Genomic DNA, 56,154 nt, shown 5'->3' with positions numbered 1-56,154 from the left:
ATCGTCGTCGCGGCGGCGCTGATCACGTCAACTGTGCTCCGGGTCGGCGGCCACCACGAACGGTTCAAGGACGCGACCACCCGCCCCACCGAGCCCGGCGACGTCCGCATCAGCGAAGCGAGACGCGTAGCCCGACATGTTGTCGGAGAGCACTTTGACCATCGAGTCGGCTGGCGCCACCATGTGACGAACTTCACCCGGTTCCTCATGGCATGTGCAGGCGCATCCCTCGTCGGCGTCGGCGCCTTCCCTGAGGACTACAACACACCGATGCACGTGTACAGCACAGAAGCGTTCCTCGTCTGTTCGGTGTTCACGGTGCTGTTCCTCGCGGTCCTCTGGTGGACACCCCGACCTTTCGTCGCGATCGCGATGTTCTTCACGGCGATCTGGGCTTCGTACGGGGGCTACATGCTCCTCGCGCTCAGCTGGGGATGGCTTGACCCGAACCACGCGTATCCGCGCGGGTGGTACGAGCGGTCCGTCGTCTACGGCTTCATTGCCGGGATGAGCATTCTGGGGCTGACGCTCGGCAGCGGTGCACGCGCGGAGCGGCGGGCCAAGAAGGCCGGCAAGCACGCTCACGTGCCGCCTTCGCCGGACGAGGGTGTCACACTCTTCAGCAGCAATCCTGATGCCGAGGGCGGCGAGCCCGGTGTCGACGTCGCGAGCCAGGCGGCGTCACAGTCCTATCCGTCCTTCGATGGGGCAGATGCGCGCATCCCGTGACCGAGACCCCGAGGGCGCGCCCACAACCACCGCTAAGCAACGCCCCGGAGATGCTCGATGAGCGGCGTGTCGGTTCGCCCGATGCCGGTCACGGCCACGACGTCCACGCGCCGCGCCCGCTTCAGCTGGCCGTTCTCGCGGGCCCACGCTGCAGCGAGCCGGACGATGCGAGCCAGCTTGGCGCCGTCGACCGCTTCGAATGGATGGCCGAACGCCCATGAGGACCTCGCCTTGACCTCCACCGCAACCAAGACGTCTCCGTCGAGGGCCACGAGATCGAGTTCGCCGCCGACCCCCCGCCAATTCCGGTCCAGCACGGTGAAGCCGATCGTGTCGAGGTACGCCTCAGCGAGGCGTTCGCCGCGCTGGCCCACCCGGTCTTTTGCCCTCATGCGGCCTACACTGCCAGCACCCAGCGCAGGACCCCATGGCGAGTCCGCGCTATGTGGACGAATCGCCTCGGGAATCCCTGTTGAGGACTAACCCCGCGGCAACCCACCGCGGCTACGTGCCCAGGCCGTCCTTCGGGAGGGCAAGGTCCTCGACCTTGGGAAGCTCCTCGACATTCACGTCCTTGAACGTGATCACCCGAACGCTCTTGACGAAGCGCGCGCTGCGGTAGACGTCCCAGACCCACGCATCCTGGAGGGTCAGATCAAAGTACACCTCGCCGTCGGCAGACCGCGCCTGGAGGTCGACGTGGTTGGCGAGGTAGAACCGACGCTCGGTCTCCACGACGTAGCTGAAGAGCGAGACGACATCGCGGTACTCCCGGTAGAGCTGGAGCTCCATGTCGGTCTCATAGTTCTCGAGGTCTTCTGCGCTCATAGTCCTATCTTCCATCACCGACGAGGGCCTCGACCGCCGCCCGGTCGAGGTTCCAGCTCCGCCGGTGCCACATTGTCGGCCCGAAGGACTGGAGGGCCGCGCGATGCTCGGGGGTCGCGTAGCCTTTGTTGACGGCCCAGCCGAAACGCGGGTCCTGCGCGCCGAGCTGCCCCATGAGCCCGTCGCGCTCGACCTTGGCGAGAATGCTGGCAGCGGCAACTGCCTGGCACTTGAGGTCGGCCTTGATCATCGTCCGCACCGGAACGGTCGGCACGGGCGTCGCATCGCCGAAGAGGGATCCCTGGCCCCCGCGGCCCAGCCAATCGTAGTTGCCATCGAGATGGACGACGTCGGGCACGACCCCGGCCGCCTCGATCTCGCCGAGGGCCCGCGCGCCTGCCAGGCGGAGCGCTTCCATGAGGCCGACGTCGTCGATCTCCTCGGCGCTCGCGTGTCCCACCGCGCTCGCGACCGCCCACTTTCGGACGAGCGGAACGAGCTCGATTCTCCGTTCGGGGGCGAGCAGCTTGCTGTCGCGCAGGACCGTTCTGGTCTTGACAGATCGCGCATCGATCACGACAACCCCGACGCTCACGGGCCCCGCAAGCGCGCCGCGGCCGACCTCGTCGCATCCTGCGACCAGCGGGCCGAACTCGGCGGCGAGCTGCCGCACGTAGCGAAGGGTCGGCGCGGCGGGTGGCCGCTTCGGCGCGACCGGCCGGTCGAGGGTGGAGTGGTCGAGCGGCGTCATGTCACTTGGGGTTCGGAACGGAGGAGAACGTAGAGGGGTAGTTGCCGAGCGCGGTCAGGCGGTTGAGCGGCCAGGCAATGACGACGGCCTGGCCCTCGATGTCGCCCCTGTCGATGAATCCATCGCCGGGCTCTTGGGAGTTGTGGTAGCGGGAGTCGGACGAATGGTTGCGGTTGTCTCCCATCACCCACACCTTGCCGGCCGGAACGGTCACATCGAACGGGACGGGACGCGGGATTTCGGCCGGATTGACGTAAGGCTCGCTGAGCGCGGCTCCGTTCACCGTGATGTGCTGCTGGGCATCGCAGCACACGACATGGTCGCCGGGGAGGCCGATGAGGCGCTTGATGAGGTGCTGCTGCGACGTGTCCGGGAGCAGGCCGATGAATTCGAAGCTCTCCTGGAACCAGTTCTGTTCGCCGTACGTGGACGGCGGAAGCCAGCCCTTCGTGTCCTTGAACACAATGACGTCCCCCCGCTGGAGCGCGAAGTTCCTCGGCACCATGAGGTTCACGAAAATGCGGTCGTTCTCCTCGAGCGTCGGCACCATCGACTCGGAGGGGATGTAGAACGCCTTGAAGAAGAACGTCTTGATGACGAACGAGAGCACGATCGAGATCACGAGGATGAGCGCGATCTCGCGCAGAAGCGCAAGGAATCCGTTCCGCTTCGGCTTCCCCGTGCTCCCCGAAGCGCCCTCGTGATGACGAGCGGCCGAATCCGCGGCGTCCGATCCTGTTCCGGCCCCGTGCGTCACTGATGTCCCTTCATGGTGCTCATTTCCCCCAATCTATCAAGCGGCCACAGAATGGCGACCGGCTCGCCGATCACACGATCCGTGCGGATGAGCCCGCCGCCCGGCGCTCCGAGGAGCGAGCGGGAGTCGACCGAATCCGACCGGTGGTCACCGAGGAGCCACAGCCTTCCCTGAGGGACGACGACGTCGAACTTGACGTCGCTCGGCGCGTCACCCGGGTACAGGTACGGCTCGGCGAGCGGGACACCGTTGATGGTGAGACGCCCGTCCGCCGCGCAGCACGCGACATGGTCGCCGGCGACTCCGACGACGCGCTTGACGTACGCCGTCTCGTTCGGGACGACGCCGAGCCACGCGCCGACGCCCCACACGGCGTCGCCGATCCAGCCGCGCCCGCTCTCGAGGGGCGCGAGCGAGCCGCGGCCGTCGAAGACGACGACGTCGCCGCGCGCCACCGGCCGCCCCGCGAAGGCTGTGCGGGAGACGGCAATGCGGTCGCCTGGCGCCAGGAGAGGCTCCATCGAGCCGGAGGGGACATAGAAGACGTCGACGATGAACGCCCGCGCGAGCCCCCCTACGAGGAGGGCCGCGAACACCCCGAGAAGCGCCGAGCGCCAGCCCAGAAGCCTGGGCCGGCGCTCGGTCCGGGTGCCGCGTTCGGAGTCTGCTGGAGAAGTCACGAAACGTCTGCGGCTGAAGCCGTAAGGCCTAAGCGGCGATGCAATCGCCAGGTCTTACTTGGAAGCGGTGTAGTCGCGCTTCTCCTTGATCTTGGCAGCCTTGCCCCGGAGCTCGCGCATGTAGTAGAGCTTCGCGCGGCGGACGTCGCCCTTGGTCACAACCTCGATCTTGTCGATGATCGGGGAGTGAACCGGGAACGTGCGCTCGACGCCGACGCCGAAGGAAACCTTGCGGACGGTGAACGTCTCGCGAACGCCGTGGCCCTGACGGCCGACGACGAAGCCCTGGAAGACCTGGATACGCGAGTTCTTGCCTTCGATGATGTTGACGTGAACCTTGATGGTGTCGCCGGGGGCGAAGGACGGGATGTCCGAACGCAGGGACGAAGCGTCAACCGAGTCGAGAATATGCATTGTGCTACTCCTGGCGACTGCCACAGGTCAATCGCTTCAGTCACGGGCCGTGGGGCCCGGGGCTCTCACCCGCACGCCAGTTGACCCGGCCGCGGGCCGCCCTGTCCGTTGGCCGGCTCCCCTGTGGCAGAGTCCGGGCCCGGCGGGCGCAACGCTCTATTCTGCCACGTCGAGCGCCCACCGGGCGAATCGCACCCTGCGAAGGTGACCGCGCAACTCGCGGCCGACGCAGAACCCCAGCGCGTGTCAGGGGTGCGAGAGGCGACCGTCGACGACGTCGTACCCGAGTTCGGCGAGCACGCCTCGCTCGTCCCGCGCAAATTCGGACGCGTCCGCGCCGTCGAGGAGCTCGGGACGGCGCGCGGCGGTCCGGCGAAGCTGTTGCTCGCGCCTCCAGCGGGCGATGAGGCCGTGGTTCCCGCTCAGGAGGACGTCAGGGACGTCGTGGCCGCGCCACGAGGACGGCTTCGTGTAGACCGGGTACTCGAGGAGGCCGTCGGCGTGGGACTCCTCGACGAGCGATTCGGGGTTGCCCACCACGCCCGGCAGGAGTCGCCCGATGGCTTCGACCATCGCCATAACAGCGACCTCTCCCCCGTTGAGCACGTAGTCGCCGAGGCTGACTGGCCGCACGCGGAATCGCCCGGCGGCCCATTCGAGGACGCGCTCGTCGATGCCCTCGTAGCGGCCGCACGCGAATGTGAGGGTCGGCTCGTCGGCGAGCTCATGGGCGAGCCGCTGGGTGAAGACCTCGCCTGCGGGAGAGGGCACGATAAGGGTGGGCGGGTGGCCGGCGCCCGCGGGGGCCGCAGCGCGCGCAGAGAGCACCGCTTCGAGCGCGAGGGCCCACGGCTCGGCCTTCATGACCATGCCCGCGCCGCCTCCGTAGGGCGTATCGTCCACCGTCCGGTGGCGGTCGAAGGCGAAGTCGCGGAGGTCGTGGACCACGAGGTCGAGGAGGCCCTCCTCCTGGGCACGGCCGAGGAGGGAAAGGCGCAGGGGCGCAAGATACTCGGGGAAGATGCTGACGACGTCGACGCGCACCTAGGAGTCCCGTCCGGCGCTGCTGCCCTGTGCGTCGTCGCCTTTGTTGTGATCGCGGTCGTCACCGGCGTCCTCGGCCTCGCGATTGAGCTCGAACAACCCCGGCGGCGGAACGACGACGACGAAGCCGCCCTCGACGTCGACCTCGGGAACGATCTCCTCGACGAAGGGCACGAGCACCTCGCCCGAGGGCGTGTCCACGACGAGCAGGTCCTGGGCGGGCATCACCTGCAGCGCAGTGACGGTGCCGACCGCCCGCCCGTCGACGCGCGCCTCGAGCCCCACGAGCTCGTGCTCGTACCAGCCCTCTTCGCCCTCGTCGTCGAGCTCGTCGGTCTCGATCGAGAGCGTGGCCCCGCGGAGCTCCTCGGCGCGGTTGCGGTCGGGGACCTCCTCGAAGCCGAGAATGAGGATGTCCTTGTTCCAGCGGGCCGAGCGGACGGTGAGCACGCCATGGGAGGCAGGGTCCACGTCGAACGCGGTTCCCCGCACGAAACGCTCCTCGGGCGCGTCGGTGAGGACCTGTACGGTCACCTCGCCGCGGATTCCGTGCGGCTTGCCGATGCGTGCGACCCGCACCTTCATGGCGTGTCCCTTCCTAGTGCTGCATGGTCTGTGCTGGCCGGCAGGACCAGCACAGACGTCATGAAAAAGACTCCGGCCCCTCAGCCCTCCAATCGGGCGAGGGGCCGGAGCCTCATGCTGATGGCTACTGCGGTCGCGCGGGCTTTACCGGCGGCGGTCGGTGTCGACGACGTCGACCCGGACCGTATCCCCGTCGGCAAGCGCGGCCACGACAGTTCGCAGCGCGCGCGCCGTGCGGCCCTGTCGGCCGATCACTCGGCCCAGGTCCTCCTGATGGACGCGGACTTCAAGGACGTCGCCCCGGCGGCTGTTCTTCGCCTCCACCTGGACGTCATCCGGATTGTCGACGATCCCCCGGACGAGGTGCTCGAGCGCGTCGGCCAGCAAACTACTCAGCCTCGGTCGTCTCGGCCTCGGCCGGAGCCTCGTCGGCGACCTCGGCAGCCTTCTCGGCCTTGGGAGCCTCGGGGACGATCACGGAGCCCTTCTCGGGAGCCACGAACGGCTCCTTGCCCTTCGGGAACCTGAGGGTTCCCTCCTGGCCCGGAAGGCCCTTGAACTTCTGCCAGTCGCCCGTGACCTTGAGGATCGCGAGAACCTGCTCGGTCGGCTGGGCGCCGACGGACAGCCAGTACTGCGCCCGCTCCGAGTTGACCTCGATGAACGAGGGCTCCTCGATCGGGTGGTACTTGCCGATCTCCTCGATCGCACGGCCGTCGCGCTTGGTGCGCGAGTCGGCGACGACGATGCGGTAGTACGGCGCGCGCATCTTGCCGAAGCGCTTGAGTCGAATCTTAACGGCCACTTTTGTGGTCACTCCTGTTTCTGCACACGGGTCGAGCCCACGCTTTCCGCTCCCGTGGGGCGGGCCGTACTCGGATGGGCTCCATTCGGACACGACGCGCACGGAGAGAGGGGCCGCGCGGATCGGGTACCCGACTATTGTGCCAGACGCTTCGACGAAGTGCGATTCGCGGCGCGGTGGTGCTGCGCAGCAGACCTCAGGAGCCCGCCCAGACGAAAAGCTCCTGCCGATCGGAATCGTCGACGTCAGCCGCGAGCTTCGCGAGCTGCTCGACGTAGCGGTAGGCCTCCTGAGCGTCGAACGGCAGGTCTTCCTGGTCGACCCACGCGGCGGCCACGCGTTCGACGGCGTCGCCCTCGCCTTCGTCGGATTCGTAGGCGAGCAGCTCGGCGAGCGCACGGATCATCGCGGGCGGGACGGCCAGGAGGCTGTCACTCGAGACGTCGACCATCGAGAGCTCGTAATCTGCGCCGCCCGCGTGAACCGCGGTGCCGACAAGCGATCCGAGCTGCTCGATCTCGTAGTCGGACACTCCGGGAATGCGGACGGCTTCTCCGTCCAGGCTGGACGCCGATCCGGAGTCGAGCGCCGAGGCTCGCTGCAGGGCGCCGGCGTGGGTTGAAACGAAGACTTCGGCGAATGGGCTGGGAGCTGACACGGTATCCCCCTTGAAAGGCGGGCGCCGGCGCCGGGGTGGTCCCGGCAGATCCGGCTGCGAGACGGACAACGTGCCCGCGAATCCGCGGACACGTTGAGCGTATCGCAGGAGGGGTCCGGCTGCCACGACGGCACTCGGGATCAGACCGTCATGCGGATCGAATTGCGCCACGGGTCCTCGAAGCGGAGCTCGAGTCCGGTGTGGCGTGTCGCGACGCCCGCGGCCTTGAGCCGATCGGCCGCCGCGAGGATGTCGTCGTGGCCCGGGACGTGGATGAGCACTTCACCGAGGCCCAGCGTGTCTTTGCGCGGCCCCGCCCCGCGGCTGTTCCACACGTTCATGGCCATGTGGTGGTGGTACTTGCCGGCGGAGACGAAGAGCGCCTGGCCGTGCCAGCCCGCGGTCTGCTCGAAGCCGAGCGTCTCGACATAGAAGCGATGGGCCGTGTGGACGTCGCCGACCTGGAGATGCACGTGGCCGACTCCCGCCGCGGAGTCCCGCTGGCCGTCGAGGGCCTGTTCGGTGAGGTTGGCGTTGAGGTAGGCCTGGGGCGGGAGGGGGAGGCTGTCCATCACGACCCGGTCCCCCTGCCACTCCCACGTGCTGCGCGGCTTGTCGAAGTAGAGCTCCACGCCGTTGCCCTCGGGGTCGGTGAAGTAGAACGCCTCGGAGACGAGGTGATCGGCGCTGCCGGCGAAGAGCCGCGGATCATACTGGGCGGCCGTCGCGACTGCGGCCGCGACGTCCGCACGGGTGTCGAAGAGGATCGCCGTATGGAACAGCCCAGCCTCGCCGCGGCCCGGGATCTGAAGCCCGGCGGCGGGGCTCAGGTGGATGATCGGCACGCCCTTGCGCCCGAGGAACACGCCGCCGAGGGCCTCTGAGATGGCCACAAGGCCGATGGCTCGCTCGTAGTAGTCGAGCATGAGCTTCATGTCGCCGACCTTGAGCATGACGGTGCCCATGCTGAGGTCCGCGGGCAGGAGGTCCTGTGACGGCACGGAGAGGTTGGCGGGGGTGGTCATCGGGGCTCCTCGGGATGAATCGACAGCTTCAAGAATACCTTTAGTTGAAGCTTCAATCCAGAAGTCTTATTCCCCCGCGATCACACGGCCTGCCCGGAGGACACACCGTGGCCGAGACAGGGTCGTGACGTCCTGGCGCGGGTCGGCGTCGAGCAGTATGAGATCCGCGGGGTCGCCCTCGCCGAGCCCTGCGGCCCCGAGCCACGAACGCGCGCCCCAGCAGGCGGCGTCGAGCGCTGCCTCCGCCCCCACAGCCTCAGCGAGGAGAGCGATCTCCTCCGGAAGCCGGCCGTGCCCGATCACCGTGCCCGCATCCGTTCCCGCATAGATCCGCACGCCCGCGGCGTGGGCTTCGGCGATGCGTTCGAAACGCCGCCTCCACAGGGCGCGCATATGCGCCGCGTACACCGGGAATTTCCCCTCGCCGTGCGCTGCGATCTCCGGAAACGTCGCGATGTTCACGAGGGTCGGGACGATGGGCACGCCCTGCTCGGCCATCCGCGGCAAGTGCCGCGGCTGGAGTCCGGTCGCGTGCTCGATGCAGTCGATCCCGGCATCCAGCAGATCGTCGATCGTCGACTCGCCGAAGGAATGCGCCGTCACGCGCGCGCCCTCGTCATGCGCGGCCTTGATGGCATCGCGGACGACGGCGGCCGGGAACGCCGGCGCGAGATCGCCTGCCGAGCGGTCAATCCAGTCCGCGACGAGCTTGACCCAGCCATCGCCCGCGCGGGCCTCCTTGCGCACGGTCTCGACCAGGTCCTCCGGCTCGACCTCAAGCGCGGCGCCGCGCAAATACCGCCGACTTCGCGCGATGTGCCGGCCTGCCCGCACGACGCGCGGGACGTCGTCGCGCGCGTCGAGCCAGCGCGTGTCGGCGGGACTCCCTCAATCGCGCACGAGGAGCGTGCCTGCGGCGGCGTCGGTCCGCGCTTGGCGGACAGTCTCGCCGTCGCCCGCTGCCCCACCGGCGGCGAGGCCGAGGTGACAGTGCGCGTCGACAAGGCCGGGGATGACCCAGCCGCCGAGGGTTCGGCTCGCGGGTTCCGCGGGCTGCGTGTACGTCATGCGGCCACCGACAATCCACGCTTCGGCGGCGATTTCACGGGGCGCTGTGAGGATGGGGCCGGAGACATGAAAAACCTCGGTCATGTCTCAAGCCTAGACCTCGTGCTAACCTCCGATCTGTCCACACGGGTGCCCCTGCAGGGGCTGAGATCAGGCTGACGCAGCCTGCGACCGTCGAACCTGTCCGGGTCATGCCGGCGTAGGAAGTGAGGGCTCACCTGATGAGCACATCTGAAATCGAAACCCTCCGAGGCCAGGAGCAGCACCCTGCCCATTCACTCGCGTTCCTGGAGGATCACGAGCACGGCCTGCGGGTCCCGGTCACCGAGATTGCCCTCGACGACTCCCCCAACGGCGAGGCCAACGCGCCGCTGCGTGTCTACCGCACCGCCGGCCCGGGCAGCGATCCGGTCGTCGGACTCCCGCCGTACCGCGCGGCGTGGATCACGGAGCGCGACGACACCGAGGCATACGAGGGGCGCGAGCGGAACCTGCTCGACGACGGCCGCTCGGCTATGCGGCGCGGCGCGGCGTCCGAGGAGTGGAAGGGCGCCAAGCCGGTGCCGCGGCGCGCCAAGGAGGGCCGCCGTGTCACGCAGATGCACTACGCACGGCGGGGCGTGGTGACGCCGGAGATGCGCTTCGTCGCGCTGCGGGAAAACTGCGACGTCGAGCTGGTCCGCAACGAGGTCGCCGCGGGCCGGGCCATCATCCCGAACAACATCAACCACCCCGAGTCCGAGCCGATGATCATCGGCAAGGCGTTCCTCGTGAAGATCAACGCGAACATCGGCAACTCGGCCGTGACGTCGTCGATCGCCGAGGAGGTCGACAAGCTCCAGTGGGCCACCAAGTGGGGCGCGGACACCGTCATGGACCTCTCGACGGGCGACGACATCCACACGACGCGAGAGTGGATCATCCGCAACGCTCCCGTGCCGATCGGCACGGTGCCGATCTACCAGGCGCTCGAGAAGGTCAACGGCGACGCCTCGAAGCTCACGTGGGAGATCTTCCGAGACACCGTCATCGAGCAGTGCGAGCAGGGCGTGGACTACATGACGATCCACGCGGGCGTGCTCCTGCGCTACGTTCCGCTGACCGCCAACCGCGTCACGGGCATCGTCTCGCGCGGCGGCTCGATCATGGCCGGCTGGTGCCTCGCGCACCATCAGGAGAACTTCCTGTACACGCACTTCGACGAGCTGTGCGAGATCTTCGCCGAGTACGACGTCGCGTTCTCGCTCGGCGACGGCCTGCGCCCGGGCTCGACCGCGGACGCGAACGACGCCGCGCAGTTCGCCGAGCTCGACACGCTCGCCGAGCTCACGAAGCGCGCGTGGAAGTACGATGTCCAGGTCATGGTCGAGGGCCCGGGTCACATCCCGTTCCACCTCGTCCGCGAGAACATCGAGCGTCAGCAGGAGCTGTGCGACGGCGCGCCGTTCTACACGCTCGGCCCGCTTGTGACGGACGTCGCACCCGGCTACGACCACATCACGTCCGCGATCGGCGCGACGGAGATCGCGCGCTATGGCACCGCAATGCTCTGCTACGTGACGCCGAAGGAACACCTCGGCCTCCCGAACAAGGACGACGTCAAGACCGGCGTCATCACGTACAAGATCGCCGCGCACGCGGCCGATCTCGCGAAGGGCCACCCCGGTGCACACGAGCGCGACGACGCCCTCTCGAAGGCGCGCTTCGAGTTCCGCTGGAAGGACCAGTTCTCGCTGTCCCTCGACCCGGCAACGGCCGAGGCATTCCACGACGAGACGCTTCCCGCGGAGCCCGCGAAGACGGCGCACTTCTGCTCGATGTGCGGGCCCAAGTTCTGCTCGATGCGCATCTCGCAGGACATCCGCAACGAGTTCGGCTCGAAGCAGGCTCAGGAGGCCATCGCCGCCGAAGGCATGAAGCAGAAGAGCGCCGAGTTCCTCGCCCAGGGCGGGAAGGTCTACCTGCCCGAGACGATCGCGGTCGGCTCGCCCGAGTAGTCCCGGGAACGCCGCGTTCCAGTCCGCTTATCCCGTGGGATGCGGGCCGGAACGCGGCGTTTCGCGTCGCGGCGCGATTCGTGGGCCCGAGAAGCGGACGGGAACGCAGGGCCGGGGCCTCTGCGGCCTCCGGCGGGCTTCCGCGCCGACTAGCTCAGTTGCCGAGGAACTTCTCGAACCCCTTCGGCAGGTTGAGCGAGGCCGGGTCGAAGTCCCGCGGGGTCTGCTGGCCGAACGACGAGCCGCCCTGGAGCGCGTTCGCGGTGCCCGCGGCACGCTTCTGCTCCGCCTCGCGGAGCTGCTGGGCCGCCTTAGCGGGATTGCCCGAGCGGGCCTTCTTCTTGGCGTTCTTTCCCGCGGGCTTGCGGGATCCGCCGTTCATGCCCGGCGCGCCGGGCATCCCGGGGATGCCACCGCCCTGTGCCATGCGCCGCATCATCTTCTGCGCCTGGCCGAAACGCTCGAGCAGGCCATTGACCTCGGAGACGTGAACGCCGGAGCCCTTGGCGATGCGGGCCCGGCGTGAACCGTTGATGATCTTCGGCGCGACGCGCTCGTGCGGGGTCATGGATCGGACGATCGCCTCGACACGGTCGATCTCGCGCTCGTCGAACTGCTCGAGCTGCTGCCGGAACTGCGCCGCGCCCGGCATCATCATGAGCAGCTTCTTCATCGAGCCCATCTTGCGGATCTGCTGCATCTGGGCGAGGAAGTCCTCGAGGGTGAAGTCCTCCTGGTCGGCGAACTTCTTCGCCATGCGGGCGGCTTCGCCCTTGTCCCAATTGGCTTCAGCCTGCTCGATGAGTGTCAGGATGTCGCCCATGTCGAGAATGCGCGAGGCCATGCGGTCCGGGTGGAAGAGCTCGAAATCGTCGAGGCCCTCGCCCGTAGACGCGAACATGACCGGACGGCCCGTGACGGACGCGACGGAGAGCGCCGCGCCACCTCGCGCGTCGCCGTCGAGCTTCGTGAGCACGACGCCCGTGAAGTCGACGCCCTCCTCGAACGCCTTCGCGGTGTTGACGGCGTCCTGGCCGATCATCGCGTCGATGACGAACAGGACCTCGTCCGGGTTCACGGCGGCCCGGATATCCGCGGCCTGCTGCATCATGTCGGCGTCGATGCCAAGGCGGCCCGCGGTGTCGACGATGACGACGTCGTGGAGCTTCTGGCGCGCCTGCTCGAGGCCGCCCCGGGCGACGCCGACCGGGTCGCCCGTGGGCGCCTCGAACTCCGACTGGACGCCGGGGTGGGGCGCGTAGACCGCGACGCCGGCCCGTTGGCCGACGACCTGCAGCTGAGTCACGGCGTTGGGTCGCTGGAGGTCGGCCGCGACGAGGATCGGCGAGTGGCCCTGACCCTTGAGCCACTTCGCGAGCTTGCCCGCGAGCGTCGTCTTGCCGGCGCCCTGGAGGCCCGCGAGCATGATGACGGTCGGCGGGTTCTTCGCGAGGCGAATGCGACGTGTCTCACCGCCGAGGATCGTCACGAGCTCGTCGTTGACGATCTTGACGATCTGCTGGCTCGGGTTGAGCGCGGCGGCGACCTCGGCACCGAGCGCGCGCTCGCGCACGCGCGCAGCGAAGTCGCGCACGACGGGCACGGCCACATCAGCGTCGAGGAGCGCGCGACGGATCTCGCGGACGGTCGCGTCGACATCTGCCTCGCTCAAGCGCCCCTTGCCACGGAGATTCTTGAACGTCGCTGTCAGTCGGTCCGAGAGGGAGTTGAACACGTGACGGGGTCGCTTTCGGTGATGGGAAACGGCCGCCCGGAGGCGGTTCTGCCGTTTCAAGGGTATCAATGGCATGCTTGGCACCGTGACGACGCAGACATCTGACGAGCAGCACGTCCACGCCCCTCGGCCGGCGCGGGAGGGCGCTCCGGGAAGCCCGCAGTCCGTCAAGAGCCTCCTCATCCTCGGCGCCTCGGGAGACCTCACCGGCCGTCTCCTGTTCCCCGGCCTTGCGCGTCTCCTCGCGACCGGGCGCCATCAGGGCCTCACGATCGTGGGCGCGGGCCACGAGGACTGGACCGCAGAGCAATGGTCCACGCGGGTCCACGACGCGACGGACGACGCCCTCGAAGACTCGACGCCCGAGGGCCGCGCCGAGCTTGAGCGCATCCGGAAGGAGTCGCGTTACCGACAGCTTGACGTCACGGCCCCTGGCGCACTCGCGAGCGCCATCGCGGAGCTGCCCGCTCCCGTCGCCGTGTACTTCGCGCTTCCGCCCCAGATCAGTCAAAGGGCCTGCGAGGTCCTGGATCCGCGCGATCTCCCCGAAGGCACGCGCCTCGCCCTCGAGAAGCCCTTCGGCTCGTCGGCGGAATCCGCGGCCGCGCTCAACGAGACGCTCCGAGCACTCCTCCCGGAACAGCAGATCCACCGCGTCGACCACTTCCTCGGCAAGGGCACGGTCCTGAACATCCTCGGCCTGCGCTTCGCCAACAACTTCCTCGAACCAATCTGGAACCGGGACCACATCGATAAGGTCGAGATCTTCTTCGACGAAGACCTGGCGCTCGAGGGACGGGCCGGATACTACGATCGCGCCGGGGCCCTGCGCGACATGATCCAAAGCCATCTCCTCCACATCATGGCGATCCTCGCGATGGACGCCCCGGCCCGGCTCGATGAACGAGATCTCCGCGACGCCATCAGCTCGGTGCTCAGGGCGGCGCACGTCGAGGGCCCGCTCGAGGAGACGACGCGGCGCGCCCGCTACGCCTCCGGGACCATTGCGGGCCGCGCCATCCCCGACTACACGGCGGAGGAGGGCGTCGATCCCTCGCACGGAACCGAGACGCTCGCCGAGATCACCGTCTCGCTCGCGAGCTGGCGGTGGTCCGGGGTCCCCTTCATCCTGCGCTCAGGCAAGGCCCTCGGCATGCGACGCAAAGAGGCCATCATCACGTTCAAGCCCGTCCCGCACCTGCCCGAGGGCTTCGCGGGCGTCGACGAGCCGAATCGCCTGCGCATCGGCTTCGGCCCGGACGTCCTCCAGCTCGACGTCGACGTCAACGGACCCGGCGACGTCATGACCCTCAATCGCGTGACCCTCGATGCGGACTTGAGCGAGGCGGATCTGCTCCCCTATGGCGAAGTCCTCGAGGGGATCCTCAACGGGGATCCCCTCCTCTCGGTGCGTGGCGACACGGCCGAGAGCTGCTGGCGCGTCGTCGACCCCGTGCTCGCGGCGTGGGCCGCAGGCGAAGTGCCGATGGACACGTACCTCGCCGGCAGCGCAGGACCTTCCGGGTGGGCGACGTCGGCGTCCGGCGAGGACGGGACAGGCGCCTGACCGTTCTCGAACCGGCGGGTCAGATCGCGTCCCGGCCGCGCTCGCCGGTGCGGACGCGGATCGCGTCGTCGACGCGGACGGTCCAGACCTTCCCGTCGCCTGCCCGGCCGGTGTTCGCCGCGGAGATGATGGCATCGAGGATGTGGTCGGACTGCTCGTCCTCGGCGAGCACCTCGATGCGGACCTTGGGCACGAGGTCCACGTTGTACTGCGCGCCGCGGTAGACCTCGGTGTACCCGCGCTGTTGGCCGTAGCCGCTCGCCCTGCTCACCGTGAGGCCTTGGACGCCGTAGGATTCAAGGCTTTCCCGCACGGCATCGAGCTTCTCGGGGCGGACAATCGCGGTAATGAGCTTCACGGACTCACTTTAGCCGTGCTGCCCGATCCGACGAGTTCCCTGCCGCGGGCGGACCCCACGAGGGGCTCGTCGTCGTCGACCGCGGACCGCCCGCCGTCGGCCACCTTCGTGCCCAGCGGGTGGAACGCGCGGCCCGCCTCGGCCGCGGAGTGGTAGGCCGTCTCGGCGTGGATCGCAAGGTCGACGCCGGCCTCTTCGACGTCCTTCGAGACGCGGAAGCCCAGCGTCGCCTTGACCGCGAGGCCGATGAGGAGCGCGACGACGAACGAGTAGCCGAGCACCGCGACAGTTCCGAGGGCCTGCTTGCCCAGAAGATCGAAGCCGCCGCCGTAGAACAGGCCCTGGCCCGGAACCGGCGCGCCCGGACTCGCCGCGAGGCCGATGAACAGGGTGCCGACGATCCCGCCCACGAGGTGGACGCCCACGACGTCGAGCGAGTCGTCATAGCCGAAGCGGTACTTGAGGCCGACCGCGAGCGCGCACACGGCGCCCGCAACGAGCCCGAGGACGATCGACCAGAGCGGCGAGAGCGACGCGCATGACGGCGTAATGGCCACGAGCCCCGCGACGGCGCCCGACGCGGCGCCGAAGGAGGTCGCGTGACCGTCTCGGACCTTCTCGACGACGAGCCAGCTCAGGACCGCGGCACACGGCGCGACGAGCGTGTTGATCCACGCGAACGCGGCCTCGCCGTTGGCCCCGAGGGCCGAGCCGGCGTTGAAGCCGAACCAGCCGAACCACAGGAGGCCGCAGCCGAGCATGACGAGCGGGAGGCTGTGCGGGCGGTGGTTCGGATCCTTGCCGAAACCGAGTCGCTTGCCGAGCACAAGGGCGAGGGCGAGCCCCGCCGCCCCCGCGTTGACCTCGACGGCGGTACCGCCGGCGAAGTCGATGAGGCCGAGGTGGTTGAGCCAGCCGCCGATGAATGTCCCGTCGGCGGCCTTCTTCCCGTCGAACACCCAGTGCGCGACGGGGAAGTACACGAGTGCGGCCCACAGCGCGGCAAACACCATCCACGAGCCGAACTTCGCCCGATCGGCAATCGCCCCCGAGATCAGCGCGACCGTGACCGTCGCGAAGACCCCTTGGAAGCCGACGAACGCGAGCTCGGGAACCGTGCCGACGAGCGGCAGGTCGGTCCCCGTCGAGAGGAGTCCGTGGAGGCCGAACAGCTGGAACGGATTGCCGACGAGGCCGCCGAAGGCGTCCGCTCCGAAAGACATCGAGTACCCGACCGTGACCCACAGGACGCCGACGATCGCGAGGGCGCCGAAGCTCATCATCATCATGTTGAGCATCGACTTCACGCGGGTCATGCCGCCGTAGAAGATCGCGAGGCCGGGAGACATGAGGAGGACGAGGGCTGCGGAGATGAGGACCCAGGCGGTGTCGCCAGCGTTCATGTGTCGTCGTGCCTTCCGAGGGACGGGCTTCTCTTGCCGTCCAGATTCTCGGTGCGGTGTTTCCGACTTCAGGCGGTCATGTTGCTCACGTGTTACAAGATTCCAACTGACGTAAAGAGGACGTCACCGCCGCGTTAACGGGATGTTTCATCCGCTTGTTTTCGGGCTTTTCCGGGGTCCCCCTGCGCGCGCCGTGCGCCGCGCAAACGGAAGCGGACGACGGCGGGATGTCCCGCCGTCGTCCGCTTGCCTTCACAAGGGTGGCGCTCAGATCGCGGCGGCTCCTCGCTCGCCGGTCCGAACCCTGATCGCCTCGTGGACGTCCACCGTCCACACCTTGCCGTCGCCGGCCCGGCCCGTGTTGGCCGTGGTGATGAGGACGTCCAGGATGTCATCCGTCTGCTCGTCGGTCGCGAGGATCTCGACCCGGATCTTGGGGAGGAGGTCGACGCTGTACTCGGCGCCGCGGTACACCTCGGTGTAGCCGCGCTGCTGGCCGTAGCCGCTCGCCGTGCTGACCGTCAGTCCCTGAACCCCGTAGGATTCGAGGCCCTCCCTGATGGCCTCGAGCTTCTCGGGCCGGACGATCGCGGTGATGAGCTTCATGAAGTTACCTTCCCTGCCTTGGCGGACTCGGTCAGCAGATCATCGGCGTTGAATCCGGCGATCTCCTCCGTGGCCTTCGAGCCGAGCGGGTGGAACGTGTTCCCGGAGGACGTCGAGGAGTAGGCCGTCTCGGCGTGGATCGCGATGTCGACGCCCGCCTCTTCCGCCTCGGTCGTGACGCGGAAGCCGATCGTGACCTTGATGAGCAGGCCGATGAGGAGCGAGACGACGAACGAGTAGCCGAGGACAGAGCCGGCGCCGATGGCCTGCTTGCCGAGGAGGTCGAAGCCGCCGCCGTAGAAGAGGCCCGTGCCGGCGGACGGAGCGCCGGGGCTCGCCGCGAGGCCGATGAAGAGCGTGCCGATGACGCCGCCGACGAGGTGGACGCCCACGACGTCGAGCGAGTCGTCGTAGCCGAACTTGTACTTGAGGCCGACCGCGAGCGCGCAGACCGCGCCGGCGAGGACACCGAGGATGATCGCGTAGAGCGGGGAGATCGCGGCACAGGCCGGCGTGATGGCGACGAGGCCCGCTACGGCGCCCGACGCGGCACCGAGGGACGTCGCGTGGCCGTCGCGGAGCTTCTCGACGATCAGCCAGCCGAGCGTCGCGGCGCACGGGGCGATGAGCGTGTTGATCCAGGCGAAGGCTGCCGTGCCGTTGGCGGCGAGCGCCGAGCCGGCGTTGAAGCCGAACCAGCCGAACCACAGGAGGCCCGCGCCGAGCATGACGAACGGAAGGTTGTGGGGACGGTGGTTCGGGTCCTTGCCGAAGCCGCGGCGCTTGCCGAGCACGAGGGCGAGCGCAAGGCCAGCCGCACCGGCGTTGATGTGGACCGCCGTACCACCGGCGAAGTCGATAACGCCGAGGCCGTTGAGCCAGCCGCCGATGAAGTTGCCGTTCGCGTCCTTGTTGCCGTCGAACACCCAGTGCGCGACCGGGAAGTAGACGAGGACCGCAAAGAACGCCGCGAAGACCATCCACGAGCCGAACTTCGCGCGGTCCGCGATCGAGCCGGAGATGAGCGCGACCGTGATGATGGCGAAGACCGCCTGGAATCCGACGAACGCGAGCTCGGGGATCGTCCCCGAGAGCGGCATGTCGGAACCGGTCGAAAGGACGTGGTGGAGTCCGAACTTGTCAAGGTTGCCGACGAGACCGCCGAACGCGTCCGTGCCGAACGACATCGAGTACCCGACGGTCGCCCACAGGACCCCGACGAGCGCGATGGCGCCGAAGCTCATCATCATCATGTTCAGGACGGACTTCGCGCGGGTCATGCCGCCGTAGAAGAACGCGAGCCCGGGCGTCATGAGCAGCACGAGGGCCGCCGATGCGAGCACCCAAGCGGTGTCGCCCGCGTTGAGGGTGGGGGTCATGGTGTTGCCTTTCGAGGGGGGAACGGGGTCCTCAGGCCCGGGGGCGCCATAACGGCGGCCCGTCCGAACCACTGACATCAGATTCCTCCCCGGGTGTTTCATCCGCTCGCGGGCAAAATTGCCCTCGTGTTACAACTTCATCCCGCGAGTTAAGGCCTCGTCACCGACGTGTTAACGGGGTGTTTCGTAGTGTTGATGCGTGCCCCTTCGTGTCTTCCGCGGCGTCGCCTCCCGTTCGATGCCCGTCCGCCCTGCCGTTCCCCGCGACGTATGGGTGCTCGTCGTCGCCGCCTTTGCGATCGCGATCGGCTTCGGCATCGTTGCCCCGGTCCTCCCCCAGTTCGCGGCGAGCTTCGGCGTCGGCGCGACGGCGGCATCCATCATCGTGAGCGTCTTCGCGCTCGCACGGCTCGTGCTTGCCCCGACTGCGGGGTCGCTCGTGAACCGCCTCGGCGAGCGTCCCGTCTACGTCATCGGTGTGCTCACGGTCGCCGTCTTCACGGGTTCGTGCGCGTTCGCGGGCGACTATTGGCAGTTGCTCCTCTTCCGTGGGCTCGCGGGCATCGGCTCGACCATGTTCACGATCTCCGCCTCAGGCCTCATCGTCCGGCTCGCCCCGCCCGAGGCCCGCGGTCGAGTGAGCGGTCTCTACGCCTCATCGTTCCTGCTCGGCAACATCGCGGGGCCACTCGTGGGCGGTCTCCTCGCGGGGTGGGGTCTGCGGGTGCCCTTTCTCGTGTACGCGGGCACGCTCGTCGTGGCGGCGTCGGTCGTCGGCCTTTTCCTCGGCCGCGGCCGGGCGGCGCGGACCGAGAACAGGCTCCCGCCCCTACGGCTCACGGAGGCCTTCGCTCTCCCGCCGTATCGGGCCTCGCTCGTCGCGAGCTTCGCGAACGGCTGGGCCACCTTCGGAATCCGCATGGCGCTCGTACCCCTCTTCGCCGCGGCCGCATTGCACTCCTCGCCCGCAACCGCGGGGCTGGCGCTCACCCTCTTCGCGCTCGGCACGGCCGGCGCGCTGACCTTCTCGGGGCGTCTGGTCGACTCGTGGGGCCGCCGTCCGCTCGCCTTGGCGGGCCTCGTGATCGCCGCCGCGGGCACGGGACTCATGGGCCTGAGCGGATCCGACGCGATCCTCTACGCGCTTTCCGTCGTCGCAGGATTCGGTTCCGGCCTCCTCGGCCCCGCGCTCCAGGCCACGGTCGCCGACGCGATCGGACGCGAGCGCAGCGGGGGCGCCCCGCTCGCGGTGTTCCAGATGGTCTCCGACGTCGGGAGCATCATCGGGCCCTTGCTCGCGGGGCTCCTCGCGGACAGCGTGGGCTACGGGTGGGCCTTCGCGGCCTCGGGCGCGTGCCTCCTCGCCGCGATGCCCGCGTGGGCCGCGCGCCGCCGTCGAACGCCTGTCTGAGGAGGCAACGCGCCTGCCCTCAGCCGTGCCGGAACACGACCTGGGCCGCGAGCCATATGGTCTGTGCGCCCGTGGAGAACGTCGCGCTGGGCGTGGCTCCCGCGCCGACGAGCTGGTCCTCGACCATCAACTCCATGTCCGATGTCCCCGAGACGTTGACTCTCGAGGCGAACCCTGACCCAGCAGCGAGCGCAGCTCCGAAGCCCGAGTCTGCGTAGAAGCCGACGGCGAGCTCGTTCGACGCAGCCGTCGCGGTCGTTGCGCCGGACGCGACGGTCGCCGCCTTCGTGCCGGTCGTGCCGGTTGAATGGGCCTGGACGTCGACTGCGCCCGCCCCCGTCGCCGTGGAGAGCCCGGAGTATTCGAGGACCGCGACCCCGACGTCAGCGGGAGCCGTCGTCGAGGCCGTGACGCTCACGGCGGCGCCGCCCCCTCCGGTGATGGGCGCCGTCCACACGCTCAGCTCGGTGTGGTCCGAAGCCGTGAAGTGGCTGAGCTCGGTGTAGGTGTTGCCCGCCGAGTCCGTCACGCCGCTCGTCGTCGGGGAGGCCGTGCCCCACGCGCCGACCTCGACGACAAGGCGGTTGCCGGCCCGGACGGGCTGCCCGAGCGAGACGGTCGTCGAGGGCGCTCCGGTCACGTGCGTCGAGGCCTGCTGGATGAAGGCGGGCACGACCGCGTTCGACGGCGTCACGCTCGCCGACGGCGCCGAGGCCGGCGATGTCCCGACCGAGTTGGTCGCGGTCACGGTGAACGTGTACGGCGTGCCGTTCGTGAGCCCCGTGACGGTCGCGGTCGTGGCGGCGGGGCTGCCCGTCACGGTCGTCGGGGCGAGTGCCGTTCCCCCCGTCCACGGCGTCACGGAGTAGGACGTGATCGTCGCTCCGCCGTTTGCCGGCGCCGTCCAACCGATCACTGCGGACCCGTTGTCGGGCGTCGCGGTGACGCCGGTGGGGGCCGCGGGAGCCGTCGGCTGCGGCGCGATGTGGACGGTCGCGGCCATCGACGGGACGCCGCTGCCGTTCACGATGAACAGCATGTAGTCGCCGGGCGGGGCGTAGGTTCCGGACGCGGGAGCCTGGATGCTCAGCGAGCCGGAGCCTGCCGTGAACGTCAGCGGCACGAAATGCTGGTCCATGTCCGCCTGATGCGTGTCCGCCGCGAAGGAGACGAGGTTGACGGCGGAGATGGACGCCGCGTCGGGCGTGCTGACGCTGAACGTGGTGCCGTAGTACGCGGTGGCCGGCGCCTGGCTGATCGTCGGCCGGGACCCGCCCAAGAGGTACGACGGCGAATACACCTGGGCGTTGTACTGGCCCGGGTTGTTCAGGGACTCCTCGTGGCCCCCTCCGGCGACCAAGACGCTTCCGTCCGGCTGGAGGACGGCAGTCGAGTGGTAGTTGCGCGCCGCAGCCATCGGTCCGATGACGCTCCACGCCCCGGTCGTCGGGTCCCAGATCTCCGCGGGCAGGACGCCGGTCGTGGCTTGAGTCTGATCCGACGTGGCCTCTCCGCCCACCGCGAGGACCCGACCGTCCGCAAGCGTCACGAGCGTGTGGTAGACGCGGGGGTAGTTCATGGGCGCGATGGACTTCCACGCGGGCGCGGCCGCCGTCAGGTCGATCGTCGCGGCCTTGGCGACCGCGGTCGTCGTCAGCGTCACGCTCGGCGCGCCGCCGCTGTAGAGGATCTTCCCCGGACGGTACATGACGGACGAGCCGTTTGTGAGTCCGCTCGCGCCCACCGACGTCCAGGTCTGCGCCGAGGGATCGAGCCAGAACGAGACGTCCTCGGACGGCCCGATCGTGAACACCTTGCCGTTGGGCGCCAAGTAGGAGAAGGGGTACTCCTCCTCATGGACCTGGGACGTGCTGATCTTCGACAGGGCCGTCCACGTGTTGGTCGCCGGATCGTACAGCTCCGGAGTATCGGCCCACGCCGACGCACTCGACGAGTTGCCGCTGATCGCAACGTACCGGCCGTCGGGGAGCTCCACGAGGTCCGGATACCAGCGCGGATAGTTCATGCTCGCGAGCCGGCTCCACGATTGGCTCGAGGGGTCGAAGACGTTGACGTCCGTCAGGCCGAGGTTGCCCGTGGTCGAGACCCCGTAGCCGCCCGCCACGAGAACGCGGCCGTCGGGGAGCTTCGCGTTGCCGGAGCAGAAGATGCTCGACGGCGCGGTGATGGTCGTGAACGTCTTCGTCGCCGGGTCATACACCGAGGTCGGCTCGGGCGTCGCCCAGCCGTCCCACTGCAAGAGCTTGCCCGAATTGAGCACAACGGAGTGCACCGCGACAATGGGCCAGTTCATGAGGGCGCCCCATTGGCCGTTGGCCGTGGTGCTGGGTGTGATCGCGTTCGACGGCGACGACGCCTGGCCCGTGCCGACCGCGTTCGTCGCGGTGACGGCAAACGTATAGGACGTGCCGTTCGTGAGGCCGGAGATCTGGGCCGACGTCGCGGCCGGAGTGCCGCTCACGGTCGTCGGCTTCTGCGGGGCCCCCGCCGCATAGGGGGTCACGGTGTAGGACGTGATCTGCGAGCCGCCGTCCGAAGGCGCGGTCCAGGACACCGACGCGCCGCCGTTCCCGGGGCTTGCGGTGACACCGGTCGGGGCCCCGGGCGCCGTCGCCGCCACGGTGCTCGCGGGGAGGAACACGAGGGTCGCGGCGAGCCACGTCGTATTCGCGCCCGTCGTGAAGCCCGCGGCGGGCGTCGCGCCGGATCCCACCGCGGCGTCCTCGACGGCGAGCTCTATGTCGGTCGCATTCGAGACGTTTGTCCGCACCGAGAAGCCGGTCCCGCCGCCGAGGGCGTTCCCGAACCCCGAATCGGCGTAGAAGCCCACTGCGAGCTCCCCCGCCCCGGTGGCGGCCGGCGTGGACCCCGAAGACACCGTGCCGGCGCCCGACGTCGTACCGGTGGCCTGAGCGTGGACATCGAGCGAGGCAGTGCCGGCCGCCGTCGAGAGCCCCGAGTACTCGAGCACGGCGACGCCCACGTCCGCCGTCGAGGTCGGCTTGACGGTCACGACGGGCTTCGTGCCCCCACCAGCCGTGATCTGGGCGGTCCACACACTCAGTTCCGTGCGCTCCGATGCCGCGAAGTGCACGAGCTCGGTGTAGACGTTGCCGGCGGAGTCAGTCACGGTTGACGCGGTCGGGGAGCTGCTCCCCCACACACCCACCTCGACGATGAGCCGGTTGCCGGCGGTGATGGCTGAGCCCGGCGTGACGGCCAGCGAGGCGGCCCCGCCCTGATGGGCGGACGCCTGCTGGACGAAGGCGGGCGGGCTGGATGCAGCGTGCGCAGGCACGGCCGCGAGTCCGAAAAAGGCGGTCAGGGTTGCGGTGGCGGCGGCAAGGGTGCGCGAACGACGGGCGGGGCGCATCGCTCCTCCTAGTCATGAGGACAGCAATGGAACACCCCGCCCCATCACGGTGCGACAGCGGCGCCGCGCGTGTCAAGGCCGGAGGCCGAGCCCCTAGTTGAGGATCGCGTCGACGAAGCCCTCGACGTCGAACGGGGCGAGGTCGTCCGGGCCCTCACCGAGGCCGACGAGCTTGACCGGGACGCCGAGCTGCTTCTGGATCGCGACGACGATGCCGCCCTTCGCGGTGCCGTCGAGCTTCGTGAGCACGATGCCCGTGATGTCCACCACCTCGGAGAAGACGCGGGCCTGATTGAGCCCGTTCTGGCCCGTCGTCGCGTCGAGGACCAGGAGCACTTCGTCGACTTCGGCCTGCTTCTCGATGACCCGCTTGACCTTGCCGAGCTCGTCCATGAGGCCGACCTTGTTCTGCAGACGACCGGCCGTATCGACCATGACGACGTCGACTTCTTGCTCGATGCCCGCCTTGACGGCCTCGAACGCAACGGAAGCCGGGTCGGCGCCGTCGACGTCGGACTTCACGGTCGGCACCCCGACTCGCGCGCCCCACGTCGCAAGCTGCTCGGCCGCGGCGGCGCGGAACGTGTCCGCGGCGCCCAGGATGACGTCCTTGTCTTCCGCGACGAGGACGCGCGCAAGCTTGCCGACCGTCGTCGTCTTCCCGACGCCGTTGACGCCCACGACGAGGACGACGGCGGGCTTGCCCGCCTTCCGGTCGACGCTGAGCGAGCGGTCGAGGCTCGGGTCGACGAGCTTGATGAGCTCCTCGCGGAGCATCGCCCGAACCTCGTCGGGCTTGCGGCTGCCCATGACCTTGACGCGCTCCTTGAGCGTGTCGACGAGCTCGAGGCTCGGCTCGGTGCCGATGTCGGCGAGGAGGAGAGTCTCCTCGACCTCGTCCCAGACAGAATCGTCGATGCGATCGCTCGAGAGGAGCGCCAGGAGGCCCTTCCCGAGCACGTTGTTGCTCTTGACGAGCCTCTCGCGGAGCCGCTGGAGGCGTCCCGCGACAGGCGCAGGCGTCTCGGTCGGAACCGCCTCGACGACGGCTTCATCCCGGATCTCCGTGGGCGCCTCGGCCAGTTCGGCTGGCGCGCCGGGCGATTCGGCAACAGCCACCGGGGCACCAGATGCCTCCCCGCCTTCGGGCCTCCCCGGGGAGGCCGCTAGGTCGTTGGCGTCCCGGGTCCCGGTGTAGCGGACCCTCGAGCGGCGTCCGCGCACGAGCCCGATGATGGACCCGGCGACGACGAGGAGCACGATCACAGCGATAATCAACGGCAGCATGGCGTCTGTCACGAGACCTAGTCTGTCATGTCAGGCTTTCGACTCGCTCAAGCTTCTGGCCCACGACCGTCGAGACGCCGTCGCCGCGCATCGAGACACCGTAGAGCGCGTCCGCGACCTCCATCGTGCGCTTCTGGTGCGTGATGACGATGAGCTGGCTCGATTCGCGCAGTTCCTCGAAGATCGTGATGAGCCGGCCCAGGTTGGTGTCATCGAGGGCGGCCTCGACCTCGTCCATGACGTAGAACGGCGACGGGCGCGCCTTGAAGATCGCGACGAGGAGCGCGACGGCCGTGAGCGAGCGCTCGCCGCCGGACAGGAGGGACAGGCGCTTGATCTTCTTCCCCGCGGGCCTCGCCTCGACCTCGATCCCGGTCGTGAGCATGTCCTCGGGGTCGGTGAGCACGAGGCGGCCTTCGCCGCCCGGGAACAGCCGCCCGAAGACGCGCTCGAACTGAACGGCGGTGTCGGCGTAGGCCTCCGCGAAGACGCGCTGGACGCGATCGTCGACGTCCTTGATGATCGCGAGGAGGTCGCGTCGGCTCGACTTGAGGTCCTCGAGCTGCTCGTTGAGGAAGCGGTGCCGTTCCTCGAGCGCCGCGAACTCCTCGAGGGCGAGCGGATTGACCTTTCCGAGGGCGGCGAGATCCCGCTCGGCCTTCTTGAGTCGCTTCTCCTGCTCCTCGCGCACGAACGGTGCCCCGCTCACAGGCCGCCCGGCGTCGTCGACCTCGACCCGGAGCGACGCCCACTTGTCGCCTGCGTCGTCGGCGATCGGGATCGGGAGGTGCGGGCCGAATTCGTCGACGAGCTGCTGGGCAGAGAGCCCCAGCTCCTCGACCGCGCGGTCCTCGAGTGCTTCGAGGCGCAGGCCCAGTTCGGCGCGCGCGAGCTCGTCGCGGTGCGCGGCGTCGCTCAGCTCCGCGAGCTCCTTCGCGAGCGCGTCCGTCGATGTCCGGAGCACCGAAAGCCTTTCGTCGAGCGCGGTGCGTCGCTCCTCCGCGGCGTCGCGCTCTTCGGCGGCCTCGTCGACGGCGCGGTCCATCGCCGAGACCCCGAGCAGTGCCGCGCGCGCGACCGCGCCCGCCCGAGCCGCCCTGCGCGAGCGCTCCGCGGCGCGGCGCTCGGCCTCCGCCGCGGCGCGGCGCTCGGCGACGGCGGCGCGTTCGAGGGACTCGGCCCGAGCCTCGAGGGCGCGGTGCTGTTCCTCGACGGTGCGCAGCGCGAGGCGGGCTTCGAGCTCAGCGGCGCGCGCCGCCGTCGCCCGCTGCGCGAGCCGGTCCCGCTCGTCTGCCGAGGGCTCCTCGCGCTCGTCGGCCATTGCGTCCGTTTCTTCCGCGGCATCGAGGCGTTCCGCGGCGGTTGCGAGCGCCTCCTGCTCAGCCTCGAGCTGGGCCTGCGCCGCGGCAAGCGAGGCGGTGAGGCGCTCGTCCTCGGCCGCGGCGCCCCGAAGCTGGGCGCCGAGCGCCGCGAGCCGTTCGGCGACGGCTGCGAATCTCGCATCCGAATCGTGGAGGGCTGCCAGGGCGGCGTCGGCCCGCTCGGTCGCCTCGCGGACCCGATCGCGCGCCCCCGCGAGCTCGAAGCCCGTTCGCTCGTACTCCGCGTGCGCGGCGGAGAGCGCTGCCTCGGCGTCCGCGACCTGGGCCTGAAGCTCGAGCGTCGACGGAGCGGCCATCGAGCCGCCGCGAACCACGGCCGCAGTGAAGACGTCCCCGTGCCGCGTCGCCACGGTGAGCTCGGGGTGGTCGGCGAGGATCGCTTGGGCCTGGGCCGCGTCCGCCGCCCCGACCGCCCGTGCGAGGAGGCGCACGACGGCGCCGCGCACCCGGGCGTCGGGCCTCACGACCGCGTCGAGCCAGCGGGCGCCTGCCGGGAGCCCGGGGCGGTCGGCGGGGCCGGTCTCGGGAGCGTGGGCGTCCGCGACGAGAAGCGCCGCCTGCCCGCCGTCGTCCTCGCGGAGCCGAGCGAGCGCGCGGTGTGCTGCCTCCGCGCCATCCATCGCGAGCCCCTCGGCGACGGCTCCGAGCACCGCCGCGACGGCCGCCTCGAAGCCCGGCTCGACGGCGACGAGTGCAGGCACGGGGCCCAAGACCCCTTCGCCGAAGTCGAGGACGGCGCCGCTCCCGTCGCGGCCGCGCAGCCCCGCCCGCAGCGCATCGAGGCGCGCCTCGAGCGAGCGGCGGGACGTCTCGGCGTCGCGGCGGCGCTCCTCGATCGCGTGGAGCTCGGCCTCGGCCTCCTCTTGGGCCCCGGCCGCGTCCTCGTAGTCGGCGTCGAGGCCTTCCTCTCCCGCCTCGACGCCCGCGACCTGGGATTCGAGTGCCGTGAACTCGAGCTCGGCATCGCGCCGGCGGCCCGCCGCGGAGTCGAGCGATGCGCGCAGGCGCCCGATCTCGCCCTCGGCCGCTTCGACCCGGCTGCGCGCGGCACCGACCCCGCCGGCGAGCCGCGCGAGGCCTTCGCGTCGGTCCGCGGAGGCCTTGAGGCGCGCGGTGTGGCGGCGGTCCTCGGCCGCGGCATCCTCTTCGGCCTCGGCGCGAGCCTCGGACGCGGTTTCGAGAGCCTCCGCCCGGACCTCAAGGGCCTCGGCGAGCACGGCCAGCTCGTCGCGTGCCTCCTCGGCCTGGCGCTCGAGGCGCTCGGGATCACGCCCAGACGGCACGGGTTCCGACGTCCCGAGCAGGCGGCGCCGTTCCTCCGCGACCTTCGCGAGGGAGCGCAGGCGCTCGCGCCCCGAGGACAGCCGATACCAGAGGTCACGCGCCGCGTTGAGCTTCGGCGTCGCGACGGCCGCGGCGCGCTCCGCCTCGGCCTGCTCCCGGCGGGCGCCCTCGAGCTCGCGTTCGGCCTCGGCGCGGCGGGCCGTGAGGGCCGACTGGTCCGCGCGGTCCTGTTCGAGCGAGCCGCGGAGCCGCACGACGTCGTCGGCCAGGAGCCGTGCCCGCGCATCGCGGACGTCCGCCTGAATGGTCTGCGCCCGCCGTGCGACCTGCGCCTGCCGGCCGAGCGGACCGAGCTGCCGCCTGATCTCGCCCGTGAGGTCGGCAAGGCGCTGAAGGTTGCCCTGCATTGCGTCGAGCTTGCGGACCGTCCGCTCCTTGCGGCGGCGGTGCTTGAGGATGCCGGCGGCTTCCTCGATGAATCCGCGCCGGTCCTCGGGCGTCGCATGCAGGACCCGGTCGAGCTGGCCCTGCCCCACGATGACGTGCATCTCTCGGCCGAGGCCCGAATCGCTCAGGAGCTCCTGGATGTCGAGGAGGCGGCACGCGTCGCCGTTGATCGCATACTCGGAGCCGCCCGTGCGGAAGAGGGTCCGCGAGATCGTGACCTCGCTGTAGTCGATGGGAAGGGCCCCGTCCGCATTGTCGATCGTGAGGGAGACGTGCGCGCGGCCGAGGGGCGGGCGCCCCGCGGTTCCCGCGAAGATGACGTCCTCCATCTTGCCGCCGCGGAGGGTCTTCGCGCCCTGCTCGCCCATGACCCACGCGAGCGCATCGACGACGTTCGACTTGCCCGAGCCGTTTGGACCGACGACGGCGGTCACGCCCGGCTCGAACTCGAACGTCGTCGCCGAGGCAAAGGACTTGAAGCCTCGGATCGTCAGGGTCTTGAGGTGCAAGGGTCCGGTGTTCTCCTCGTGATCGCGGATCGCCTTCCACGGCGCGGAAAGCAGCGGCTTTCGGCCATTCTGCCACCACCGGCTGGCGGCCCCGCGCTACCATCGCGCGTTGCGCGGAATCCTCTGGCAGTGGGGGCAGCGGTACGACGATCGGTTCATGAACGATTCGCGCACGATGATGCTCGTCCTGCCCTCGGCGGCGCAGCGCGGGCACGCGCGGCCGGCCTGGCCGTACGCGGCGAGGGAACGGTCGAAGTAGCCAGACGCGCCGTTCACATTGACATAAAGGGAGTCAAAGCTCGTGCCGCCAGCGTCGAGCGCACGCTCCATGACCTCGACGATGGCGCGCACGAGCCGGGCAGCCTCCGGCCGAGTGAGGGTGTCCGTCGGGCGGGCATAGTGCAGCCGCGCGGCCCACAGGGCCTCGTCGGCGTAGATATTGCCGATGCCGGACACGAGCTGCTGGTCGAGCAGCGCGCGCTTGAGTCCGGTGCGCCGGCCGCGGAGACGCGCGTGGAAGGCCTCCACCGAGAAAAGCGGGTCGAGCGGGTCCCGCGCAATGTGGGCGGCCTCCCGCGGGATCAGCGGGAGGAGGACGGAACCGCTTCCGCCCGGGCCGCCGTCGTCGGTCGGCACGAGGGGCACGACGGCGAGCCCGCCGAAGATGCGCTGGTCGACGAAGCGAAGCTCAGGCGGCAGGCCGTGCGCTTCAGCGAGCCTGAGACGCACCTTGAGATGCTTCTCGTCAGGCTGGTCCTCGTCTTCGATGAGGAGCTGGCCGCTCATGCCGAGATGCGCCATGAGGGCGGTGTGGGGAACCCCCACCGAACGTGGAAAGCCAGTGGAGGCGCCGCCGTCGTCCGCCCCGTCCGCGAGGGGAAGCCAGAGGAACTTGCCGCGACGCACTGCGGCGAGCACGACGGCGCCCTCAAGCTGGCCGCTGAAATCCTCCGGCCCGAGCGCATGGCGGCGCACCGAGCGAGGATCGAGGACCTGGGCCGATTCGATGCGACGGCCCACGACCCAGGTTTCGAGGCCCCGGCGGACGACCTCGACCTCGGGCAGCTCGGGCACGCCTAAGCAGCCCCGTTGGCGCCCTCGGCGCCTCCCGCCGCGCCGGTCTCGTCCGGGCGGAGGACCTTCCACGCGTCGGCGGCCGAGTGCTGCTCGGCCTCCTTCTTCGAGTTCCCCGTGCCCGACCCGTAGGCGACGCCGCCGATGAGGAGGGTGGCCGTGTAGGTCCGCGCGTGATCCGGGCCTTCGCCCACGACCGCGTAGTGGATGTTCCCGAGCTGGCGGTTCGCCGCGAGCTCCTGGATGTGGGTCTTCCAGTCAGTCCCCGCGCCGAGGACGGCCGCGTCCTCAAGGAGCGGGCCGACGAGGCGGACGACGAGGCAGCGCGCCTCCTCGAGTCCTTTGGACATGTAGGTGGCCCCGATGAGAGCCTCCATCGTGTCGGCGAGGATCGACGACTTGTTCTTCCCGTTCGTCACCTTCTCGCCGTGGCCGAGGTAGATGCACTCGCCCACTCCGAGGCGCCTCGCGATGCCCGCGAGGGCCCTCGTGCTCACGACGGCGGCGCGCCGCTTGGCGAGCTCGCCCTCCGAGAGGTCGGGGTACGTCCGGTAGAGGTGGTCTGTGACGGAGAAGCCGAGGATCGAGTCGCCGAGGAACTCAAGGCGCTCGTTCGTCGGGATTCCGCCGTTCTCGTAGGCATACGAGCGATGGGTGAGGGCAAGACGAAGCGTCTCGGCGTCGATGTCGACGCCGAGACGCTTCAAAAGCTCCTCGCGAGCGGGCATATCGCGCGGCCCGGCTTCAGTACGCCGAATCAGACGTCGGCGACCTTGCGGCCCTTGTACTCGAGGAAGAGCTCGGTGCCGGCAGAGTCGGTGACGACCTTGGCCTGGTGCGGGAGGCTGTACGTCACGCGGCCGTTCTCGACGGTCTTGATCAGGTTGGGTGCAGTCGCCTTCCACTGGGAACGGCGGGCGCGGGTGTTCGAGCGGGACATCTTCCGCTTGGGAACGGCCACGGCTAACTCATTTCTCTCTTAGGGCCAACACTTATTCATCGTTATGCCGGTCGGGCCCGATCAACTCGGCCAAGGCCGACCACCGCGGGTCCAGGACCTCGTGATGGTGGCCAGGGTCGTCTGCAAGGCGGATCCCGCACTCAGGGCAGAGCCCCTGGCAGTCCTCCCGGCACACCGGCTGGAACGGCAGCATGGTCACTACTGCGTCCCGCAACACCGGCTCAAGATCGATGGAATCGTGCTCGACTCGACGTTGCTCTTCATCGTCTTCTCCTTCCAAGGGCTCAGCGCCCTCGTAGGAGAAAAGCTCTTGCACATCGACCTCGAGGCCGTACTCGATGGGATCCAGGCACCGCCCGCACTCGCCGACCACGTCGACGCGTGCGGATCCCGATACCAGGATCCCCTCGTGGACCGCCTCGAACCTCAGATCGAGGTCCACAGGGGACCCTTCTCTGACGCCGATGAGCGCCACACCGAGTTCACTCGGTGCGGGCACATGCTCCTTAAGTGTCCGCATCGTGCCCGGGCTTCGCCCGAGGTCCTTGACGTCAATAGTCAAGGGCGAACGTCCTTCGCGCTTAATGAGAACTCCTGTAGAACATAGACCGACAAACAATCCTAGCCTGTGCGAGGCCTCAGGCAAAAACAGAAAACGCCCCCCAAGCCCATCGCGCCCCGGGCTGCCGCGCCGCGCCCGGCCTACGGCGACCGGCGCGGTGTCGTCGCGTCGAGCTTCGCGAGCACCGAACGGGGCACGTATTCTGAGACGTCTCCCCCGAGATCGTGCACCTCCTTGATGAGCGTCGAGGACAAGTGCACGTAGTGGGCCTCCGCCGGGAGGAATACCGTCTCAACCCCGGTCAGCTGCCGGTTCATGATAGCCATCGGCAGCTCGTAGTCGAAGTCCGACGACGAGCGGAGCCCCTTGACGATCGCGGACGCGCCGCGCTCGTGGCAGTACTCGGCCAGGAGGCCGTCCCCCATCGGCTCGACGATGATCCCGCTGATGGCCCCGAGCGTCCGCCGTGCCATCTCGATCCGCTCGTCGATGCTGAAGCGGTACCTCTTCGCGTAATTGGTCGACACGGCCACGACCACCTCGTCGAACTGGTTCGCTGCGCGCGCGATGACTTCGAGGTGGCCGTTGTGGATTGGGTCGAAGGAGCCTGGGCAGACGGCGCGTCTCATGCTGCCAACATACTGCAACGGGGGAGCGTCGCCGGGAGTTGTTGCGCGGCGCTGGATAGCATGGGCCAATGACTTCTCCTTGGCAGCGCACGGCGGCGGGCGCGAACCTTTTGGGCGCTGACGGGCGGCTCGGGGTGACGATCTTCGAGGAGATGACGGGGCTCGCCGCCAGCCGCGGTGCGATCAACCTCGGTCAGGGCTTTCCCGACGAGGACGGCCCGGAGGAAATGAAGGAGGCCGCGCGGCGCGCGATCGCCGAGGGCTCGAACCAGTACGCTCCGGGCAAGGGGCTCCCGGTCCTCAGGAATGCGATCGCCGCGCATCAGCGTCGCTTCTACGGGCTTGAGCCGGATCCCGAGACGGAGGTCCTTGTCACGACGGGCGCCACCGAGGCCATCGCCGCCGCCATTCTGGCCTTCGCCGAGCCGGGCGACGACGTCCTCACGTTCGAGCCGTTCTACGACTCCTATGGCGCGATGATCGGCCTCGCGGGCGCCAACCACGTCACGGTCCCGCTCCACGCACCGCATTTCCAGCCGGACCCCGCGGAGCTCGAGGCCGCCTTCGGGCCTTCGACGCGGATCGTCGTCCTCAACAATCCCCACAATCCGACGGGCGCCGTCTTCGGCCGGGACGTCCTCGAGCAGCTCGTGAGGCTCGCCGCGCAGCACGATGCGATCATCGTCTCCGACGAGGTCTACGAGCACCTCGTGTTCGGCGAGCCCCACGTCCCGATTGCGTCGATCCCGGGCGCGGCCGAGCGGACCCTCACGATCTCCTCGGCCGGCAAGACCTTCTCGTTCACGGGATGGAAGGTCGGATGGGTCGCGGGGCCCGAGGAGCTCGTCGCGCGCGTGAGGACCGTCAAGCAGTTCACGACGTACAGCTCGGGGACGCCGTTCCAGGCGGCCGTCGCGCTCGGCCTGGGCCTGCCCGACGAGTTCTTCGCGGGCGCGGCCTCGACGCTTCGGCACAAGCGCGACATTCTCGCCGACGGCCTGCGAGCGGCGGGGCTCACCGTCTACGTGCCGGACGGGACCTACTTCATCACGACTGACACTGCGACCCTCGGCTTCGACGATGCCCTCGACCTCGCCCGCCGCCTCCCCGATCTCGCAGGCGTCGCCGCGATCCCGGTCTCGGTGTTCTGCCACGACGAGGGCGCGAGGCGCACGCGCTCGCTCCTGCGCTTCGCGTTCTGCAAGCGCGAGGATGTGCTCGAAGAGGCGGCGGGCCGCCTCGCGCGCCTCGGAGGGCTCGTGTGAGTCCTGCCCGCTCAAGGCCGACGAACGACGGCGGCACAAAAGCCGGCGCGTCGCGGTACCTCGCGGGGGCTGGCACCCACGCGGAGATCGCGCCCGACCCCCTCGTCGAGGGGGCGTACGTCCTCTCCATCGGAGGCGCGGAGCAGTCGCACGTGGACGTGGCCCGGCCGGACCACGTCTTCTACGCGTATCTTCGGCGCATGGCCAACGTCCTTGACCTCGTGGCCCCTCCCGGCGAGCCCCTCCGCGTCCTGCATCTGGGCGCGGGCGCGCTCACGCTCGTTCGCTACGTCGAGGTGACGCGCCCGGGATCGCGGCAGGCCGCCGTCGAACTCGAACGCGAGCTCCTCGATTTCGTTCTTGAGAAGCTCCCGCTTCCCGCCGGCACCCAGCTCTCGGTGCGCATCGGGGACGCCCGCTGGGAGCTGTCCGCCTTCGACGACGAGCCGCGGTTCGACGCCGTCGTCCTCGACATCTTCTCGGGTCCCGACGCGCCAGGCCACATCGCGAACCGTGACTTCTACGCCGAGTGCGCAGCCCTTCTGTCCCCGCGGGGTGCCATGCTCGTCAACATCGGCGACGATCCGCCGCTCACCCTCGTCCGCTCCCAGCTCGCCGCGATGCGGACGGTCTTCCGCGAGGTTGCGGCGCTCAGCGAACCAGAGATGTTCGAGGCGAGGTTCCCGGGGAATATCGTCGCGGTGGGCCTCAACGGTGCGTGGCCACAAGGGTGGACGGAGGCGCTCGTCGCCGCGGGCCCGCACCCCACCACGCTGCTCCGCGGCGTCGAGCTCGACGGCCTCGCCGGGGGCGCTGGAGGGAGCTAGCTCGCGGGCTCGGCGAACCACAGGTGGGTCTCGCCGTACTTCCTGTCCGCGTAGTGGGCCAGTCCCTCGGGCCACGCAGGCTCGGGCGAGCGCGCCGAACGTTCGACGACGACGAGCGCGTCCGGCGCGAGCCGTGGCGCCACGGCGTCGAGCACCGAGGCGAGCTGGTCCTCGCCCAGCGGGTACGGCGGATCCATGAGCACGAGGTCCCAGTGCTGTCCCAGCGGGATGCGTTCGAGGAATGCCCCGACCTTGGCTCGGCGCACCGTGACGGCCCGACGGCTGAGGGCGTCGTTGACCGTCCGCGCGTTCCGCTCGCACACTTGGGCCGCCTTCGCCTCGGATTCCACGAGCTCGACCGTCGAGGCGCCGCGGCTCGCAGCCTCGACCCCCAACGCCCCCGACCCCGCGTAGAGGTCGAGGACGCGCGCGCGGCTCAGCAATCCGAGGGCGTCGAGCCGTGAGAAGAGCGCCTCCTTGACGCGATCCGTCGTCGGGCGCGTGGCCGAGCCCGGCACGGATGCGAGTGGAACGCCGCCGGCGATCCCCGCGATGATCCTGCTCATGCCGCTCCCCTCCCTGTGCCTTCGTACGTTCCGTGCGCCGTCCGATCAGCCACGTTCGAGGAACACCTCCCTCTCGGGGTCGAGGTAGTCCTCGATCGCGGACGCGAGCTTGGGGTGCCGTTCGAGGTCGGGATCGTCGGCCACGATCTCGAGCGCATCCTCGCGGGCGCTCGAAATCACGTCGCCGTCGCGCAGCACGCGCAGAAGCCGGAGCGTCGAGCGGCGCCCTGACTGGCTCGCGCCGAGGATGTCGCCCTCGCGGCGGAACTCGAGGTCCTTCTGGGCGAGCTCGAACCCGTCAGTGCTCGCCGCGACCGCGGCGAGCCGCTCGCGGCTCGGATGCCCCGGCTCGAGCCGCGTCACGAGGAGGCACGTGCCTGCGTGGCCGCCGCGGCCCACCCGCCCGCGCAGCTGGTGGAGCTGCGCGATGCCGAAGCGGTCGGCGTCGAGGATCACCATGAGGGTCGCGTTCGGCACGTCGACGCCGACCTCGACGACGGTCGTCGCGACGAGCACCCCGGTCTCGCCGTTCGCGAAAGCGCGCATCGCCGCGCTCTTCACGTCGGTGTCGAGCCGGCCGTGGAGCATTCCGACCTTCACGCCGTCGAGCGCGGGCTCGGACGCAAGCTGCTCGACGACGTCGGAAACCGACGCGGGCTGCAGTTCCGGCGGTGCAGGGGCCGCGAGGGCCGTGCCTCCCCACGTCGCGGCATCGAGCGCGTCGATGACATCATCCCCCGCATCGCCCTCGCCGCCGGCCCCCGCGCCGATCGTGGGGCACACGACGTAGACCTGCCGCCCGGCGTCGACCTCTTCGCGGGCGCGCTGCCAGATCCTGCGTTCCCACGAAGGGTTCTCGACGAGCCCGACGGTATGGGTCGCGATGGGCGAGCGTCCCTTCGGGAGCTCGCGCAGGACGGACGTCTCAAGGTCGCCGAACACGGTCATCGCGACCGTGCGCGGGATCGGCGTGGCGGTCATGACGAGCAGATGCGGAGTGGCGAGGCTCTTCGCGCGGAGGGCGTCGCGCTGTTCGACGCCGAAGCGGTGCTGTTCGTCGACGACGACGAGGCCGAGGTCCGCGAACTGGACGTGCTCGGAGAGGAGGGCATGGGTCCCGACGACGATTCCGGCCTGCCCGCTCGCGGCCGCGAGGAGGCTGCGCTTCTTCTCGCCCGCCGACTGCGATCCGGTCAGGAGCACGACCTCGACGCCGAGATCCTCCTTCCCGCCCAGCAGCCCGTCCCGCACGAGCGGACCGAGGGTCGCGCGGATCGACGAATAATGCTGGGCCGCGAGCACCTCGGTCGGGGCAAGCAGCGCCGCCTGCCCGCCGTCGTCCACGACCTGGAGCATCGCGCGGAGGGCGACGACGGTCTTGCCCGAGCCCACCTCGCCCTGGAGCAGCCGGTTCATGGGGTGTCCGGCCGCGAGCTCGCGTGCGAGGAGGTCTCCGACGTCGCGCTGCCCGGCGGTGAGCTCGAACGGGAGGCCTGCGTCGAAGGCATCGAGGAGCCCGCCGCGCCGCGCGGGGCTCGGTCGGGACGGAAGCAAGGCGTGCTGGGCGCGCCGCCGCGCGAGCGCCGTCTGGAGGACGAGCGCCTCCTCGAAGCGGAACCGCTTCTGCGCCGCCCGCCATGCGGCATCGGACTCGGGCTCGTGGATCATGCGATACGCGTCGGCGACGGGCGGGAGTCGGTACTTCTCACGGATCGAGGCGGGGAGCGCCTCCGGCAGCGACGCGAGGTCGAGCTGCCCAAGGAGCGTTCCCACGGCCTTCGCGATGGTCCAGCTCGGCACTGACGCCGTGGCCGGGTACACAGGAAGGGGTCGGCCGGCGAGCCGAAGGGTGGCCTCGGGGTCGAGCTCCTCGGGGTCGAGAAGGTCGTAGATCGGGTTCGTGAGCTGCAGCCGGCCGCGGTACACACTCACGCGGCCGGAGAACATCGCGACGACGCCGTGGGTGAGCTGCTTCGCGGCCTTGTAGCCGTTGAAGAACGTCAGGGACAGCGTGCTGGGCCCGTCCGTCTGCCCGGGGCGATCGCTCACGAGCACTTCCGTGATGCTCCCCTTGCGCGTGGCCATGCGCCGGCTAGACGACGATACGACCTGGGCGAGGAGCGTCACGTCCTCGTCGAGCGGGAGCTCCCGGATCGGCGTGAGCTCGCCCCGCGCCATGTAGCGGCGCGGGAAGTAGCCGAGGAGGTCGCCCGCCGTGACGAGCCCGAGCTGGTCCGCGAACTTCTTCGCCCCCCGCGCGCCGATGAGCCGATCGAGTCGCGTGGACCGGTCAGCTCGCATGGCCGGAATGGAGCTCGGTGAACGAGACGCGCTCGGGCTCGCCCCGCCTCTTGATCTCGGCCAGCACGGCCTCGGGGTCGCGCACGTGGACGTGGACCCGCCATCGGACGCTGCCCGAGTCTTCGTCGAGCGGCCCAAGCGGGCTCATGATGACCGATTCGCCGAGCTCGTCGAGCCGGTGGCGCAGCCCGGCCGCATCGAGGGGGCTCAACGTGATCGTGCACATGAGCTCGACGCCCTCGGCCGGGGGCTGGGTCTTGTGGATGTGCGGATCCTCGACGCGGTAGCCGTGGAGCTGATCGAGGATCTGGTCGGTGAGGTCGACGCCGAGGACGGCCGAGCGGAGGGCGCCGAGGACGAGCAGGAGGCCCACGGCACCCGCGTCGACAACCCGCGCGTTGTGCAGCATCTCGAGCTGCTCTTCCGTGCTCACGACAGCGGCCAACGCGGCGGCGACGACCGCGTCGAGGGCCCGCGCGAGCGCCGCGTTGCTGTGGCTTGCCTCGTGCTGTCCGTCCGAGCCCGAGCTCGCGCCGGCCGCGGCGTGGGCCGCCGCCGCGAGGACCGAGAGCATTGTCCCCTCGACGGGCTCGCTCAGCGCGGACCACGCCCGGATCTGGCTCCGGTGCAGGGCCTCGGCCAGGAGCGGGCCGCTGAGCCGGGACTGGCCCGCAAGCGGGACTGAGAATGCGTCGAGGAAGACGGCAAAGAGGGTCCCGGAGTTCCCGCGCGCCTCCTCCATGGCCGCGTGGCCAGCAGCGCCGATGACTGCTCCGAGGTCAGCGCTGTCGCATTCCTGGGCCGCTTCCGCCGCCGCCCGCGCCGTGAGGTAGAGATTCGTGCCGGTGTCGCCGTCCGGCACGGGGAAGATGTTGATCGCATTGAGCCGGTCGCTGTGGTTGGCCAGCACGGTCTCCGCCATGCCGAGCCAACGGCGCATGGCCGCAGCGTTGGACGCCGTCTTCGCGGCGTTGCTACCAGGCAAAGTGGTCCCATCCCCTCGAGGCTGCCGGGTGCCCTCCGACAGAGACGCCGGGCGTCCCGCCATCGGCAGGCAACACCGAGCCTATCGCAGCGAAGCCGTGCGGGAGCTGTGCGTCGGCAGGGAAGGCCGCGAGCAGCCCGTGGTCTTCTCCCCCGCCGAGCACCCATGCGAGCGCGTCAGCGCCAAGGAGCGCGGCAGCGGAACGCAGCGGCTCCGCATACACGCGGAGGGCGTCCGGGTGGAAGTCGAGGCGCACGCCGCTTGCCTGGGCGAGACGGAGCGAATCGCGCTCCAGCCCGTCCGAAAGGTCCATGAGCGCCGTGGCTCCGGCCAGCGCCGCGGCGGGGCCGGCCTCGAGAGGCGGGATGGGCCGGCACTGGCGGGCCACGAGCTCGCGGAGCGCCGCGTCGAGCTCGTCGTACGCCGGCCCGCGCTCGAGGAGCTCGAGTCCGGCGGCCGCCGGACCGAGAGCGCCGACGACGGCGAGAATGTCGCCGGGGCGCGCACCGCTCCGCAGCACGGGCGCACGGCCGTCGAGGCTCCCGAGGACGGTGGCCGTGATCGACAGCTCGCCTCCGCGCCCGAGATCACCGCCCGCGAGCGCGCAGCGCGTCGCGCCGAGCCCGCGCACGCCCGCGGCGAGCCCGTCCGCGAGGTCCTCGACCCAGCCGACCGGTGTGGCGGGCGGGAGCGTGAGGCTCACGACGATGCCGGTCGCGACGGCGCCCATCGCATTGATGTCGCTCAGATTCTGGGCCGCAGCCTTCCAACCGACGTCGAATCCCGTGTGCCGGTAGCCGTTCGGCCAGACGAGGCGGAAGTCGGCGTCCTGCGTCTGGGTGTCTGTCGAGACGACAACGCGGCGATCTGGCGCGGCAAGGACGGCGGCGTCGTCGCCCGGTCCGAGAAGCGCTTCGGCTCCCCCGGCTAGCCGCGGGAGGATCCGGTCGAGGAGTTCGCCCTCGCTCAGCTCGCCCACGGTCGGGGGCAGGGGGGACGTGCGCACAGCCCCAGCCTAGTAGGCTTGATGCCGACCCCCGTACGTTTCCCAAAGGATCGCCCATGACCCGCAGCCGTCGCCGCGCCGCAGCCTTCCTGCGCGCTTCGGCCGCCGGTTCCGCAGCCGTCCTCGCCGTGTCGCTCGCAGCTTGCAGCGCTCCCGTGTCCGTCGATCCGGCGCCCGACGCGGCCAATCCGGCGTGCGCGCCCGAGATGATCGCGCTCCCCGACTCGCTCGGCACCGCTGCCCTCCGCAAGACGACGAGCCAGGCGACGGCAGCGTGGGGCGACCCGGCCGCCGTCGTGCTCCGCTGCGGCGTGCCGACTCCCGGGCCGACGACCGACCGCTGCGTGACCGTCAACGGGGTCGACTGGGTCATCCGGGAGGCGTCGACGCCGTCCGCGGCGCCGTCAAGCCGTTCGAGCGCCTCGGGCCAGCCGAGCGGCTCGGCCTCCGCGGCTGCCGGAGCCGGCGGAGGCGGCGAGAACGGCACCTATATCCTCACGACGTTTGGACGGAAGCCGGCGACCGAGCTGCTTCTCGACTCGTCGAAGATCAGCTCGGCGACGGTCCTCGCAACGCTTTCGGCCGCCGTCTCGAAGGTCCCGCAGACCGCGAAATGCGTCGGTCAGGCGGAGGTCGCCCAACTCCCCAACGGCTGAGCGGCGCCCGGAGGAGTTCCGCCGCGTCGGGACGCCGTCAGCGCAGGCCGGTGGGCCGCTCGAGCGCGAGCTGGATGAGCTCGTCGATGAGGTCGTGGTAGGAGAGCCCGCTCGCCGCCCACATCTGCGGATACATGCTGATGGGCGTGAAGCCCGGCATCGTGTTGATCTCGTTGATGACAAGATCGCCATCCGGCGTGTAGAAGAAGTCGACACGGCTGAGGCCTTCCGCGGACACCGCGTCGAACGCGCGGGCGGCCTCCTCCCGCACGCGGGCGATCACGTCCTCGGGGAGATCCGCGGGGCAGCTGAGCGCCGCCGCGTCGGCCTCGACGTATTTGGCCTCGAAGTCGTAGAACGTGTGCTCGCCGCCCTGGACGACGATCTCGCCCGGGAGCGACGTCCGCGGCTCGTGGGAGCCGTGGCCCTCGAGGACGCCGCATTCAATCTCGCGCCCCGCGATCGAGGCCTCGATGACGATCCGGAGGTCGTGACGGCGTGCCTCGACGACGGCGGCGTCGAGGTCCTCGGGCCGCGCGACGCGTGTGATGCCAACCGAGGAGCCGGCGCGGCAGGGCTTGACGAAGACGGGGTAGCCGAGGCGGTCGACGGCGTCGCGCACCGACTGCGGGTCGCGGCGCCATTCCTTGTCGGTCACCGCGACGTAGGGGCCGACGGCGAGGCCTGCGGCCTCGAACGCGATCTTCATGAAGTGCTTGTCCATGCCGACGGCCGAGGCGAGCACGCCCGCGCCGACGTACCGGACGTCGGCGAGCTCGAGCAGGCCCTGGACGGTGCCGTCCTCGCCGAACGCCCCATGCAGGAGCGGGAAGACGACGTCGACCTCGCCCAGCTCGCGGGGAACCTCGTTGGGCCTTGTGACAACGAGGCCCGGCCGCCCGGGGCTGCTCGTGAGCCGCACGGTCTCTGCACCGGGACGGACCTCGGGCATCTCGCCGGCGTTGAGCGCCCAGCGCTGCCAGTCGCCGTCAGAGAGGACCCACTGGCCGTCCTTGGATATGCCAATGGGGAGGACCTCGTACTTGTCCGGATCAATCGCGTTCATGACGCCCGCGGCGGTCACGCAGCTGACGGCGTGCTCGCTCGAGCGTCCGCCGAAGAGGAGCGCGACGCGGATCTTGCGCCCGGCGTCCGCGGGCGTCGCATGGATCGGCTCGGGAGTTGCAGGCTGGGTCACGCTATTCGCCTTCCGACTTGAGCTCCCGCGCGAGCAGGGCTGTTTGAAGCTGGTCAATGCCGATGCGGCCGGCGAGCACGCCGACGACGGCCTCCGTGATCGGCATGTCGACGCCGACGCGACGCGCGAGGTCGCGGACCGCGGGCGCGGACTTGATGCCCTCGGCGATCTGCGTCATCCGTGCCCCGACCTCCTCGACGCTCAGGCCCTGCCCGAGAAGCGTTCCGGCGGTGTGGTTGCGCGAGAGCTTCGATGCACACGTCGCCACGAGGTCGCCGAGGCCGGCGAGGCCCGCGAGGGTCTGGGGGTCCGCGCCGAGCGCGACGGCGAGGCGGGTCGTCTCCGCGAGGCCGCGCGTGATGACCGAGGCCTTCGTGTTGTCTCCCATGCCCCGGCCGTCGCAGATCCCGACGCACAGGGCGATGACGTTCTTGACGATGCCGCCGATCTCGGCCCCGACGACGTCCGTCGACGTGTACGGGCGGAAATAGGGAGCGGTCGACGCGCGGGCGAGCCGCTGCGCGAGTGCCTCGTCGGCGCACGCGATGACGGACGCCGTCGGCTCCTTGCGCGCGATCTCCATCGCGAGATTCGGACCCGACAGGACGGCGATGCGCGGCGTCGGCACGCCGGTCACCTCGGCGATGACCTCGCTCATGCGCAGGTCCGTGCCGACCTCGAGGCCCTTCATGAGGGACATGACGGCGGCGTCCCGCGGCACGAGCGCGCGCCACCTTTCGAGCTGGGCCCGCAGGGACTGGGCGGGGACCGCGAAGACGACGAGCTGGGCGCCGGCGAGGGCCTCGGCGGGATCTGTCGTGGCCGTGATCGCGCTCGGGAGTTCGATGTCTCCGAGGTAGCGCCCGTTCCGATGGCCGTTGATGTCCGCGATCGTCTCGGGGTTGCGGCCCCATACCCGGATGCTGCGCTCGATGCCGTGGGACTCGGCCGCGTCCGCGAGGACCTTCGCAAACGTCGTCCCCCAGCTTCCGGCGCCGAAGATGGCGACCGAGGTGATGGCGGCCTCGACGTCCTGCACCTCCTCGCGCGCAGCTTCTCTGGCCTGGGCCGGGCCCACGCCGGTGAGGTCTGCGCTCACGCCGGGACTCCGCCGTCGTTCGCCGCGCCCTTCGAGCCGCGCTCGACGTCGCGCCCGTGCTTGCTCTGCTGGTGCTCCGCGGGATCCCAGCGCTCGGCGGGAGGCTCCTCCCCGCGGAGCTCGGCGAGCAGCGCCGTGATGGCGTCCATGATCTTCTCGGTCGCGGCCACGAGCGTCGCCTTGTCGAGCGGCCGCCCCTCGAACTCGCTGAGGTCGACGGGATCGCCGATGAGCACTCGGACATGCTTGCGCGGCCACACGTAGAGCCTCTTGGCGTAGCGGGGGAACAGCTCCTGGGCGCCCCAGTGCGCGATCGGGACGACGGGCGCGCCGGTCTTGAGGGCAAGCCTCGCCGCGCCCGTATGTCCCTTCATGGGCCACAGACCGGGGTCACGCGTGAGCGTGCCCTCGGGATAGATGAGGATGGCCCCGCCCTCGTCGAGGACGTCGCGCGCGACGTCGAGCGATTGGCCCGCGCCCGTTCCCCGCCGGTCCACGGGGATCTGCTTCGTAAACCGCATGAATTGCCCGAGCACGGGCGGCTTGAAGAGGCCAGCCTTCGCGAGGAAGTGCGGCGGCCGCCGGAGGTTGTAGAGCATGTGGCCCACGACGAGCGGATCGATCTCCGTGCAGTGATTGGGGCATGCGATGAAGCCGCCCCGGCCGGGGAGACTCCGGAGCCGGTCGGTTCCGAGCCACGTCTTGCCCAGAAGCGCGTTCATCATGGGCCGCACGACGCCCGCGGCCAGTGCGAACGCCGTGCGCTCCCCCGCGGACTCGCCGGTCCCCGCCTTGACGGCTCCGCTCACGCGGCCTCCTCCTCGTGATCGAAATCGGCCCCGAGGCCGGCGAGCTTGTCGGTGAACCGCTCGTACCCGCGCTTGATGACGTCGACGCCCGTCGCTCGCGACGTTCCTTGTGCGGCAAGCGCAGCGATGATGTGGCTGAATCCGCCGCGGAGGTCGGGCACATCGAAGTCAGCGCCGTGCAGCTCGCTCGGGCCCGAGATGACGGCCGAGTGAAGGAAGTTGCGCTGGCCGAATCGGCACGGCACACTGCCGAGGCACTCGCGGTAGACCTGGATCGTCGCCCCCATGCGGCGGAGCGCATCCGTGAAGCCGAAGCGGTTCTCGTACACGGTCTCGTGCACGATCGAGACACCTTCCGCCTGGCTGAGTGCGACGACGAGCGGCTGCTGCCAGTCGGTCATGAAGCCGGGGTGCACGTTGGTCTCGACAACGAGCGGCGAGAGCTTGCCTCCCGTGTGGTAGAACCGGATCCCGTTGTCGCGGATGTCGATCCCTCCGCCGAGTTTCCGGAACGTGTTGAGGAACGTCATCATGTCTCGCTGGAGGGCGCCTTCGACGAAGATGTCCCCCTTCGTGACAAGCGCGGCGGATGCCCACGATGCCGCCTCGTTGCGGTCCGGGAGGGCCGTGTGGTCGTAGCCGCCGAGCGCCGACACGCCCTCGATGCGGATCGTCCGATCCGACTGGATCGAGATGAGCGCGCCCATCTTCTGCAGGACGGCGATGAGGTCGACGATCTCGGGTTCGGTCGCGGCGCCTGTGAGCTCCGTGATGCCGTCGGCCTTGACCGCGCTGAGCAGGACCTGCTCCGTCGCGCCGACGCTCGGATACGGGAGCGAGATCTTGGCGCCCTTGAGGCCCTTTGGGGCCGTGATGCGGATGCCCACCGATCCCTTGTCGACGACCGCGCCGAACTGGCGCAGGACGTTCAGGTGGTAGTCGATGGGCCTGTCGCCGATGCGGCAGCCCCCGAGATCCGGAATGAACGCCTCGCCGATCGAGTGGATGAGCGGACCGCAGAACAGGATCGGGATGCGCGAATCGCCCGCGTGCGCGTCGATGTCCGCGGAATGGGCCGTGCGGGCGTTGGCGGGATCGAGCGTGAGGTCGCCGGTCGCAGGATCCCGGGCGATCTCGACGCCGTGGAGGGAGAGCAGGCTCGTGACGACTTCGACGTCCTTGATCTCGGGGACGCTCCGGAGCACGGACGGCTCGTCGCCGAGCAGAGCCGCGACCATGGCCTTCGGCACGAGGTTCTTGGCTCCCCGGACGGCGACCCGTCCCGAAAGAGGCACACCGCCGCGGATGGTCAGGACACTGCTCATATAGTTGCTTCCTCTACTGCTCGCGTGCCCCCAACAGCCCGGCCTCGGACCCTGCTAAGCATAGAAGCTCCCCGGCGGAGCGGCGAAACAAACATCCCCGGATGCGTGCCGCCCGCGGCGGCAGGCGGCACGCATCCGAGCCAAGGCCCGCGCTCAGGACGCGGGGCGGGCGTCAGGGAGCGGGCTCAGGGAGCGGGCTCAGGGAGCGGGCTCAGGGAGCGGGCTCGGGGAGGGTGGTGGGCTCGGGGAGGGTGGTGGGCTTGTAGGAAGCGCGCGTCGCCTCGAACGCCGCGATGTCACCCTCGTGCTGGAGCGTGAGGCCGATGTCGTCGAGGCCCTCGAGCAGGCGCCACCGCGTGTAGTCGTCGATCTCGAACGGCGCGACGATGTTCCCGCACGTGACCATCTTGGCCTCGAGATCCACGGTGATCTGCGTGCCGGGGTGGTTTTCGAGCTCCTTCCAGATGAGCTCGATGTCGTCCTGCGCAACGACGGCGGCGAGGAGGCCCTGCTTGCCCGAGTTGCCGCGGAAGATATCGGCAAACCGGGACGAGAGGACGGCCTTGAAGCCGTAGTCCTTGAGCGCCCAGACGGCGTGCTCGCGGGACGAGCCCGTGCCGAAGTCCGGCCCGGCCACGAGGACCGAGCCGCGATCGAACGGTTCCCGGTTGAGGATAAAGGATTCGTCCTTGCGCCAGCTCGCGAAGAGGGCGTCCTCGAATCCGGTGCGCGTGATCCGCTTGAGGAACACGGCAGGGATGATCTGGTCGGTGTCGACGTCGCTCTGGCGCAGCGGGACGCCGATGCCGGTGTGGGAGGTGAACTTCTCCATGGTTTTCTCCGTAGGTTCTCGGCTCGGCAGGTCAGGCGGCGGTGGGTGCGGCGGCCGTGGGCAGGGGGTCGAGGTCCGACGGCGACGAGAGCGTTCCGCGGATCGCGGTCGCCGCGGCGACGACGGGCGAGACGAGGTGCGTCCGCCCGCCCTTGCCCTGCCGACCTTCGAAGTTGCGGTTCGACGTCGAGGCGCAGCGCTCGCCGGGCGCGAGCTGGTCGGGGTTCATGCCGAGGCACATCGAGCATCCGGCGAACCGCCACTCGGCCCCGAATTCCTTGAAGACCTTGTCGAGGCCCTCGGCCTCGGCCTCGAGGCGCACGCGCGCCGAGCCCGGAACCACGAGCATGCGCACGTTCGGGTCCTTCTGGCGCCCGCGGATGATGTCCGCGGCGACGCGGAGGTCTTCGAGCCGCGAGTTCGTGCACGAGCCGAGGAACACGGTGTCGACGCGGATGTCCTTCATGGGCGTGCCGGGCTCGAGGCCCATGTACGTGAGCGCGCGGCGGGCTGCGGCCTTCGCGTTCTCGTTCGCGAAGGAGTCGGGATCCGGCACGGTCTGCGAGAGCGAGACGCCCTGGCCGGGGTTGGTGCCCCACGTGACGAACGGCTCGAGCTCGTCGGCGTCGAGGAACACCTCGGCGTCGAAGACTGCGTCATCGTCCGTGTGCAGCGTGTTCCAGTACTCGACCGCCGCGTCCCAGTCCGCTCCTTGGGGGGCGTGCGGGCGGCCCTTCATGAACTCGTAAGTGATTTCATCGGGGGCGACCATGCCGGCGCGGGCGCCAGCTTCGATCGACATGTTGCAGATCGTCATGCGCGCCTCCATCGAGAGGGCCCGGATCGCGGAGCCACGGTACTCGAGGACGTAGCCCTGCCCGCCGCCCGTGCCGATCTTGGCGATGACGGCGAGGATGATGTCCTTCGAGCTCACGCCGGGCCTGAGCGTGCCCTCCACAGTGATGGCCATCGTCTTGAACGGCTTGAGCGGGAGCGTCTGGGTGGCCATGACATGCTCGACCTCCGACGTGCCGATTCCCATGGCGAGCGCCCCGAACGCGCCATGCGTCGAGGTGTGGGAGTCACCGCACACGATCGTGAGGCCGGGCTGCGTGAGGCCCAGCTGGGGTCCGACGACGTGGACGATGCCCTGCTCCTTGTCGCCGAGCGGGTGCAGGCGGACGCCGAACTCCTTGCAGTTGGCGCGCAGCGTTTCGATCTGGGTGCGGCTCGTCGGGTCGGCGATCGGCTTGTCGATGTCGAGCGTCGGGGTGTTGTGGTCTTCGGTCGCGATCGTGAGGTCGGGGCGGCGCAGCTGGCGGCCGGCGAGACGAAGACCCTCAAACGCCTGCGGGGAGGTCACCTCGTGGACGAGGTGGAGGTCGATGTAGAGAAGGTCCGGCTGGCCAGCTTCGCCCTTGTGCACGACGTGCGCGTCCCAGACCTTCTCGGCCAGAGTGCGTCCCATGGCCAGCTCCCTTCGGTTCTTGTACGGCGCGATCGGCGCCTCTCACCAGTCCAGCAGGGAGTCCGCATGGTGGGCCACTCTGCCGACTTGCATCTCAGATATTGAGACGGCAATATCAACCTATGGACAATTCTAGTGGCGTTGGCGTGATCGACAAGGCCGCCATGGTGCTCGACGCTCTCGAGGCGGGACCGACCACCCTGGCACAGCTCGTCGCCGCCACGGGCCTTGCGCGCCCGACCGTTCACCGGCTGGCCCTCGCCCTCGTCCATCACCGCCTCGTGGCGCGGGACATCCAGGGGCGTTTCGTGCTCGGCTCGCGGCTCGTCGAGCTCGCCTCCGCCGCGGGAGAGGACCGCCTCATCGCGGCGGCCGGCCCGATCCTCGTCCAGCTCCGCGACGCAACCGGCGAGAGCGCGCAGATCTTCCGCCGCCAGGGCGACTGGCGCGTGTGCGTCGCCTCGGCCGAGCGGCCCGTGGGCCTCCGCGACACGATCCCCGTCGGCACCCAGCTCACCATGAAGGCCGGCTCCGCCGCCCAGGTCCTCGTCGCGTGGGAGGACCACGACCGGCTCCTCGAGGGGCTCAACAACGCGCGCTTCACGCCCACCGTGCTCGCGGGCGTACGACGGCGGGGCTGGGCTCAGTCCCTCGGCGAACGCGAGCCCGGGGTCGCCTCGGTCTCGGCGCCGGTGCGCGGCCCGTCCGGCCGGGTCATCGCAGCCGTCTCGATTTCCGGCCCGATCGAACGCTTGACGCGGCAGCCGGGCCGTCAGCATGCTGAGGTCGTCTGCAGCGCCGCGCGCCTGCTCACGGAGGCCCTCCGCAAGGGCAATGACTGAAGGTACTCGTCGCACCGACCCCGCCGCCCGACCCCGCCGCCCACACCCACCCACCCCAGGAGACTCCATGACCGCCTACGCCGTCTTCCTCCGCGGGGTCAACGTGGGTGGAATCAACCTCCGGATGGCGGATGTCAAGGAGGCCCTCGCCGAACTTCCGGTGACCGACGTCTCGACGCTCCTCGCGAGCGGCAACGCCGTCATGCGCTCCGACCTCTCGGAGAGCGAGCTCAAGGACGCCGTCCAAGTCGCGCTGCGGGCCAGGTTCGGCTACGACGCGTGGGTCATCGTCATGACGGCCGACGACGTCGACGCGGTTGTGGGTGCCTGCCCCTACCCGGCCGACGACGAGGATACGCATACCTACGTGACCCTGAGCTCAGACCCGGCAGTCCTCGACGAACTGTGGTCGATGGCCCAGCAGGACGGCACGGAGCACACGCGCCTCTCCCCCATCGCGACGGCGTGGCTGGCCCGCGTGGGCGGCACGCTCGAGAGCCCCATGTCGAAGGCAACAGCCAAGGCGAGGTACAAGGCCACAACCACGACCCGCAATCTCCGCACGATGCTCAAAGTGCAGGCGGCCACGCGCAAGCTTGCCTGACGAAAGCTGGTCAGGAATCGAGAAGCGGCGGCCGCAGGGCCGTGGCTAGCGTGGTGGCTATGGCAAACATCGAATCAGTCACCATCGAGGCAGCCGACCCGACGGCCGCCGAACACTTCTACGCAACGGTCCTCGGCCCGGCAGCTCCCGTGCACGTGAGGGCCTCAGGCGCGGCGTCGACGGGCTTCCGCGGATTCACGCTCTCGCTCGTCGTGTCCCAGCCAGGCAATGCCGATCTGTTCATCGAGGCCGCCCTCAGGGCTGGCGCGACGATCGTAAAACCCGCCGCCAAATCGTTCTGGGGATACGGCGGCGTTGTCCAGGCCCCCGACGGCACGATCCTGAAAGTCGCGACGTCGGAGAAGAAGGACTCGGCGCCCACCCGTCAGGAGTTCGATCAGTTCGTTGTCTTGCTCGGGGCGTCGGACGTCGCCGCGAGCAAGCGCTTCTACGTCGAGAACGGGTTTGCCGTGGCGAAGAGCTTCGGCCGCATGTACGTCGAGTTCGCGGCGGAGGGGCCGGTGAAGCTTGGCCTCTACGGGCGCCGCGCCCTCGCGAAGGACGCGGGGGTCGCCCCCGACGGAACAGGATCACACCGCCTCGCCATCAACGGCGTCGCGGGACCCCTCACGGACCCGGACGGGTTCGCGTGGGAGGCCGCCTCGACCACCGCAAACCGCTGACTCGGCGCCCCACAAGAAACCAGCGAATAATCTCCGCGAGAAAATCGCCACGAGAAAGTCGAAAGGCGCCCCGGTCTTGGACCGGGGCGCCTTTCCTGCAGTGACCCCAGCGGGATTCGAACCCGCGTTACCGCCGTGAGAGGGCGGCGTACTAGGCCGCTATACGATGGGGCCTCACACTGCACTTCCCCGAGGGGAAGCTTGAAAGGAGGTCCAGCGGAAAACCGCGGACCATCCGTGACCCCAGCGGGATTCGAACCCGCGTTACCGCCGTGAGAGGGCGGCGTACTAGGCCGCTATACGATGGGGCCGTGTACTTTACCTGACCGTCAGACCGCCACTCGCTCGCGGACATCAGGAGCTGGGATACCAGGACTCGAACCTAGAATGACGGTACCAGAAACCGTAGTGTTGCCAATTACACCATATCCCACCGTGTGATCCGGTCCGGACCTCATCGAACCAGCCGTCCGAGTTGCTCCGTGCCCCTCAGCACGAGTAATTACTCTACTGGATCGCCGCCCGCGCTGCCAAATCGCGCATGGCACCGCTGAACGTGGCGTTTGACACCCTGCAACATGACCCTTGCCATGTGATCTGCATCATGTTTACTCTCGGTAAGTTACTTGTCGGTAACTACGAGAGAGGTCAATGGTGCCCGTCTTTCCACTCCACGCCCTGCGGCGTTTTCGAGGTGCCTCCGTCCCCGGACGGAGGGCCGCCGTCGTCGTCCTCGCCATCCTGCTCATCGCGTTCCTTGCCTTCTACACATTCCTTTCCGCCCAGCTCGCCGACGGCTCGCAGCAGCTCCGCGACGGCGCGGCGAGAGCGTCGGCCGGCGCTGCGAAGCTCGACGGCGGCGCTCACGCCGCTTCCAGAGGATCGTCCGCCTTGGCGAACGGAGCCGCCCAGCTCGACGACGGTGCCCACCGTGCCCAGGCGGGGGCAGCCTCGCTCAGCGCAGGCGCCGCGGCCCTGCGGGACGGGATCCGCGACAAGCTCGCGCCCGGCGCCCAGCAGCTCGAAGATGGCGCGCAGCGCCTCCTCACGGGAACCCAGAAGGTCGAGGCCGACGTGCGCGCGAAGCTCGCGCCCGGCGTATACAAGGTCGACTCGGGGGCGCAGAAGCTTCGCAACGGCGCGGCGGCCCTTGCGGCGGCTCTGACTCCCACCGCGTCGGGGGCCGCCCCGAACAACCTCGCCGACGGTGCCGGGCAGCTCGCCTCGGGCGCGTCGCGCCTCGCGACGGGAGCCCAGCAGCTCAAGGGCTACCCGGGAGCCAATGGGGACCCGGCACAGGGCACCGGCACGGCTGCCCTCGCCCAAGGCCTCCAGCAGCTCCTCGACGCGGCGAACGGCCCCCAGGGCCTCGTGCCGCTCGCGCTGCTCAGGGACAAGATCGCGTTGCTCGCAAACGGTGCGGCACGCCTCGACGCGGGTGCGGGCCAGCTCAGCGGCGGCGCAGGGCAGCTCAGCTCCGGGGCGAATCGGCTTGTAGACGGCTTCTCCGTCCTCGACACGAAACTCAACGGCCGTGATCCGGGAGCTCCCGGCCTCGTCATGGGCACCGAGCTCCTCGCGGACGGCACCTCGGCGATCGCCGTCGGCATGGACGGCGTGCCCGGCGACCCCGAGCATCCGGGCCTCCTCAAGGCCACCACGTCGCTCCGGACGGGAACCCAGGCCCTCGCCGACGGGACCGTGCAGCTCTCGAACGGGATCACCGGTTCCTCCGATCCGAGCGGCACGGGGCTCCTCGGCGGAGCCTCGAAGCTGGCCGATGGCGCGGTCCAGCTCTCGCAGGGCAATTCCGCGCTCGCCGACGGCTCAGCCAAGGTCTCCGATGGCGCCGGGAAGCTCGCGGACGGGAATCAGCAGCTCGCGTCGGGCGCCGGTCAGCTCGCGGACGGCAGCCGGGCCCTCGCGGAGGGGGCATCGAGGCTCCACGACGGCACGGCCGGCGTGTCCCCCACCTCGTCGACGGGGGCCCCCGCCGCCGTCGCCATCATCGGGGCGCTTTTCGTGTTCGCCGCCGTCGGGGCGCTCGTGAGAGCCCGGATGCGTCCCGCCGCGCTCCGCGCGTGAGGCGTTCCCGCTAGGCCAGGCCGATGAGTGCGGGAAGCTCCCCGAGGCTCGCGATCTGCTCGCGCACCGCGTGAGCAGCTTCCTCGGGGACTTCTCGACCAGACCGATTGAGCCAGATGCCTCGGAGCCCCGCGCCGGCCGCGCCGACGACGTCGTGATGCGGGTTGTCGCCGACGTAGACGGTGCGCTCGGCCGCGGTGCCAAGCTGGCGCAGGCCCTCGCGGAAGATCGCGGGATCCGGCTTGGCGGCGTCGACCGCGTCGATCCCGACGAGCACGCGGATCCGCTCGAGCCCAGCGTGGTCCAGCTTGGCGCGCTGAAAGTCATGGACGTTGTTGCTCACGGCACCGTAGGCGACGCCCGCGGCGTCGAGTGCGTCCAGGAGGGGCACGACGTCGTCGAAGGCGCGAACGTAGCTCGGCTGCACGGCCTCGTAGGTGCGGAGCCATTCTGCCGCAGCTTCGCCGTCTGGAAACGCCGCCCCAACCCGTGCAAGGCCGCGTTCGGCGCGGAGCACGCGCTGCTCAGCGAATGAAATCTCCCCCGCGACGTACCGGTCGTAAATGTCCTCGGAATCGCGGCCGAAGACGTTGCAGAACTCGTCCCAGCCTTCGTCCGTGAGGGTCACGTAGCTCGCCGTGACTTCGCGAAGGGCACGCTGCATCGCGCCCTCGAGATCGACGAGGGTCTCGTCGATGTCGAGAAGCACGCCGGCGACGAGAGCCCCCACTGGCGCGTCAGCCACGGAACGCCTTGAGCCGCGCGAGCGACGAGTCCTTGCCGAGGATGACCATCGACTCGAAGAGCGGCGGCGAGATTCGCCGGCCCGAGATCGCCGTGCGCACGGGACCGAACGCGAGGCGCGGCTTGATCCCGAGCCCGTCGACGAGTGCGGTCCGCAGTGCGTCTTGGATCTTCTCGGCCGTCCACTCTCCGAGCGGCTCGAGGGCCGCGATGGCCGCGTCAGCGACTTCGGCGACGTTCTCCGGAAGGCCCTTCCGCGCGTCGTCCTCCACCTCGATCTCGGAGTCGGCGGCGAAGAGGAAGCCGATCATGTCCGGCGCCTCGCCGAGCAGCGTGATCCGCTCCTGGATGAGCGGGGCCGCCTCGGTGAGGATCTCCTCCTCGCGCGGGGTCAAAGTCTCCCCTACGACGCCCGCGGCGCGCAGGTACGGCACGAGGCGATCGCGGAAGTCCTCGGCGGCGAGGAGTCGGACGTGGGTGCCGTTGATGGCCTCGGCCTTCTTCTGGTCGAAGCGGGCCGGGTTGGGCAGCACGTCGGCGACGTCGAAGTTCTCCGTGAGCTGCTGGACCGTGAAGATGTCCTCGTCCGCCGAGAGCGACCAGCCGAGGAGCGCGAGGTAGTTGAGCAGGCCCTCCGGGATGAAGCCGCGGTCGCGGTGGTGGAAGAGGTTGGACTGCGGGTCGCGCTTCGAGAGCTTCTTGTTGCCCTCGCCGAGGACGTATGGGAGGTGGCCGAAGAGCGGCATGTAGGAGGCGACGCCGACGGCGTGGAGCGCGTGGTACAGCGCAACCTGGCGCGGCGTCGAGGAGAGCAGGTCCTCGCCGCGGAGCACGTGCGTGATGCCCATGAGCGCGTCGTCCACGGGGTTGACAAGCGTATACAGCGGCGAGCCGTCGGCCCGCACGACGACGAAGTCGGGGACGCTCCCGGCCTTGAAGCGGATCTCGCCGCGGATGAGGTCGTTGAACACGACGTCCTCCTCCGGCATGCGGAAGCGGAGCACGGGCTCGCGGCCCTCCGCCCGGAACGCGGCGATCTGCTCGGCCGTGAGGTCGCGGTCCGAGTTGTCATAGCCGAGCTTCGGGTCGCGGCCCGCGGCGCGGTGGCGCGCCTCGATCTCGGCAGGCGTCGAGTACGACTCGTAGAGGAAGCCGGCGTCCTTGAGCTTCGCGGCGACGTCCTTGAAGATGTCGAGGCGCTGCGACTGGCGGTATGGCTCGTGCGGGCCGCCGACGTCGATGCCCTCGTCCCACGTGAGCCCGAGCCACGTGAGCGCCTCGACGATCTGCTGGTAGCTCTCCTCTGTGTCGCGCTGCGCGTCCGTGTCCTCGATGCGGAACACGAACGTCCCGCCCGTGTGGCGCGCGTAGGCCCAGTTGAACAGGGCCGTGCGGATCAGACCGACGTGCGGGGTACCCGTCGGGGACGGGCAGAAGCGCACGCGGACGGGGGTGTCCGGGGTGACGGAAGGAATCTCGTCAGGAGCATCAAACAGCGCAGGTGCGGCGGAGGAAGTCATAGTGACCTCATTCTAAGGCGCGGCCACAGCCCGTTCCGCGTCGGCCGTGCCCGCGGGCAGCCGCTCCGCTACCGGCGCACGACGGGGTTGGACAGTGTGCCGATCCCCTCGATCTCGACCTCGACCCGGTCGCCCTCGCTCACAAGCCCGACGCCGGCCGGCGTCCCCGTCATGATGACGTCTCCGGGGAGAAGCGTGAAAGCCTGCGAGACCGCCGCGACGAGCTCACGCACCCCGAAGACCATGTCCGCCGTCGTGCCGTCCTGGACGACCACGTCGTTGAGCCGGGTCACGAGGGCAAGATCCTCGGGATCGAGTTCGGTCTCGATCCATGGGCCGAGCGGCTTCGACGTGTCGAATGACTTCGCCCGGGACCACTGGACGTCCGAGCGCTGCTTGTCCCGCGCTGTGAAGTCGTTGCCGACCGTGTAGCCAAAGATGACGTCGTCCGCCTTCTCGACCGGGACGTCCTTGCAGATGCGCCCAATGACGACGCACAGCTCGCCCTCGTAGGAGACCTCTTCCGTCCACTCAGGCAGGATGACCGGGTCTCCGGGGCCGACGACGGCGGTGTTGGCGACGAGGAACATCGCCGGCTCGGTCGGGACCTCGTTGCCCAGCTCCTTCGCGTGATCGACGTAGTTGCGCCCGATGCCGACGATCTTGCTGCGAGGGATGATCGGCGCGACGAGGCGAACGTCCTCCAAGCGATGCGTCTGGCCCGTCGGCGTGATCCCCTGGAAGAACGGATCCCCCTTGATCACCGCGATCTGCTCATTCCCAGGCTCCCCGTGGACTACGCCGTAGGCAGGGGCCGAATCGGGGGCAGCATCAGTGACAAATCGGGCGATACGCATGGCCCCCACCCTATCGCGGCGGGCGCTAGGGGCCTCAACGATCCTTGACCGAACCCCAAAGCCGCCGCAACACTTTCAGAACCCGACGTCGGCCCGGGTTCTTGCGGCCACGGGGGCACGAGAGGGGGATCATGGCTGGTCTGCGGAACGCGCTTGCCATCGCGGCGACGCTCGGCGCGGTTCTGACGACGACGGCGTGCGGCGGCTTGTCGTTGGCTGCGGCCGAGACGCCTCCCGCAGGGATAGAGGCGATCCTCGCGCATGCGGTCAATGACCGCATCCAGGCTTGCCTCGAGACCCCGACGGCACCGCCCACGCTGAGTCCGGACAGCACGACCGACCGGTTCAAGGCCAACTGGGTGCGGGTGGTCGCACACATTCAGCAGTCCAAGACGGGGTTCAAAGGCTTCGGATTCACCTATATCAAGGCGTCGTCGGAGGTCACCTTGAAGTCTTGGGCCTCGTCCGGGGATACGGCGCGGGCTCGCTTCACGGAGACGGGAACGATGTACCTGGCTTCCGCGGCAAACGGCCCGAGTGACGTCCCTACGAAGTACGTGGCGAAAGAGAGCGCGACGTTCACGCGGACCGATCACGGATGGGTCCTCGACACCCTGACCTCCGACGAAGGCGACCACGCCATGGCGTCCATGCCGATCGTGGACATCGCGGATTGACTCTCGTCTTACACGACCCCAAGAACACGGCGTATCCCGTGATCAACCTCGGTCATGAGGTGATCAGGGACGCGGCCCACTGGGCGCGGGTCCAAGTCCCCTCGGTCGATTGTTGCCACGGCCGTGACGTTCGCCACCGAGTCTTTCGGGAGGCCGGTGGTGGCGGCGGGAAGGAAGACGTTTCCGGGCATCGCGGCCAGCGCGGTGTTCGAGGTGAGGACGGCCACAATGGTCGTCGCGAGGCGACTCCGGTTGTATTCGTCGGCCTGGATGACGAGGACCGGCCGCCGCTTGGCCGGCGCGCTCCCAGACGGTTCGCCAAGATCGCACCAGTGCACATCGCCGCGGATCACCACTGCTCATCGGCCTCTTCGAGCAGACGGACACCCGCAGCCGCGGCGAACCGGGCTGACCCGTCGGTGTTCGCTTCGTCTACCGCGGCGTTGATCGCGGCGGTCAGATCCTCGGACTCCAGCTCAGAGGCGTAGCGTTCGGCAGCTGCAGAGTAGAACTGCGAACGGTTCATGCCATGTTTCCTTGCGACTCGTTCGGCGCGGTCGAACGTCTGGTCTGGAACGGAGATTGCGGTCTTCACCCCAAGAGTATAACCCGGTATGACGACACTGGCCTGGCTCACGCGAGAGGCGTCGGGAAGGCGAACGACGACGGCGCGTCACCCAGGCCGGGGACGCGCCGTCGTTCGTTGTGAAGACGTGCTACGCGAGCCGCGTGAGCCAGCCGTGCAGGTCCTCGACCGTTCCGGTCTGGATGCCGAGGAGCTGCTCGCGGATCGCCATCGCGACCGAATCGGAGCCGTGCGCCGGCGAGACGAGCGAGCCGCTGGCGGTCTTGAGCTCGCCGATGGGCGTGATGACCGCCGCCGTGCCGCACGCGAACACCTCGGAGAGCGTGCCGTCGGCGAGCGATTCGCGCCACTCGTCGATCGTGATCTTGCGCTCTTCGACCGCGAGGCCCCGATCCTGGGCGAGCTGGAGCACAGAGTCGCGCGTGACTCCGTGAAGGATGTTGCCGTTGAGCGCCGGCGTGACCAGGCGGCCGTCCGTGAACACGAAGAAGATGTTCATGCCGCCGAGCTCTTCGACAGCATTGTCGTTGGTCGGATCGAGGAAGAGCACCTGCTTGCACCCGTTCGCCTCGGCCTCGAGCTGGGCCGCGAGGGACGCCGCGTAGTTGCCGCCGCACTTGGCCTCTCCCGTACCGCCGTGGCCGGCGCGCGCGTAGTGCTCGGAGAGCCAGATCGAGACGGGCTTGAGCTCTCCGCCGAAGTAGTTGCCGGCCGGTGAGGCGATGACGCGATACGAGACCTCGCGCGCCGGCCGCACGCCGAGGAACGCCTCGGTCGCAATCATGAACGGGCGCAGGTACAGGGCCTCTCCATCGCCGCCCGGGACCCAGTCCTTGTCGACCGAGACGAGCTGGCGGAGCGACTCCACGAAGACCTCGGGCGGAAGCTCCGGGAGGGCGAGGCGCTGGGCCGAGCGGTTGATGCGATGGGCGTTGGCCTCCGGGCGGAACGTCCAGATCGAGCCATCCGCGTGGCGGTACGCCTTGAGCCCCTCGAAGATTTCCTGGCCGTAATGCAGAACCGCCGCCGCCGGATCGAGCGCGATCGGCCCGTAGGGCTCGATGCGGGCGTCGTGCCAACCGCCCTTGCCCTCGGCGTCGATCGACCAGTCGACGATCGCGGTGTGGTCCGTGAAGTAGTCGCCGAATCCCGGGTTCGCCAGGACGGCCGCACGCTCCTCAGCGCTCGTCGGGTTCTCCGTGAGCCGCTGGGTGAATTCAACGCCGACGGCGTTCTGAGTCATGGTTCCTCCACATCGTTCCGAGCCGGCGGGCGTCCCTGCCACTGCCGTCGGGCTGTCAGTGCCTTCAGCTTACGCCTCTCCCCCGACCGGCCGACCGGGCGGGGAGGGGCCTCAGAGGCGGGCTGCGATCGCGTCGCCGACCTGCGCCGTCGTGCGCTCTTCTCCCGGAACGCGCGCTTCGACGTCGGCCTTGACGGCGGCCTCGATGTTCGCCGCAGCTTCGCCTTGCCCGACGTGGTCGAGGAGGAGCGCCGCCGAGAGGATCGCGGCGGTCGGGTCAGCCTTCTGCTGGCCCGCAATGTCCGGCGCCGAGCCGTGGACGGGCTCGAACATCGACGGCGCCGTGCGGTCGATGTTGATGTTGCCCGAGGCTGCGAGGCCGATGCCGCCTGTGACGGCACCCGCGAGATCCGTGAGGATGTCGCCGAAGAGGTTGTCGGTCACGATGACGTCGAAGCGCGCGGGATCGGCCACGAGGAAGATCGTCGCGGCGTCGACGTGCAGGTAGTCGTGCTCGACCTCGGGGAATTCGGCTGCGACGGCTTCGACCGTGCGCTTCCAGAGGTGGCCCGCATACACGAGGACATTGTGCTTGTGGACGAGCGTGACCTTCTTGCGGAGACGCTGGGATGCGCGGCGGAAGGCGT

At 69.5% G+C, this 56,154-nt stretch carries 55 protein-coding genes, 3 tRNA genes, 1 pseudogene and 1 riboswitch (2 of these 60 only partly in view); of the genes and pseudogenes, 12 read left to right on the top strand and 47 right to left on the bottom strand.

What is annotated here, in order from left to right; genetic code table 11:
• Nucleotides 1-729, top strand: the 3' portion of a protein-coding gene (locus tag RBS12_RS08075; protein WP_307965554.1) for a hypothetical protein. Its footprint begins 333 nt before the window's first position; the window shows 729 of its 1,062 coding nt (coding positions 334-1,062); its start codon lies beyond the left edge, outside the window; it ends in the stop codon at nt 727-729.
• Nucleotides 730-761: 32 nt separating this feature from the next.
• Here the strand turns inward: RBS12_RS08075 and RBS12_RS08070 are convergent, their stop codons facing one another.
• The 14 genes from RBS12_RS08070 to RBS12_RS20230 all read right to left on the bottom strand — a co-directional run bounded on the left by RBS12_RS08070 (nt 762) and on the right by RBS12_RS20230 (nt 9,428).
• A complete protein-coding gene (locus RBS12_RS08070) occupies nt 762-1,121 on the bottom strand; it encodes a YraN family protein (protein WP_307965553.1) in 360 nt (119 codons plus the stop codon).
• 112 nt (nt 1,122-1,233) lie between these two features.
• Nucleotides 1,234-1,557, bottom strand: coding sequence for a DUF2469 domain-containing protein (locus tag RBS12_RS08065; RefSeq protein WP_043127802.1), 324 nt, complete (start codon nt 1,555-1,557; stop codon nt 1,234-1,236).
• 4 nt (nt 1,558-1,561) lie between these two features.
• Nucleotides 1,562-2,308 carry a ribonuclease HII gene (locus tag RBS12_RS08060; RefSeq protein ID WP_307965552.1) on the bottom strand — a complete coding sequence of 249 codons (747 nt, stop codon included), beginning with the start codon at nt 2,306-2,308 and terminating at the stop codon, nt 1,562-1,564.
• 1 nt (nt 2,309) lies between these two features.
• Nucleotides 2,310-3,065 (bottom strand): signal peptidase I, encoded by a 756-nt coding sequence (lepB, locus tag RBS12_RS08055; protein WP_307965551.1) that lies wholly within the window; start codon nt 3,063-3,065, stop codon nt 2,310-2,312.
• Nucleotides 3,062-3,745: a signal peptidase I gene (gene lepB / locus RBS12_RS08050; RefSeq protein ID WP_307965550.1), complete on the bottom strand. Its 684-nt coding sequence runs from the start codon at nt 3,743-3,745 to the stop codon at nt 3,062-3,064. The genes lepB (RBS12_RS08055) and lepB (RBS12_RS08050) overlap by 4 nt, the downstream gene beginning before the upstream one ends.
• Before the next feature lie 54 nt (nt 3,746-3,799).
• Complete coding sequence (gene rplS / locus RBS12_RS08045; RefSeq protein WP_307965549.1) at nt 3,800-4,159, bottom strand: 50S ribosomal protein L19; 360 nt, start codon at nt 4,157-4,159, stop codon at nt 3,800-3,802.
• A gap of 246 nt (nt 4,160-4,405) precedes the next feature.
• On the bottom strand, nt 4,406-5,203 hold the full coding sequence (gene trmD / locus RBS12_RS08040) for a tRNA (guanosine(37)-N1)-methyltransferase TrmD (protein WP_307965548.1): 798 nt from the start codon (nt 5,201-5,203) through the stop codon (nt 4,406-4,408).
• A complete protein-coding gene (rimM, locus tag RBS12_RS08035) occupies nt 5,204-5,788 on the bottom strand; it encodes a ribosome maturation factor RimM (RefSeq protein ID WP_307965547.1) in 585 nt (194 codons plus the stop codon).
• A gap of 144 nt (nt 5,789-5,932) precedes the next feature.
• Entirely contained in the window at nt 5,933-6,175 is a 243-nt protein-coding gene (locus tag RBS12_RS08030) for an RNA-binding protein (protein ID WP_307965546.1), read from the bottom strand.
• Between the two features lies 1 nt (nt 6,176).
• Nucleotides 6,177-6,593 (bottom strand): 30S ribosomal protein S16, encoded by a 417-nt coding sequence (gene rpsP, locus RBS12_RS08025; protein WP_307965545.1) that lies wholly within the window; start codon nt 6,591-6,593, stop codon nt 6,177-6,179.
• Nucleotides 6,594-6,789: 196 nt separating this feature from the next.
• The gene (locus RBS12_RS08020; RefSeq protein WP_307965544.1) at nt 6,790-7,251 is read right to left on the bottom strand and encodes a hypothetical protein; all 462 of its coding nucleotides are present in this window, start codon (nt 7,249-7,251) and stop codon (nt 6,790-6,792) included.
• A 140-nt stretch (nt 7,252-7,391) separates the two neighbouring features.
• The gene (locus RBS12_RS08015) at nt 7,392-8,276 is read right to left on the bottom strand and encodes a VOC family protein (protein WP_307965543.1); all 885 of its coding nucleotides are present in this window, start codon (nt 8,274-8,276) and stop codon (nt 7,392-7,394) included.
• 66 nt (nt 8,277-8,342) lie between these two features.
• Complete coding sequence (locus RBS12_RS08010) at nt 8,343-9,071, bottom strand: amidohydrolase family protein (RefSeq protein ID WP_373886496.1); 729 nt, start codon at nt 9,069-9,071, stop codon at nt 8,343-8,345.
• Nucleotides 9,072-9,164: 93 nt separating this feature from the next.
• Entirely contained in the window at nt 9,165-9,428 is a 264-nt protein-coding gene (locus tag RBS12_RS20230) for a hypothetical protein (RefSeq protein WP_373886495.1), read from the bottom strand.
• Between the two features lie 31 nt (nt 9,429-9,459).
• Nucleotides 9,460-9,567, top strand: a riboswitch (TPP riboswitch).
• Here RBS12_RS20230 and thiC point away from each other — a divergent pair.
• Nucleotides 9,566-11,341, top strand: a complete 1,776-nt coding sequence (gene thiC / locus RBS12_RS08005; RefSeq protein WP_307965542.1) for a phosphomethylpyrimidine synthase ThiC — start codon at nt 9,566-9,568, stop codon at nt 11,339-11,341. (Overlaps the previous riboswitch by 2 nt.)
• Nucleotides 11,342-11,495: 154 nt before the next feature.
• Here the strand turns inward: thiC and ffh are convergent, their stop codons facing one another.
• Nucleotides 11,496-13,076 carry a signal recognition particle protein gene (ffh, locus tag RBS12_RS08000; protein ID WP_307965541.1) on the bottom strand — a complete coding sequence of 527 codons (1,581 nt, stop codon included), beginning with the start codon at nt 13,074-13,076 and terminating at the stop codon, nt 11,496-11,498.
• An 85-nt stretch (nt 13,077-13,161) separates the two neighbouring features.
• On the opposite strand from ffh, the gene RBS12_RS07995 reads away from it, so the two are divergent.
• Complete coding sequence (locus RBS12_RS07995; protein ID WP_307965540.1) at nt 13,162-14,643, top strand: glucose-6-phosphate dehydrogenase; 1,482 nt, start codon at nt 13,162-13,164, stop codon at nt 14,641-14,643.
• A 19-nt stretch (nt 14,644-14,662) separates the two neighbouring features.
• Here RBS12_RS07995 and RBS12_RS07990 read toward each other — a convergent pair whose 3' ends face one another.
• From RBS12_RS07990 to RBS12_RS07975, 4 genes are all read right to left on the bottom strand, one after another.
• Nucleotides 14,663-15,001 (bottom strand): P-II family nitrogen regulator, encoded by a 339-nt coding sequence (locus tag RBS12_RS07990; protein WP_307965539.1) that lies wholly within the window; start codon nt 14,999-15,001, stop codon nt 14,663-14,665.
• On the bottom strand, nt 14,998-16,404 hold the full coding sequence (locus tag RBS12_RS07985; protein ID WP_307965538.1) for an ammonium transporter: 1,407 nt from the start codon (nt 16,402-16,404) through the stop codon (nt 14,998-15,000). The genes RBS12_RS07990 and RBS12_RS07985 overlap by 4 nt, the downstream gene beginning before the upstream one ends.
• A gap of 267 nt (nt 16,405-16,671) precedes the next feature.
• Complete coding sequence (locus RBS12_RS07980; RefSeq protein ID WP_307965537.1) at nt 16,672-17,010, bottom strand: P-II family nitrogen regulator; 339 nt, start codon at nt 17,008-17,010, stop codon at nt 16,672-16,674.
• Nucleotides 17,007-18,389 carry an ammonium transporter gene (locus tag RBS12_RS07975; RefSeq protein WP_307965536.1) on the bottom strand — a complete coding sequence of 461 codons (1,383 nt, stop codon included), beginning with the start codon at nt 18,387-18,389 and terminating at the stop codon, nt 17,007-17,009. The genes RBS12_RS07980 and RBS12_RS07975 overlap by 4 nt, the downstream gene beginning before the upstream one ends.
• 238 nt (nt 18,390-18,627) lie before the next feature.
• On the opposite strand from RBS12_RS07975, the gene RBS12_RS07970 reads away from it, so the two are divergent.
• The gene (locus RBS12_RS07970) at nt 18,628-19,800 is read left to right on the top strand and encodes an MFS transporter (RefSeq protein ID WP_307965665.1); all 1,173 of its coding nucleotides are present in this window, start codon (nt 18,628-18,630) and stop codon (nt 19,798-19,800) included.
• A 19-nt stretch (nt 19,801-19,819) separates the two neighbouring features.
• On the opposite strand, the gene RBS12_RS07965 is transcribed toward RBS12_RS07970, so the two are convergent.
• The 8 genes from RBS12_RS07965 to coaD all read right to left on the bottom strand — a co-directional run bounded on the left by RBS12_RS07965 (nt 19,820) and on the right by coaD (nt 31,329).
• Complete coding sequence (locus RBS12_RS07965) at nt 19,820-23,194, bottom strand: fibronectin type III domain-containing protein (RefSeq protein ID WP_307965535.1); 3,375 nt, start codon at nt 23,192-23,194, stop codon at nt 19,820-19,822.
• Between the two features lie 93 nt (nt 23,195-23,287).
• Complete coding sequence (ftsY, locus tag RBS12_RS07960; RefSeq protein WP_373886494.1) at nt 23,288-24,493, bottom strand: signal recognition particle-docking protein FtsY; 1,206 nt, start codon at nt 24,491-24,493, stop codon at nt 23,288-23,290.
• 13 nt (nt 24,494-24,506) lie between these two features.
• Nucleotides 24,507-28,103 carry a chromosome segregation protein SMC gene (gene smc / locus RBS12_RS07955; RefSeq protein WP_307965534.1) on the bottom strand — a complete coding sequence of 1,199 codons (3,597 nt, stop codon included), beginning with the start codon at nt 28,101-28,103 and terminating at the stop codon, nt 24,507-24,509.
• Between the two features lie 96 nt (nt 28,104-28,199).
• Nucleotides 28,200-29,177, bottom strand: a complete 978-nt coding sequence (gene mutM / locus RBS12_RS07950; protein ID WP_307965533.1) for a bifunctional DNA-formamidopyrimidine glycosylase/DNA-(apurinic or apyrimidinic site) lyase — start codon at nt 29,175-29,177, stop codon at nt 28,200-28,202.
• Nucleotides 29,178-29,179: 2 nt separating this feature from the next.
• Nucleotides 29,180-29,905 carry a ribonuclease III gene (gene rnc, locus RBS12_RS07945; protein WP_307965532.1) on the bottom strand — a complete coding sequence of 242 codons (726 nt, stop codon included), beginning with the start codon at nt 29,903-29,905 and terminating at the stop codon, nt 29,180-29,182.
• Nucleotides 29,906-29,934: 29 nt separating this feature from the next.
• Nucleotides 29,935-30,138 (bottom strand): 50S ribosomal protein L32, encoded by a 204-nt coding sequence (gene rpmF, locus RBS12_RS07940; RefSeq protein WP_307965531.1) that lies wholly within the window; start codon nt 30,136-30,138, stop codon nt 29,935-29,937.
• A gap of 31 nt (nt 30,139-30,169) precedes the next feature.
• Complete coding sequence (locus RBS12_RS07935; RefSeq protein ID WP_307965530.1) at nt 30,170-30,700, bottom strand: DUF177 domain-containing protein; 531 nt, start codon at nt 30,698-30,700, stop codon at nt 30,170-30,172.
• Between the two features lie 140 nt (nt 30,701-30,840).
• The gene (coaD, locus tag RBS12_RS07930; RefSeq protein ID WP_307965529.1) at nt 30,841-31,329 is read right to left on the bottom strand and encodes a pantetheine-phosphate adenylyltransferase; all 489 of its coding nucleotides are present in this window, start codon (nt 31,327-31,329) and stop codon (nt 30,841-30,843) included.
• 68 nt (nt 31,330-31,397) lie between these two features.
• Here coaD and RBS12_RS07925 point away from each other — a divergent pair, with 68 nt between their 5' ends.
• Both RBS12_RS07925 and RBS12_RS07920 read left to right on the top strand, forming a co-directional pair.
• A complete protein-coding gene (locus RBS12_RS07925) occupies nt 31,398-32,594 on the top strand; it encodes an aminotransferase class I/II-fold pyridoxal phosphate-dependent enzyme (protein WP_307965528.1) in 1,197 nt (398 codons plus the stop codon).
• Nucleotides 32,591-33,421, top strand: coding sequence for a fused MFS/spermidine synthase (locus tag RBS12_RS07920; RefSeq protein WP_307965527.1), 831 nt, complete (start codon nt 32,591-32,593; stop codon nt 33,419-33,421). The genes RBS12_RS07925 and RBS12_RS07920 overlap by 4 nt, the downstream gene beginning before the upstream one ends.
• On the opposite strand, the pseudogene rsmD reads toward RBS12_RS07920, so the two are convergent.
• The 4 genes and pseudogenes from rsmD to RBS12_RS07900 form a co-directional block, all read right to left on the bottom strand.
• Nucleotides 33,418-33,990: pseudogene (gene rsmD / locus RBS12_RS07915) on the bottom strand (16S rRNA (guanine(966)-N(2))-methyltransferase RsmD); the annotation flags it as partial. The gene RBS12_RS07920 and the pseudogene rsmD overlap by 4 nt on opposite strands.
• A 42-nt stretch (nt 33,991-34,032) precedes the next feature.
• Nucleotides 34,033-36,288 carry an ATP-dependent DNA helicase RecG gene (locus RBS12_RS07910; RefSeq protein ID WP_307965526.1) on the bottom strand — a complete coding sequence of 752 codons (2,256 nt, stop codon included), beginning with the start codon at nt 36,286-36,288 and terminating at the stop codon, nt 34,033-34,035.
• Nucleotides 36,278-37,228 (bottom strand): DAK2 domain-containing protein, encoded by a 951-nt coding sequence (locus tag RBS12_RS07905; RefSeq protein WP_307965525.1) that lies wholly within the window; start codon nt 37,226-37,228, stop codon nt 36,278-36,280. Before RBS12_RS07905 ends, RBS12_RS07910 begins: the two co-directional genes overlap by 11 nt.
• A 34-nt stretch (nt 37,229-37,262) precedes the next feature.
• Nucleotides 37,263-38,279 carry a thiamine-phosphate kinase gene (locus RBS12_RS07900; protein ID WP_307965524.1) on the bottom strand — a complete coding sequence of 339 codons (1,017 nt, stop codon included), beginning with the start codon at nt 38,277-38,279 and terminating at the stop codon, nt 37,263-37,265.
• 56 nt (nt 38,280-38,335) lie between these two features.
• Here RBS12_RS07900 and RBS12_RS07895 point away from each other — a divergent pair, with 56 nt between their 5' ends.
• Entirely contained in the window at nt 38,336-38,935 is a 600-nt protein-coding gene (locus RBS12_RS07895; protein ID WP_307965523.1) for a DUF3515 family protein, read from the top strand.
• A gap of 37 nt (nt 38,936-38,972) precedes the next feature.
• Here RBS12_RS07895 and RBS12_RS07890 read toward each other — a convergent pair whose 3' ends face one another.
• The 6 genes from RBS12_RS07890 to leuC all read right to left on the bottom strand — a co-directional run bounded on the left by RBS12_RS07890 (nt 38,973) and on the right by leuC (nt 45,666).
• A complete protein-coding gene (locus RBS12_RS07890) occupies nt 38,973-40,106 on the bottom strand; it encodes a D-alanine--D-alanine ligase family protein (protein ID WP_307965663.1) in 1,134 nt (377 codons plus the stop codon).
• A 28-nt stretch (nt 40,107-40,134) separates the two neighbouring features.
• Nucleotides 40,135-41,172, bottom strand: a complete 1,038-nt coding sequence (locus tag RBS12_RS07885; protein ID WP_307965662.1) for an NAD(P)H-dependent glycerol-3-phosphate dehydrogenase — start codon at nt 41,170-41,172, stop codon at nt 40,135-40,137.
• 56 nt (nt 41,173-41,228) lie between these two features.
• Nucleotides 41,229-41,957, bottom strand: coding sequence for a lysophospholipid acyltransferase family protein (locus RBS12_RS07880; protein ID WP_307965661.1), 729 nt, complete (start codon nt 41,955-41,957; stop codon nt 41,229-41,231).
• Nucleotides 41,958-42,037: 80 nt separating this feature from the next.
• Nucleotides 42,038-43,366, bottom strand: coding sequence for a UDP-N-acetylglucosamine 1-carboxyvinyltransferase (murA, locus tag RBS12_RS07875; RefSeq protein WP_307965522.1), 1,329 nt, complete (start codon nt 43,364-43,366; stop codon nt 42,038-42,040).
• Between the two features lie 211 nt (nt 43,367-43,577).
• Nucleotides 43,578-44,198: a 3-isopropylmalate dehydratase small subunit gene (gene leuD, locus RBS12_RS07870; RefSeq protein ID WP_307965521.1), complete on the bottom strand. Its 621-nt coding sequence runs from the start codon at nt 44,196-44,198 to the stop codon at nt 43,578-43,580.
• Nucleotides 44,199-44,229: 31 nt separating this feature from the next.
• Nucleotides 44,230-45,666 carry a 3-isopropylmalate dehydratase large subunit gene (leuC, locus tag RBS12_RS07865; protein WP_307965520.1) on the bottom strand — a complete coding sequence of 479 codons (1,437 nt, stop codon included), beginning with the start codon at nt 45,664-45,666 and terminating at the stop codon, nt 44,230-44,232.
• 122 nt (nt 45,667-45,788) lie between these two features.
• On the opposite strand from leuC, the gene RBS12_RS07860 reads away from it, so the two are divergent.
• The 3 genes from RBS12_RS07860 (at nt 45,789) to RBS12_RS07850 (ending at nt 47,795) form a co-directional block, all read left to right on the top strand.
• Nucleotides 45,789-46,508, top strand: coding sequence for an IclR family transcriptional regulator (locus tag RBS12_RS07860; protein ID WP_307965519.1), 720 nt, complete (start codon nt 45,789-45,791; stop codon nt 46,506-46,508).
• Between the two features lie 67 nt (nt 46,509-46,575).
• Entirely contained in the window at nt 46,576-47,112 is a 537-nt protein-coding gene (locus tag RBS12_RS07855; protein WP_307965518.1) for a DUF1697 domain-containing protein, read from the top strand.
• A gap of 59 nt (nt 47,113-47,171) precedes the next feature.
• Nucleotides 47,172-47,795 (top strand): glyoxalase, encoded by a 624-nt coding sequence (locus tag RBS12_RS07850; RefSeq protein WP_307965517.1) that lies wholly within the window; start codon nt 47,172-47,174, stop codon nt 47,793-47,795.
• A 101-nt stretch (nt 47,796-47,896) separates the two neighbouring features.
• Here RBS12_RS07850 and RBS12_RS07845 read toward each other — a convergent pair.
• The 3 genes from RBS12_RS07845 to RBS12_RS07835 all read right to left on the bottom strand — a co-directional run bounded on the left by RBS12_RS07845 (nt 47,897) and on the right by RBS12_RS07835 (nt 48,228).
• Nucleotides 47,897-47,969: transfer RNA gene (locus tag RBS12_RS07845), tRNA-Glu, on the bottom strand.
• Between the two features lie 64 nt (nt 47,970-48,033).
• Nucleotides 48,034-48,106 (bottom strand) — tRNA-Glu (locus RBS12_RS07840).
• Nucleotides 48,107-48,156: 50 nt separating this feature from the next.
• Nucleotides 48,157-48,228, bottom strand: a tRNA-Gln gene (locus RBS12_RS07835).
• 221 nt (nt 48,229-48,449) lie between these two features.
• Here RBS12_RS07835 and RBS12_RS07830 point away from each other — a divergent pair.
• On the top strand, nt 48,450-49,880 hold the full coding sequence (locus RBS12_RS07830) for a hypothetical protein (RefSeq protein WP_307965516.1): 1,431 nt from the start codon (nt 48,450-48,452) through the stop codon (nt 49,878-49,880).
• 10 nt (nt 49,881-49,890) lie between these two features.
• Here RBS12_RS07830 and RBS12_RS07825 read toward each other — a convergent pair whose 3' ends face one another.
• From RBS12_RS07825 to RBS12_RS07815, 3 genes are all read right to left on the bottom strand, one after another.
• The gene (locus tag RBS12_RS07825; RefSeq protein ID WP_307965515.1) at nt 49,891-50,625 is read right to left on the bottom strand and encodes an HAD family hydrolase; all 735 of its coding nucleotides are present in this window, start codon (nt 50,623-50,625) and stop codon (nt 49,891-49,893) included.
• Nucleotides 50,618-52,144 carry a glutamate--tRNA ligase gene (gene gltX, locus RBS12_RS07820; RefSeq protein ID WP_307965514.1) on the bottom strand — a complete coding sequence of 509 codons (1,527 nt, stop codon included), beginning with the start codon at nt 52,142-52,144 and terminating at the stop codon, nt 50,618-50,620. The genes RBS12_RS07825 and gltX overlap by 8 nt, the downstream gene beginning before the upstream one ends.
• A 68-nt stretch (nt 52,145-52,212) precedes the next feature.
• Entirely contained in the window at nt 52,213-53,001 is a 789-nt protein-coding gene (locus RBS12_RS07815) for a fumarylacetoacetate hydrolase family protein (RefSeq protein WP_307965513.1), read from the bottom strand.
• Between the two features lie 131 nt (nt 53,002-53,132).
• Here RBS12_RS07815 and RBS12_RS07810 point away from each other — a divergent pair, with 131 nt between their 5' ends.
• Nucleotides 53,133-53,678 (top strand): hypothetical protein, encoded by a 546-nt coding sequence (locus tag RBS12_RS07810; protein WP_307965512.1) that lies wholly within the window; start codon nt 53,133-53,135, stop codon nt 53,676-53,678.
• An 8-nt stretch (nt 53,679-53,686) separates the two neighbouring features.
• Here the strand turns inward: RBS12_RS07810 and RBS12_RS07805 are convergent, their stop codons facing one another.
• The 4 genes from RBS12_RS07805 to RBS12_RS07790 all read right to left on the bottom strand — a co-directional run.
• A complete protein-coding gene (locus RBS12_RS07805) occupies nt 53,687-54,031 on the bottom strand; it encodes a type II toxin-antitoxin system PemK/MazF family toxin (RefSeq protein ID WP_307965511.1) in 345 nt (114 codons plus the stop codon).
• Nucleotides 54,028-54,273 (bottom strand): CopG family transcriptional regulator, encoded by a 246-nt coding sequence (locus RBS12_RS07800; RefSeq protein WP_307965510.1) that lies wholly within the window; start codon nt 54,271-54,273, stop codon nt 54,028-54,030. The genes RBS12_RS07805 and RBS12_RS07800 overlap by 4 nt, the downstream gene beginning before the upstream one ends.
• A 121-nt stretch (nt 54,274-54,394) precedes the next feature.
• Nucleotides 54,395-55,507: a branched-chain amino acid aminotransferase gene (locus RBS12_RS07795; RefSeq protein ID WP_307965509.1), complete on the bottom strand. Its 1,113-nt coding sequence runs from the start codon at nt 55,505-55,507 to the stop codon at nt 54,395-54,397.
• Nucleotides 55,508-55,618: 111 nt separating this feature from the next.
• Nucleotides 55,619-56,154, bottom strand: partial view of a 3-isopropylmalate dehydrogenase gene (locus RBS12_RS07790; RefSeq protein ID WP_307965508.1) — the 3' portion only. Its footprint extends 517 nt past the window's final position; the window shows 536 of its 1,053 coding nt (coding positions 518-1,053); its start codon lies beyond the right edge, outside the window — the gene reads right to left on this strand; the stop codon is at nt 55,619-55,621.

It is taken from the genome of Sinomonas sp. ASV322 (assembly GCF_030908245.1).
Classification (GTDB): Bacteria; Actinomycetota; Actinomycetes; order Actinomycetales; family Micrococcaceae; genus Sinomonas.
This window is presented reverse-complemented; position numbering and strand designations above follow the sequence as displayed.

Bases quoted from the DNA above. Each gene is read 5' to 3' on its own strand.
- RBS12_RS08070 (WP_307965553.1), bottom strand. From the start codon at position 1,121: ATGAGGGCAAAAGACCGGGTGGGCCAGCGCGGCGAACGCCTCGCTGAG.
- RBS12_RS08065 (WP_043127802.1), bottom strand. From the start codon at position 1,557: ATGAGCGCAGAAGACCTCGAGAACTATGAGACCGACATGGAGCTCCAG.
- RBS12_RS08060 (WP_307965552.1), bottom strand. From the start codon at position 2,308: ATGACGCCGCTCGACCACTCCACCCTCGACCGGCCGGTCGCGCCGAAG.
- rplS (WP_307965549.1), bottom strand. From the start codon at position 4,159: ATGCATATTCTCGACTCGGTTGACGCTTCGTCCCTGCGTTCGGACATC.
- rimM (WP_307965547.1), bottom strand. From the start codon at position 5,788: ATGAAGGTGCGGGTCGCACGCATCGGCAAGCCGCACGGAATCCGCGGC.
- RBS12_RS08015 (WP_307965543.1), bottom strand. From the start codon at position 8,276: ATGACCACCCCCGCCAACCTCTCCGTGCCGTCACAGGACCTCCTGCCC.
- RBS12_RS20230 (WP_373886495.1), bottom strand. From the start codon at position 9,428: ATGACCGAGGTTTTTCATGTCTCCGGCCCCATCCTCACAGCGCCCCGT.
- thiC (WP_307965542.1), top strand. From the start codon at position 9,566: ATGAGCACATCTGAAATCGAAACCCTCCGAGGCCAGGAGCAGCACCCT.
- RBS12_RS07985 (WP_307965538.1), bottom strand. From the start codon at position 16,404: ATGAACGCTGGCGACACCGCCTGGGTCCTCATCTCCGCAGCCCTCGTC.
- RBS12_RS07980 (WP_307965537.1), bottom strand. From the start codon at position 17,010: ATGAAGCTCATCACCGCGATCGTCCGGCCCGAGAAGCTCGAGGCCATC.
- RBS12_RS07975 (WP_307965536.1), bottom strand. From the start codon at position 18,389: ATGACCCCCACCCTCAACGCGGGCGACACCGCTTGGGTGCTCGCATCG.
- RBS12_RS07970 (WP_307965665.1), top strand. From the start codon at position 18,628: ATGCCCGTCCGCCCTGCCGTTCCCCGCGACGTATGGGTGCTCGTCGTC.
- RBS12_RS07965 (WP_307965535.1), bottom strand. From the start codon at position 23,194: ATGCGCCCCGCCCGTCGTTCGCGCACCCTTGCCGCCGCCACCGCAACC.
- rnc (WP_307965532.1), bottom strand. From the start codon at position 29,905: ATGCCCGCTCGCGAGGAGCTTTTGAAGCGTCTCGGCGTCGACATCGAC.
- coaD (WP_307965529.1), bottom strand. From the start codon at position 31,329: ATGAGACGCGCCGTCTGCCCAGGCTCCTTCGACCCAATCCACAACGGC.
- RBS12_RS07925 (WP_307965528.1), top strand. From the start codon at position 31,398: ATGACTTCTCCTTGGCAGCGCACGGCGGCGGGCGCGAACCTTTTGGGC.
- RBS12_RS07910 (WP_307965526.1), bottom strand. From the start codon at position 36,288: ATGCGAGCTGACCGGTCCACGCGACTCGATCGGCTCATCGGCGCGCGG.
- RBS12_RS07905 (WP_307965525.1), bottom strand. From the start codon at position 37,228: ATGCGCCGTTGGCTCGGCATGGCGGAGACCGTGCTGGCCAACCACAGC.
- RBS12_RS07895 (WP_307965523.1), top strand. From the start codon at position 38,336: ATGACCCGCAGCCGTCGCCGCGCCGCAGCCTTCCTGCGCGCTTCGGCC.
- RBS12_RS07880 (WP_307965661.1), bottom strand. From the start codon at position 41,957: ATGATGAACGCGCTTCTGGGCAAGACGTGGCTCGGAACCGACCGGCTC.
- murA (WP_307965522.1), bottom strand. From the start codon at position 43,366: ATGAGCAGTGTCCTGACCATCCGCGGCGGTGTGCCTCTTTCGGGACGG.
- leuD (WP_307965521.1), bottom strand. From the start codon at position 44,198: ATGGAGAAGTTCACCTCCCACACCGGCATCGGCGTCCCGCTGCGCCAG.
- leuC (WP_307965520.1), bottom strand. From the start codon at position 45,666: ATGGGACGCACTCTGGCCGAGAAGGTCTGGGACGCGCACGTCGTGCAC.
- RBS12_RS07860 (WP_307965519.1), top strand. From the start codon at position 45,789: ATGGACAATTCTAGTGGCGTTGGCGTGATCGACAAGGCCGCCATGGTG.
- RBS12_RS07855 (WP_307965518.1), top strand. From the start codon at position 46,576: ATGACCGCCTACGCCGTCTTCCTCCGCGGGGTCAACGTGGGTGGAATC.
- RBS12_RS07850 (WP_307965517.1), top strand. From the start codon at position 47,172: ATGGCAAACATCGAATCAGTCACCATCGAGGCAGCCGACCCGACGGCC.
- gltX (WP_307965514.1), bottom strand. From the start codon at position 52,144: ATGACTTCCTCCGCCGCACCTGCGCTGTTTGATGCTCCTGACGAGATT.
- RBS12_RS07815 (WP_307965513.1), bottom strand. From the start codon at position 53,001: ATGCGTATCGCCCGATTTGTCACTGATGCTGCCCCCGATTCGGCCCCT.
- RBS12_RS07810 (WP_307965512.1), top strand. From the start codon at position 53,133: ATGGCTGGTCTGCGGAACGCGCTTGCCATCGCGGCGACGCTCGGCGCG.
- RBS12_RS07795 (WP_307965509.1), bottom strand. From the start codon at position 55,507: ATGACTCAGAACGCCGTCGGCGTTGAATTCACCCAGCGGCTCACGGAG.